Origin of the sequence: Hymenobacter metallilatus (assembly GCF_003944705.1) — a bacterium.
Taxonomy (GTDB): Bacteria; Bacteroidota; Bacteroidia; order Cytophagales; family Hymenobacteraceae; genus Hymenobacter; species Hymenobacter metallilatus.
This window is the reverse complement of record NZ_RWIS01000013.1, coordinates 115,343-156,796: the sequence shown is the minus strand read 5'-3', so window position 1 is coordinate 156,796 and position 41,454 is coordinate 115,343. Positions and strand designations below refer to the sequence as shown.

Annotated in this window: 41 protein-coding genes (1 of these 41 running past the window's edge); 22 read left to right on the top strand and 19 right to left on the bottom strand. The window is 58.3% G+C overall.

From position 1 onward, the window contains the following. The first annotated feature begins 310 nt into the window (after positions 1–310). On the top strand, positions 311–808 hold the full coding sequence (locus EI290_RS17935) for a DoxX family protein (protein ID WP_125433045.1): 498 nt from the start codon (positions 311–313) through the stop codon (positions 806–808). After that, entirely contained in the window at positions 795–1,160 is a 366-nt protein-coding gene (locus EI290_RS17930) for a hypothetical protein (RefSeq protein ID WP_125433044.1), read from the top strand. The genes EI290_RS17935 and EI290_RS17930 overlap by 14 nt, the downstream gene beginning before the upstream one ends. A 148-nt stretch (positions 1,161–1,308) precedes the next feature. On the opposite strand, the gene EI290_RS17925 is transcribed toward EI290_RS17930, so the two are convergent. Continuing rightward, a complete protein-coding gene (locus EI290_RS17925; RefSeq protein ID WP_125433043.1) occupies positions 1,309–3,129 on the bottom strand; it encodes a peptidoglycan D,D-transpeptidase FtsI family protein in 1,821 nt (606 codons plus the stop codon). A 238-nt stretch (positions 3,130–3,367) separates the two neighbouring features. Continuing rightward, positions 3,368–4,144, bottom strand: coding sequence for an MBL fold metallo-hydrolase (locus tag EI290_RS17920; protein ID WP_125433042.1), 777 nt, complete (start codon positions 4,142–4,144; stop codon positions 3,368–3,370). A 187-nt stretch (positions 4,145–4,331) separates the two neighbouring features. Here EI290_RS17920 and EI290_RS17915 point away from each other — a divergent pair, with 187 nt between their 5' ends. After that, complete coding sequence (locus EI290_RS17915) at positions 4,332–4,664, top strand: type II toxin-antitoxin system HigB family toxin (protein WP_125433041.1); 333 nt, start codon at positions 4,332–4,334, stop codon at positions 4,662–4,664. A gap of 9 nt (positions 4,665–4,673) precedes the next feature. Continuing rightward, a complete protein-coding gene (locus tag EI290_RS17910; RefSeq protein WP_125433040.1) occupies positions 4,674–5,120 on the top strand; it encodes a helix-turn-helix domain-containing protein in 447 nt (148 codons plus the stop codon). A gap of 304 nt (positions 5,121–5,424) precedes the next feature. On the opposite strand, the gene EI290_RS17905 is transcribed toward EI290_RS17910, so the two are convergent. From EI290_RS17905 to EI290_RS17885, 4 genes are all read right to left on the bottom strand, one after another. Further along, the gene (locus tag EI290_RS17905) at positions 5,425–6,183 is read right to left on the bottom strand and encodes a phospholipase D-like domain-containing protein (RefSeq protein ID WP_125433039.1); all 759 of its coding nucleotides are present in this window, start codon (positions 6,181–6,183) and stop codon (positions 5,425–5,427) included. Positions 6,184–6,251: 68 nt separating this feature from the next. Then, positions 6,252–9,725, bottom strand: a complete 3,474-nt coding sequence (locus EI290_RS17900; RefSeq protein ID WP_125433038.1) for a methylmalonyl-CoA mutase family protein — start codon at positions 9,723–9,725, stop codon at positions 6,252–6,254. Between the two features lie 609 nt (positions 9,726–10,334). Beyond that, positions 10,335–10,697, bottom strand: coding sequence for a hypothetical protein (locus tag EI290_RS17890; RefSeq protein WP_125433036.1), 363 nt, complete (start codon positions 10,695–10,697; stop codon positions 10,335–10,337). A 31-nt stretch (positions 10,698–10,728) separates the two neighbouring features. Further along, the gene (locus tag EI290_RS17885; RefSeq protein WP_185817065.1) at positions 10,729–11,568 is read right to left on the bottom strand and encodes a carboxypeptidase-like regulatory domain-containing protein; all 840 of its coding nucleotides are present in this window, start codon (positions 11,566–11,568) and stop codon (positions 10,729–10,731) included. Positions 11,569–11,806: 238 nt separating this feature from the next. Here EI290_RS17885 and lepA point away from each other — a divergent pair, with 238 nt between their 5' ends. The 8 genes from lepA to EI290_RS17845 all read left to right on the top strand — a co-directional run bounded on the left by lepA (position 11,807) and on the right by EI290_RS17845 (position 19,489). Further along, positions 11,807–13,594, top strand: a complete 1,788-nt coding sequence (gene lepA / locus EI290_RS17880) for a translation elongation factor 4 (protein WP_125433034.1) — start codon at positions 11,807–11,809, stop codon at positions 13,592–13,594. 314 nt (positions 13,595–13,908) lie between these two features. After that, positions 13,909–14,100, top strand: a complete 192-nt coding sequence (locus EI290_RS17875; protein WP_125433033.1) for a hypothetical protein — start codon at positions 13,909–13,911, stop codon at positions 14,098–14,100. Positions 14,101–14,110: 10 nt separating this feature from the next. Next, positions 14,111–15,022: a bifunctional 5,10-methylenetetrahydrofolate dehydrogenase/5,10-methenyltetrahydrofolate cyclohydrolase gene (locus tag EI290_RS17870; RefSeq protein ID WP_125433032.1), complete on the top strand. Its 912-nt coding sequence runs from the start codon at positions 14,111–14,113 to the stop codon at positions 15,020–15,022. A gap of 291 nt (positions 15,023–15,313) precedes the next feature. Beyond that, entirely contained in the window at positions 15,314–15,895 is a 582-nt protein-coding gene (locus EI290_RS17865; RefSeq protein ID WP_125433051.1) for a 7-carboxy-7-deazaguanine synthase QueE, read from the top strand. An 18-nt stretch (positions 15,896–15,913) separates the two neighbouring features. Further along, a complete protein-coding gene (locus tag EI290_RS17860; RefSeq protein ID WP_125433031.1) occupies positions 15,914–17,863 on the top strand; it encodes an OmpA family protein in 1,950 nt (649 codons plus the stop codon). Between the two features lie 306 nt (positions 17,864–18,169). Next, the gene (locus tag EI290_RS17855) at positions 18,170–18,532 is read left to right on the top strand and encodes a hypothetical protein (RefSeq protein WP_125433030.1); all 363 of its coding nucleotides are present in this window, start codon (positions 18,170–18,172) and stop codon (positions 18,530–18,532) included. Between the two features lie 51 nt (positions 18,533–18,583). After that, the gene (locus EI290_RS17850) at positions 18,584–18,955 is read left to right on the top strand and encodes a hypothetical protein (RefSeq protein WP_125433029.1); all 372 of its coding nucleotides are present in this window, start codon (positions 18,584–18,586) and stop codon (positions 18,953–18,955) included. Positions 18,956–19,126: 171 nt separating this feature from the next. Further along, entirely contained in the window at positions 19,127–19,489 is a 363-nt protein-coding gene (locus EI290_RS17845; RefSeq protein ID WP_125433028.1) for a hypothetical protein, read from the top strand. Between the two features lie 95 nt (positions 19,490–19,584). Here EI290_RS17845 and EI290_RS17840 read toward each other — a convergent pair whose 3' ends face one another. The 5 genes from EI290_RS17840 to EI290_RS17820 form a co-directional block, all read right to left on the bottom strand. Further along, positions 19,585–20,877 carry a citrate synthase gene (locus EI290_RS17840; protein WP_125433027.1) on the bottom strand — a complete coding sequence of 431 codons (1,293 nt, stop codon included), beginning with the start codon at positions 20,875–20,877 and terminating at the stop codon, positions 19,585–19,587. Between the two features lie 376 nt (positions 20,878–21,253). Further along, positions 21,254–22,645 (bottom strand): tRNA uridine-5-carboxymethylaminomethyl(34) synthesis GTPase MnmE, encoded by a 1,392-nt coding sequence (gene mnmE, locus EI290_RS17835; RefSeq protein ID WP_125433026.1) that lies wholly within the window; start codon positions 22,643–22,645, stop codon positions 21,254–21,256. A gap of 211 nt (positions 22,646–22,856) precedes the next feature. After that, complete coding sequence (locus tag EI290_RS17830) at positions 22,857–23,516, bottom strand: metal-dependent transcriptional regulator (protein ID WP_125433025.1); 660 nt, start codon at positions 23,514–23,516, stop codon at positions 22,857–22,859. 124 nt (positions 23,517–23,640) lie between these two features. After that, entirely contained in the window at positions 23,641–24,654 is a 1,014-nt protein-coding gene (locus tag EI290_RS17825) for a 3-oxoacyl-ACP synthase III family protein (protein WP_125433024.1), read from the bottom strand. A 98-nt stretch (positions 24,655–24,752) separates the two neighbouring features. After that, the gene (locus tag EI290_RS17820) at positions 24,753–25,910 is read right to left on the bottom strand and encodes a glycosyltransferase family protein (protein WP_125433023.1); all 1,158 of its coding nucleotides are present in this window, start codon (positions 25,908–25,910) and stop codon (positions 24,753–24,755) included. A 118-nt stretch (positions 25,911–26,028) separates the two neighbouring features. On the opposite strand from EI290_RS17820, the gene EI290_RS17815 reads away from it, so the two are divergent. Together EI290_RS17815 and EI290_RS17810 are read left to right on the top strand one after the other, a co-directional pair. After that, complete coding sequence (locus EI290_RS17815; protein WP_125433022.1) at positions 26,029–26,853, top strand: 2,3,4,5-tetrahydropyridine-2,6-dicarboxylate N-succinyltransferase; 825 nt, start codon at positions 26,029–26,031, stop codon at positions 26,851–26,853. Between the two features lie 196 nt (positions 26,854–27,049). Beyond that, a complete protein-coding gene (locus EI290_RS17810; protein ID WP_125433021.1) occupies positions 27,050–27,856 on the top strand; it encodes a hypothetical protein in 807 nt (268 codons plus the stop codon). Positions 27,857–27,955: 99 nt separating this feature from the next. Here the strand turns inward: EI290_RS17810 and msrA are convergent, their stop codons facing one another. Together msrA and EI290_RS17800 are read right to left on the bottom strand one after the other, a co-directional pair. Next, positions 27,956–28,504, bottom strand: a complete 549-nt coding sequence (gene msrA / locus EI290_RS17805; protein WP_125433020.1) for a peptide-methionine (S)-S-oxide reductase MsrA — start codon at positions 28,502–28,504, stop codon at positions 27,956–27,958. Positions 28,505–28,799: 295 nt separating this feature from the next. Then, the gene (locus tag EI290_RS17800; RefSeq protein ID WP_125433019.1) at positions 28,800–29,690 is read right to left on the bottom strand and encodes a 3-hydroxyacyl-CoA dehydrogenase family protein; all 891 of its coding nucleotides are present in this window, start codon (positions 29,688–29,690) and stop codon (positions 28,800–28,802) included. 340 nt (positions 29,691–30,030) lie between these two features. Between EI290_RS17800 and EI290_RS17795 the strand changes: the two genes are divergently transcribed. Beyond that, on the top strand, positions 30,031–30,201 hold the full coding sequence (locus tag EI290_RS17795) for a lmo0937 family membrane protein (RefSeq protein WP_125433018.1): 171 nt from the start codon (positions 30,031–30,033) through the stop codon (positions 30,199–30,201). A gap of 124 nt (positions 30,202–30,325) precedes the next feature. On the opposite strand, the gene EI290_RS17790 is transcribed toward EI290_RS17795, so the two are convergent. After that, positions 30,326–31,099 (bottom strand): hypothetical protein, encoded by a 774-nt coding sequence (locus EI290_RS17790; protein ID WP_125433017.1) that lies wholly within the window; start codon positions 31,097–31,099, stop codon positions 30,326–30,328. Between the two features lie 19 nt (positions 31,100–31,118). Next, positions 31,119–32,741, bottom strand: coding sequence for an ABC-F family ATP-binding cassette domain-containing protein (locus EI290_RS17785; RefSeq protein WP_125433016.1), 1,623 nt, complete (start codon positions 32,739–32,741; stop codon positions 31,119–31,121). 286 nt (positions 32,742–33,027) lie between these two features. On the opposite strand from EI290_RS17785, the gene EI290_RS17780 reads away from it, so the two are divergent. Together EI290_RS17780 and EI290_RS17775 are read left to right on the top strand one after the other, a co-directional pair. Beyond that, entirely contained in the window at positions 33,028–33,501 is a 474-nt protein-coding gene (locus EI290_RS17780; RefSeq protein ID WP_125433015.1) for a DUF4199 domain-containing protein, read from the top strand. A gap of 257 nt (positions 33,502–33,758) precedes the next feature. Further along, positions 33,759–34,163, top strand: a complete 405-nt coding sequence (locus EI290_RS17775; RefSeq protein WP_125433014.1) for a hypothetical protein — start codon at positions 33,759–33,761, stop codon at positions 34,161–34,163. A 293-nt stretch (positions 34,164–34,456) separates the two neighbouring features. On the opposite strand, the gene EI290_RS17770 is transcribed toward EI290_RS17775, so the two are convergent. Then, positions 34,457–34,864 carry a hypothetical protein gene (locus EI290_RS17770; protein WP_125433013.1) on the bottom strand — a complete coding sequence of 136 codons (408 nt, stop codon included), beginning with the start codon at positions 34,862–34,864 and terminating at the stop codon, positions 34,457–34,459. A 117-nt stretch (positions 34,865–34,981) separates the two neighbouring features. Between EI290_RS17770 and EI290_RS17765 the strand changes: the two genes are divergently transcribed. Next, positions 34,982–35,803 carry a murein L,D-transpeptidase catalytic domain family protein gene (locus EI290_RS17765; protein ID WP_125433012.1) on the top strand — a complete coding sequence of 274 codons (822 nt, stop codon included), beginning with the start codon at positions 34,982–34,984 and terminating at the stop codon, positions 35,801–35,803. 85 nt (positions 35,804–35,888) lie between these two features. On the opposite strand, the gene EI290_RS17760 is transcribed toward EI290_RS17765, so the two are convergent. After that, positions 35,889–36,083, bottom strand: a complete 195-nt coding sequence (locus EI290_RS17760) for a hypothetical protein (RefSeq protein ID WP_125433011.1) — start codon at positions 36,081–36,083, stop codon at positions 35,889–35,891. Positions 36,084–36,273: 190 nt separating this feature from the next. Between EI290_RS17760 and EI290_RS17755 the strand changes: the two genes are divergently transcribed. Next, on the top strand, positions 36,274–37,083 hold the full coding sequence (locus tag EI290_RS17755) for a M48 family metallopeptidase (RefSeq protein WP_125433010.1): 810 nt from the start codon (positions 36,274–36,276) through the stop codon (positions 37,081–37,083). A gap of 86 nt (positions 37,084–37,169) precedes the next feature. Next, positions 37,170–38,075, top strand: coding sequence for a diacylglycerol/lipid kinase family protein (locus EI290_RS17750; protein ID WP_125433009.1), 906 nt, complete (start codon positions 37,170–37,172; stop codon positions 38,073–38,075). On the opposite strand, the gene EI290_RS17745 is transcribed toward EI290_RS17750, so the two are convergent. Together EI290_RS17745 and EI290_RS17740 are read right to left on the bottom strand one after the other, a co-directional pair. Then, the gene (locus tag EI290_RS17745) at positions 38,072–39,238 is read right to left on the bottom strand and encodes a metallophosphoesterase (RefSeq protein WP_185817064.1); all 1,167 of its coding nucleotides are present in this window, start codon (positions 39,236–39,238) and stop codon (positions 38,072–38,074) included. The two genes, EI290_RS17750 and EI290_RS17745, sit on opposite strands and share 4 nt — an antisense overlap. Positions 39,239–39,387: 149 nt before the next feature. Next, positions 39,388–40,020, bottom strand: coding sequence for an LON peptidase substrate-binding domain-containing protein (locus tag EI290_RS17740; protein ID WP_125433007.1), 633 nt, complete (start codon positions 40,018–40,020; stop codon positions 39,388–39,390). A 265-nt stretch (positions 40,021–40,285) separates the two neighbouring features. On the opposite strand from EI290_RS17740, the gene mtgA reads away from it, so the two are divergent. Continuing rightward, positions 40,286–41,035 (top strand): monofunctional biosynthetic peptidoglycan transglycosylase, encoded by a 750-nt coding sequence (gene mtgA, locus EI290_RS17735; RefSeq protein WP_125433006.1) that lies wholly within the window; start codon positions 40,286–40,288, stop codon positions 41,033–41,035. 162 nt (positions 41,036–41,197) lie between these two features. After that, a protein-coding gene (locus tag EI290_RS17730; RefSeq protein WP_125433050.1) for a YybH family protein crosses the window boundary here: on the top strand, positions 41,198–41,454 show its 5' portion. 187 nt of this gene lie beyond the right edge of the window; only the first 257 of its 444 coding nucleotides appear in the window; its start codon is at positions 41,198–41,200; its stop codon lies beyond the right edge, outside the window.

Below are 41,454 nucleotides of genomic sequence, written 5' to 3'. Positions count from 1 at the left end.
GGTTAGCCTGCTTTCGCCGCGTGGTCGTTGATTACGAATTCACTCCCGCTAGCCATGTTGCTTGGCTATTACTAGCTAACATCACTATGTCGCTCAATCGGGTCTGAATTCCCAAACACGCTCTAAGCCAGCGCAAAGCCGGCTTGGCTCAAATGCGCGAAATGAGTCCTAGATCAACCGGGCTGGGGTATCAATATATGATTTGGAGCATTAGCTAACAGGTGCTTTGCGTGCTTTGGCCTACTGCTCCGCTACTCTGGCGGTCAGCTTGCCTTCATCGTTTTTCTGCTCACACCCTTACCCATACGTTATGCTTCGTGTTTTGCGCCCTGTTTTTCAACCCTTCGTTTTGCCCCACTGGTGGCAGGATGCCCTACTGCTGCTGCCCCGGCTGGTGTGCGGTTACCTGTTGGCCTTCGAGTTTGGGGCCGTGAAGTTCGGGCTGCCCTGGTCGCCGCCCGACCACAACCTGGGCCTGTTTGAGGTGTCCTTCTGGTTTCCCAACGACGTGGCCGCTTTCGGGGGCATCTTTGCGCTGTTTCCGGCTTTCTTCGCCTGGATGGGTGCCGCCAGCGAAGCGGTAGGCGGCCTGCTGCTGCTGCTGGGGCTGGGTACCCGGGTATCAGCCTTCCTGATTATCTGCACCATGCTGGTGGCCATTTTCATGCAGCAGCTGCAGCAGGGCATGTGGAACATGCTGCCGGCCGCCGGTTTCCTCTGGGCCGCGCTGCCTCCGCTGGTGCTGGGCTCCGGCCGTTTCGGACTTGATTATCTGCTTGCCAAACCCCGCCGTCATGAAACCATCTAGCCTGTTGCTACTCACCCTCGGCAGCCTGCTGCTGCCCGGCTGCGTGCAGCCCGCCCACGACAAAACCGTAGTATACCTGCTCGATGTACGCGGCCTGCCCAATGTGCAGCAAGTAGGTCTGCGTGGCCGCGACAAGCCCCTAAGCTGGGACCAGGACCTGCCCCTCACACCCACGGGCCCCGACAGCACCCTCTACCGTGCCGTCGTTACCACCCACACCGGCTACCTCATCACGGAAGTGAAGTTCACCGTCAACGGGGAGCTTGAGCTTCAGCAGGCCGATAACCGCCGCATCGAGTTCGGGTCCGGTGATACCACCGTGTACCGCGCCCGGTTCAACGTGCGGCCGTGAGCCCTATAGTGACGTGACACGTCGCGTCTCCTCGTTGCTGATGGTGTTTGGACAGGCGGTAAACGTACCACTGTAGACCTGCTGCTTTGCGTCGAAACTTTCCTACCTGCACAACGGCAGCAACGACGAGATACAACATATTGCGTTTTTACCGCCGCGCCCGGCTCATAATGCGCCGCTCCCAATGCTTGCGTTTGGGAGCTACGTAGCCGCGCAGGTATTTCTCCATTACCATCACAGCGCAGGGGGCGGCGGCGGTGGCCCCGAAACCGCCGTTTTCCAGGTACACGGCCACGGCAATTTTGGGGTTATTGGCCGGGGCAAAGCCCACGAAGGCGGCATGGTCGTCGCCCTCGTCGTTCTGCACGGTGCCGGTTTTGCCCGCTACCGTAATGCCCACGTCGGCCAGGCTGGAGGCGTCGGCGGTGCCGCCGCGTTCCATCACGGCCACCATGCCGGGCACCAGGGCCGCAAAGTGGGCGCTATCAATGAGGGTGTGGCGTTTCTGGCGGAAGCGGGGCAGCGGGCCGCCCGCGCCCACGCCGCGCACCAGGTGCGGGGGGTAGTACCAGCCCCGATTGGCTACAATGGCCGCCATATTGGCCATCTGCAAACCAGTCAGGTTGATTTCGCCCTGCCCAATGCTGAGTGAGTAGATAGAGCGGTAGGTCCAGTTGCGGGTGCGGCGGGCTTTGTCGTAATAGGCCGGGGTGGGCAGAAAGCCGGGCGCCTCCCGGGGCAGATCCACGCCCAATACCGAGTCGAGGCCGAAGGAGCGCACGTAGCGCCGCCACTGCGCTAGGTTGGCGTGGCGGGCCGCTACGGTGTCCTGGGCCAGGGAGTCAGGCACACAGTCAATAAGGTTGCGCATCACCTGATAAAAGTAGGGGTTGCAGCTGTACTTGAGGCCCAGCGTAAGGCTGCTGGCCGGCCGGTGGTGGTGCACGCAGCTTACCAGCGACTGGTCGCAGCGGAAAGCGGTGCCGGGGCTGATGGCGTGCATCTGCAGGGCCACGGCCGCATTCACCAGCTTGAACACTGAGCCGGGCGGGTTAGCCAGCATAGCAGGGCGGTTGAGCAGGGGCATATCCTCGTGGTTCAGCAGCTCGGCCCGCACCCCGGCCTGGTCGGGGGCGGTGAGGGTGCTGGCCGGATACACCGGCCCCGAGACGTAGGCCAGGATTTCACCGGTGCGCGGATCGAGGGCCACCAGGTAGCCCTTGCGGCCGCCCAACAGCTTCTCGGCGTAGGTCTGGAGCTTCACATCCAGCGTGAGGTGCAAATCCTGGCCCTGCTGGAAGGCAGTATCCCGGGCCCAGCTGCCGTGCTGACGGCCCTGCTTATCGAGCAGCGGGTGCAGGTAGCCGCGGTGGCCACGTAACAGGCCGTTGTAGTAGCTTTCCACTCCGCCGTTGCGCAGGCGGTAGAAGCGGCCCCGCCCGGTGCGGCGGGCCTGGCGGTAGAAGCTCTGGGCCTCGGCGCTAAGGTAGCCCAGGGCATGGGCCGCGGCCGGGGAGGTGTACACCCGGCGGCGCTGCTCCACCAGCTTCAGCTGGGGCCAGGCGGCGCTGTCCTGGCGCACACGCGCCACTTCGGCGGCGGTCAGGCGCAGCAGGCCGGGGTAGCTGGCGGGGCCGGTGCCCGGGTAGGGCAAGGCGTCCTGCATACGCCGCCGCACGGTGGTGGAATCCCAGCCCAGCAGCAGGCCCAGAGCCAGGGTGTCGAGCGGGTAGCGGCGCGGCAGCTGCAGCAGAAACTGCGGGCGGGTATCCACCAACACTGAATCGTGGCGGTCGAGGATGCGGCCGCGCTCCGGCACCTGGGGCAGCACCACGCGCCGGGCCGTGTAGCGCACGCGCACATCCTGGGCCTGAGGCGGCTGGTTTTGCTGATCGGGCGAGGAGCAAGCAGCCAGCAGCCCTAGCAGGGCGAATAAGCAATTTCCCCAGCAGGTATGAGCAGTGCGCATGGGGTAAAGCTAGAAAATTGCCAGGCACGGACCCGGGGCTTTCGGCGAACGGGCCATCCTGGCGGCCTGAGTCCGGCCGGGGTACGGTGTAAAGACGGGTATGAGCGTCTTGGCGCGGACGGTGGTTGCCTGGTACGGTACCGGCCGTGCGTCTCTGCCGGCGGGGGCCGCTCAGCAAAACGCCACCCAGGTTGCTCCAGGTGGCGTAGTGCACAGACACGTCAGGTTGGGAAATGTGTTACTGAGCCGCCGGATACCAGTTGCGCAGCCGAACGTCGATTTTCTTGTTGGCCTGGTTCACGGTTTTCCTGAAGCCATCCACGTCGCTCAGGCCGTTCTGGCCCCGGTAGTGATACGGATACACAATGCCGGGCTTGAAGGCCAGCACGCCCTGCGCGGCCTGCTGCACATCCATGGTGTAGGGCAGGTTCATGCACACAAAGGCCACGTCGATGTTCTTGAGGGCGCGCATTTCGGCAATGTCTTCCGTGTCGCCGGAGAGGTACACGTTCTTGCCGCCCAGGTTCAGCACGTAGCCGTTGCCCCGGCCTTTGGTGTGCGGCGCGTCGGGGGCTTCGGGCAGGTTATACATCGGAATGGCCGAAACCGTCATGCCCAGCGTATCGAGCTTCTGGCCGTTGCGCAGGATGCGGACCTGGGCCTTGTACTCGGCGGGTAGCTTATCGGCCACGGCCTGGGGCACTATCATCAAGGCCTTGCCCACGAAAAGCCCCGCCAGCGTTTTCGGGTCCAGGTGGTCACCATGAATGTCGGTGATGAGGATGACATCAGGGGCGGCCAGGCCGGCGTAGGCCGCGGCTCCGCCGTAGGGGTCCACGTAAATCGTCTTGCCGTTCCAGCTGAATACCACGCTGCCGTGGGTGATGGGCTGCACCGTGAACGGGCCGTTCTTGGTGGCAATCTGGTCGGCGGCGGCGCGCGGGGCGGGGGCGGTTTGGGCCTGCGCCCGGGTGGTAAACGCCAGGGCCGCCGCGAGGATAAGAGGGAATTTCATCGGGTTTCTTGTTAATGGGTAGAAGGGAGTACGTTGCTAACCCAGGGCGGGGGTGAAAGTTCTGGATGAGCGTTGGAGACGGTAGCTAGCGGTGGCGCAGTCGCTCGGCACAGCCGAGCGACTGCCCGGGGGGGCAGGACAAAGTTCGCATTGTGCGAACTTGTTATTTATATTTGGCGTATCCCATATGAAAGTTCATCTAATCAAACGCCAGACGGTAGAGGATTTCGTTGCGGGCCACGCCCGGAGTCGTACGGGCTTCGCCACCTGGCTCACGGCTGTGAAATACGCCGACTGGAACACCCCCGCCGATATACTGCACACCTTTGGCTCTGCCGACTTACTCGGAAACGGTAGCAACCGGGTAGTATTTGATATCGGCGGCAATCATTACCGGCTGATTGCCAGCTACGGGTTTGGGCTGCGGCAGGTGCATTTGTTCGTCTGCTGGATCGGTACACATGCCGAATACGATAAGCTCTGCGCCAGGCAGCAGCAGTACACCGTCAACCTCTACTAACCTCGCCTCATGGAAACGCTGAAATACACCGTTATCAAATCGGAAGAGCAATACCGGGCCTATTGCCACACGCTGGAAGCCTTGGCAATGGCCGACGTCACTACGCCAGGGCAGCAGGAGGAAGTCGATTTATTAACGCTGCTTATCGAAACCTGGGACCGGGAGCATGCCACGGTTCCCGAAGCCGACCCCATTGCCCTGTTGCGGGCGTTGATGGCCGAGCGGCAGATGCAGGCCAAAGACCTGGTCAGCCTGCTGGGCGTGGGCAAGGGAACGGTGTCTGACATCCTGCGTCGCCGCCGGGGACTGTCGAAAGAAGTTATTCGCCGGCTGGCCAGCTATTTCAAGGTTTCGCAGGAGGCGTTCAACCGCCCGTACGAACTAGCCGTGCCCCAAACACCTCTGCCCCGCAATGCCCGCGTGGTCCACTCTGGTTCGGTGCCCGTAGCGGCCTAGCGTTGTAACCGGTTAACCCAAAACCGCGCCGCCTAGACGACTCCAAACGGCGCGATACCACCGCCGACGAAACCCAGCAAACCACCCGTTACTTCGGCCGCATCAGCTTCGCGGAGTTTCAGGGAGTGGAATCAGTAGAGTAAGTAAAAAACCGCGCCGCCCGGATGATTCCAGGTGGCGCGGTTTTGGTTTGGCGAGTTGTGGCGGCAAGGGAGGGGATATAGCCTATTAGGGCTGGCAACGAGTTACGGCTGCTCCTAAATTCGCGCCAGATGAGATGGTAGTTGCATTTGGTAATCTTGTGCTAAGCACAACCTATTTTAAAGGCAGATAGCCTAGAATCCAAGCACTCAAAACCATATACAGGTTTACCCCTTTGATAGGCAGCCTCTTCAACAAAATCCTTATTGTCAGTTGATGCTGCTCGCCATTTTGAATGATCTGTCCAAACACCCAAAATTGTTTCAGGGATTTGATGGTATTCACATTCATTGATGAAGAGTATGCCTATTCGGTAATTGTCTTCTACTTCCACAACGCAATATTGCTCAAACCCTTCTTCTGAGAATGTTTGTACTACATTAGCAGCTATATAAACAGCTGCGTCATAAGGAATGTATTTGCTCTCGAAAACAACGGATAATTTTTTGAGTTTAAAAAATTCTCTGGCAAACTGACTTGCAAAAATATAATTATCTTTCTCAATAATTATATTTTCTTTTTGGTATTTACTAGCACTTAAAGACCAATTAAAAGAGCCGTTTATTGTTGTATTTAGATCGATTACACAAAATTTGTTATGCATAATAGATTGGCCTTTATTCTCGTAGAGAAATAATTTTCCTCCATGTAGTAGAAATTCATTAAATCTTGATTTTACTTTAGCGAACTGATAGTCACAGTTTACGATTATTTCAACTTGAACGCCAGATTTGAGCTTTTTTATGAGTAGATATATTAAATCATAATCCGTTATCCATGCTACAGCAACATACAGAATGAACTCCGCTCTTTCAATTTCTTGAATGAGCACTTCTTTGATTCCCTCGAAGTAGGTTTTCATAGTATTACTATTAAAACGGGCGCTACCTCGGCAAGGTAGCGCCCTTTCTAGCTCAGCTCAAAAGCGAATTACATATTCCGGCGGTACTGCCCGCCCACTTCAAACAGCGCATTCGTCACCTGCCCGAGCGAGCAGAACTTCACCGTTTCCATCAGCTCCTCGAAGAGGTTGCCATTCGCGACGGCCACCTGCTGCAGCTGCTTCAGGCGCTGCTCGGTGGTGGCGTGGTTGCGGGCCTGCAGGGCTCGTAGCATCGTAATCTGGTACTGCTTTTCCTCCTCCGTGGCCCGGATTACCTCGGCGGGCACCACCGTGGGCGAGCCGGCCGACGAAAGGAAGGTGTTCACCCCGATGATGGGGTACTCGCCGGTGTGCTTGAGCGTCTCGTAGTACAGGCTTTCTTCCTGAATCTTGCCGCGCTGGTACATGGTTTCCATGGCCCCCAGCACGCCGCCGCGCTCCGTAATCCGGTCGAATTCGGTGAGTACGGCTTCTTCCACCAGGTCAGTCAGCTCCTCGATGATAAAGGAGCCCTGCAGCGGGTTTTCGTTCTTGGCCAGGCCCAGCTCCCGGTTGATGATGAGCTGGATGGCCATGGCCCGGCGCACCGAGGCTTCGGTGGGCGTGGTAATGGCCTCGTCGTAGGCGTTGGTGTGCAGGGAGTTGCAGTTGTCGTAGATGGCGTAGAGGGCCTGCAGAGTGGTGCGGATATCGTTGAAGTCGATTTCCTGGGCGTGCAGGCTCCGGCCGCTGGTCTGGATGTGGTACTTCAGCATCTGCGAGCGGGCGTCTGCGCCGTACTTCAGCTTCATGGCCTTGGCCCAGATACGGCGCGCCACGCGGCCAATTACGGCGTACTCGGGGTCGATGCCGTTGGAGAAGAAGAACGACAGGTTAGGGGCGAAGTCGTTCACGTTCATGCCCCGGCTCACGTAGTACTCCACAAACGTGAAGCCGTTGCTGAGCGTGAGGGCCAGCTGGGTAATGGGGTTGGCCCCGGCCTCGGCAATGTGGTAGCCCGAAATGGAGACGGAGTAGAAGTTCCGCACCTTGTTGGTGATGAAGTACTGCTGCACGTCGCCCATCAGGCGCAGGCTGAACTCGGTGGAGAAGATGCAGGTGTTCTGGGCCTGGTCTTCCTTCAGAATATCGGCCTGTACGGTGCCGCGCACCTGCGCCAGGGTGCGGGTTTTGATGGCGTGGTACACCTCCTGGGGCAGCACCTGGTCGCCGGTTACGCCCAGCAGCATCAGGCCAAGGCCGTCGTTGCCCTGGGGCAACTCGCCCTGGTAGCGGGGGCGGGGCTGGCCCAGCTCCCGGTAAATGGCGTCAATCTTCTGGTTGACCTCGTCTTCCAGCCCGTTTTCCTTGATGTACAGCTCGCACTGTTGGTCAATGGCCGCGTTCATGAAGAAGGCGGCAATGGTGGCGGCCGGGCCGTTGATGGTCATCGACACCGAGGTCATCGGGTCGGCCAGGTTGAAGCCGGAGTAGAGCTTCTTGGCGTCGTCGAGGCAGCACACGCTCACGCCCGAGTTGCCAATTTTGCCGTAGATGTCGGGCCGGTGGTCGGGGTCCTCGCCGTAGAGGGTCACCGAGTCGAAGGCCGTGCTCAGGCGCTTGGCGGGCAGGCCCATGCTCACGTAGTGGAAGCGGCGGTTGGTACGCTCGGGGCCACCTTCGCCGGCAAACATGCGGGTGGGGTCTTCGCCCTCGCGCTTGAAGGGGAACACGCCGGCCGTGTAGGGAAACTCGCCGGGCACGTTTTCCTGAAGCTGCCACTTCAGCAGGTCGCCCCAGGCCGTGTAGCGCGGCAGGCTCACCTTCGGAATCTGCAGGTGGGAGAGGCTCTCAGTGTGGGTTTTCAGGCGCAGCTCCTTGTCGCGCACCTTAAAGATGAACTCGGGGGCTTTGTAGGCGGCTACCTTCTGCGGCCAGGTCTCCAGGAGCTTCCAATTTTGCCCGTCCAGACGGAGCTTGATTTCCTCGAAGGTGCTCTCCAGGCCGGCCACGAGGCTTCCTGCTCCGGGTGCGTGGCTGCCGTGCCCGCTGCCAGGTCCGCCAGCGGTGTTTCCGAGACTTTCGACGGCTCCGATGGCTTGTCGGATTCCATAGAGCTGCTGAGCAACGTCAGCTTGTTTTTGAACCCACTGGTCATACTGGCGGTTGGTTTCGGCAATTTCAGACAAATACCGCGTGCGGTGCGGCGGAATGATGTAAATCTTCTCCGAATCCTGCTGGGAGGTTTCGAGCTGGGAGGCGAAGGCCGCCCCGGTTTTGGCTTCTACGGTGGCCAGCACGGCGCGGTAGAGGCGGTTCATGCCGGGGTCGTTGAACTGGGAGGCAATGGTGCCGAACACGGGCATCTCGTCCAGGGGCTTGTCCCAGAGCTGGTGGTTGCGCTGGTACTGCTTGCGCACGTCGCGCAGCGCGTCCAGGGCCCCCCGCTTGTCGAACTTGTTGAGGGCAATGACGTCGGCGAAATCGAGCATGTCGATTTTTTCCAGCTGGGTGGCCGCGCCGTACTCGGGCGTCATCACGTAGAGGCTGGCGTCGGAGTGCTCGATGATTTCGGTGTCGCTCTGCCCGATGCCGGAGGTTTCGAGGATGATCAGGTCGAAGCCGGCGGCGCGCACCACGTCCACGGCGTCCTGCACGTACTTGCTCAGGGCCAGGTTGCTCTGGCGCGTCGCCAGGCTGCGCATGTACACCCGCGGCGAGTTGATGGCGTTCATCCGGATACGGTCCCCCAACAGGGCCCCGCCGGTTTTGCGCTTGCTGGGGTCTACGGAAATGATGGCAATGGTCTTCTCCGGGAAATCCAGCAAAAACCGCCGCACCAGCTCATCCACCAGGGAGGATTTACCCGCGCCACCGGTGCCGGTAATACCTAAAATAGGAGTTGCTAGTTTCTGGTTTCTGGTTTCTGGTTGAGCAGTATCGCCGGCCTTATCCGAACTAGAAACCAGCAACGAGAAACCAGAAACTGCCTTTTTATATTCTTCCGGGAAGTTTTCGGCGGCGGAAATCAGGCGGCCGATGCTGCGGGCATCTTTGGCCTTAATGTGCTTGGCCTCGCCGTTGAGGTGCTGGCCGGTGGGGAAGTCCGACTGCTGGAGCAGGTCGTTGATCATGCCCTGGAGGCCGAGGGCGCGGCCGTCGTCGGGGGAGTAGATGCGGGTGATGCCGTAGCCCTGCAGCTCGGCAATTTCGGTGGGCAGAATCACGCCGCCGCCGCCGCCGAAGATTTTGATGTGACCCGCGCCGCGCTCCTTCAGCAGGTCATACATGTACTTGAAGTACTCGTTGTGGCCGCCCTGGTAGCTGGTAATGGCAATGGCCTGGGCGTCTTCCTGGATGGCGCAGTCCACGATTTCCTGCACCGAGCGGTTGTGGCCGAGGTGAATAACTTCGGCCCCGCTGGCCTGGATGATGCGGCGCATGATGTTGATGGCCGCGTCGTGCCCGTCAAACAGGGCCGCTGCCGTCACAATCCGGACGTGGTTCTGGGGCTTATAGGGAGCTACGGGAGCTGGGTGCATACGCGCAGTACAAAGTGGGTGGAATTGGAGGGGTGAAGGTACAAAAAAAGCCCCGGCGGGGGAGGTGCGGGGCTATTTGATGATTACGCATGTCAGAACGGCTGGATAAGGGGCCGCAGAAAATTATAGCTTTCAGGAGGTAGATTGATTTCACGGGCTACGGCCTCTGCCTGCTGAAAAAAACTTTCGGTAATCCTGATATCAAATTCGTAAAGCTGCACTACGATAATATCAAACCCGACCTCCCACTCGGCTTGCTCGAACATCTCCTTTGCGTTTGCACTATCTCGCGGCGGTAATCCCAAAGCTATGGCAGTGGATAATAGTAACCAGTATTTCTCCTGCTGCTTTCTCACGACGGTTTCTTGTGCTAGCTGAGTCAGCCCTCAGCGGGGCGGCATATCGGTAGTAATGATAGGGGAATGTAGGGAAAGCCTTAGCGGGTCGACACTGGTTCCGGGTGTCGACCCGCTGGGGCTTGAATAATTCTATTGGCCGGCTTTTCTACCGATATATCGCCCCGCCGGGGTTGGCTGCGGAGGTGTCATCGGCGGCTGTCGAACCAATGAGGGCTGCTTGCACAACTACGGCCGGTCAGGAAGCGTTTGGTTACTTCTTGGCCAGTACACTGGGATTGAGGACTTGCTCAAGCGGGCCTACTCTTAATAAGTCAGTAATAGTGGCTTCTATACATTGCCGGGTCAGTTCTCGCACGAATAAATCGGGCGGGCGTTGGTAAAGGCCATTTAGGTTTTCGCCCTGTGCTGTATCCAATTGAATGGCGGTCTGTAGAAACTGGTAAGTCCAGACGGTAATACCATAATGCCGGCCATCAGGAAAGGTTACATGAATGTTACAAGCCTCATTTGCTTTGTCCCAATCACCACCCGTTACAAACGTTTCTGTATCCGGGTCCCACTTGGTGGAATAATCAACATGCTCAAATTCCAGCCAAAGCGTAAATTTCTGCATATCTGAACTTCTCAAAAGATGCGCAAAACGGCTACCGCTTGTCTACCTCCATCAGCACCGTAAAGTAGAGGCTGGGCTGCATGGCATGAATACTCCAAACAGCCTGGCTGTTCTCCCGTTCCACCATGGTTTGTTTGGATTGGCGTAGCACCGGAATGGAAAAGTACTTGTCCCAGGGCTCGGTTTTCTCACTCTGTAGCCACTGAATAGTAGCCACTACCGGCTGGGCCTCCAGCCGGATGTCATAGCTGCTCAGGTCCAGTTGAATCCAACCCCGCTGCCGGTTGGTAGTCGTAAGCTGAATATCCTGGCTTAGCAAGGTGCGACCGGGGCGGCCGTTTTCCAGCGTATATAGGTTCAGGCGAAACCGTAACTGCTCATAGGTGTTCGTAGCCAGGTACACGTGCAGTGCATCCAGATAAGCCGGATGCTTGGGCATCAGCACTGTGCCCAGCTCCCAGCCCCATTCGTCGTCCACGGTTTCTTTACCGCTGGAGCCAGCCGTCCACAGCACGTCGCCTTTCTCCTTATTGCGGCCCAGCAGCGCCGGATGCACCGGTTTCCGCTCCACCACCACGTCGGGGAGGGCCTGCTCCAGCGGCAACAGGGCAAATTCCCGCTGCCCGTTCAGCAAAGCCTGCGGTGATACGGCGGCCCGGAAAAAGCCCACGCTGGTGATAACCAGTGAATCGGTAGGAGCGGCCGGAAACCGCAGAATATACCGGCCCTCCTCATCGGCCACCGTACCAATGTTACGGCCAATGATACCCAGCGTAGCGAACGGAACCGGCTGGTTGGTGCGGGCATTGCGCACCTGGCCTTCCAGGGTAAAGGCCTGCGCCAGCAGGGGAGACGAAAGGATGCAAAGCACCCAAGACAGCAGTAGCCGACGAACGAACACCAACTCAAATCAATAAATAGTAGGACGCGAAATAACGAGAGTTTGCGCTGCCGGTTGCTTTCAGCGGGCGGCTTTCTTTTTCCGGACCCCCGGCCGCAACCCGGCCGGCTACGGTATACCCACATCAGTGCGCGCATAGTCCGGAATTGGGCTGCTAGCGTTTTCGGGCCCTTTTGCGTACCTTCGCCCTCGGAAAAAACCGCCTCTAGTGAAGAACATTCGCAATTTCTGCATCATCGCCCACATCGACCACGGCAAAAGCACCCTGGCCGACCGTCTGTTGGAATTTACCAGCACTGTGGCCAAGCGCGACATGCAAGCCCAGCTGCTCGACAACATGGACCTGGAGCGGGAGCGGGGCATCACCATCAAGAGCCACGCCATCCAGATGCAGTATCAGTACCAGGGCGAGCAGTACACGCTCAACCTGATTGATACGCCCGGCCACGTCGATTTCAGCTACGAGGTATCCCGTTCCATTGCGGCCTGCGAAGGCGCGCTGCTGATTGTGGATTCCTCGCAGGGCATTGAAGCCCAGACAATTTCCAACCTGTATCTGGCCATCGGTTCCGACCTGACCATCATTCCGGTCCTCAACAAAATCGACCTGCCCCACTCCATGCCGGAGGAGGTGTCGGACGAAATTGTGGACCTCATCGGCTGTGACCGGGACGAAATCATCCATGCTTCGGGTAAGGCCGGTATCGGCATCGAGAACATTTTGAACGCCATCTGTGAGCGGATCCCGGCCCCCCAGGGTGACCCGGCGGCTCCGCTGCAGGCCCTCATCTTCGACTCGGTGTTCAACTCTTACCGCGGCATTGAGGTATTGTTCCGTATCAAAAACGGCACCATGCGCAAGGGCGACAAGCTCCGGTTCATGGCGACCGGCAAGGAATACGGCGCCGACGAAATTGGTATCCTGGGCCTCAACCAGGAGCCCCGGCAGGAGGTATCGGCCGGCAACGTGGGCTACCTCATTTCAGGCATCAAGGAAGCCCGCGAAGTAAAAGTAGGCGACACCATCACTCACGTAGCTCGCCCCACGGCCGAAGCCATCCAGGGGTTTGAGGACGTGAAGCCCATGGTATTTGCTGGTATTTATCCGGTAGATACTACTGAATATGAGGAGCTTAGGTCTTGCATGGAGAAGCTTCAGTTGAATGATGCTTCCTTGGTGTGGGAACCTGAGACTTCGGTAGCGCTGGGCTTCGGCTTCCGCTGCGGCTTCCTCGGAATGCTGCACATGGAAATCGTGCAGGAGCGCCTGGAGCGGGAGTTCAACATGACGGTAATTACCACTGTGCCCTCGGTACAGTTCCACGCCACCGGTACCAAGGATCAGCTGCTGACCATCAACGCCCCGAGCGAAATGCCCGAGCCGAACCTGATCAAGCACATCGAGGAGCCCTACATCAAAGCCCAGATTATTACGGCCGCCGATTATGTAGGACCCATCATCACGCTGTGCATGGAGAAGCGGGGTATTATCAAAGGGCAGTCCTACCTCACTTCCGAGCGGGTGGAGCTGAGCTTCGAGTTGCCGCTGTCGGAAATTGTATTCGACTTCTTCGACAAGCTCAAAACTATTAGCCGGGGCTATGCTTCCCTGGACTATGAGCTGATTGGCTTCCGCGAATCGGATATGGTGAAGCTGGACGTAATGCTGAACGGGGAGAAGGTGGACGCGCTGTCGGCCATTGTACACCGCTCCAAGAGCTATGATTGGGGCCGCCGCCTCTGCGAAAAGCTCCGGGAGCTACTCCCGCGCCAGCAGTTCGAAATAGCCATCCAGGCCAGCATCGGACAGAAAATTATTGCCCGTGAAACCGTGAAAGCCCTGCGCAAAAACGTAATTGCCAAGTGCTACGGCGGCGACATCAGCCGGAAGCGCAAACTGCTCGAAAAGCAGAAAGAAGGCAAGAAGCGGATGCGCCAGGTCGGCTCCGTGGAAATTCCGCAAGAGGCCTTCCTGGCCGTCCTCAAAATCGATTAGCAAAGTGGAACGCGCCCCATCGGGGCGCGTTTTTTTTGTGCTGCCAGTACGTCAATAAGATCAGAAAGAACGTCATGCTGAGCATGTGGCGCATCAAGCCAGTGTCGGAGCGGAGTCGAAGCATCTCTCCCGCTTCATTGGGATAGTAATTGATTAATCAGAGGTAGAGATGCTTCGACTCCGCCTCCGGCTTCGCTCAGCATGACATTCTTCTGATTTGCTAACAACCAGCAACTGACAACCAGTAACAACAACTCATTTCTCACCTCATACACTTCTTGACACGGCGTGTACTGATTTACCTTCTCCAGAACATGTCCTATACCCTTCTCAAGAACTGCACGAGCCAGGAGCAGCTGGAAAAAATCATCAAAGGGCAGGAGCGTAAGTTCCGGTGGCGCGACGACTGGCCGGCCATGGAAGCAGCCCTGCAAGCCGCCGGCACGGCTGCCATTGCCGCCCACGAAAACAAGCGTACCTCCGAAAAACCTCAGGACTTAGATTAACCCCGTACCCATGACCACTGCCCCCGACGCCACCACCTACCGCCTCATCGACGGCAAGCAAACCGCCGAGGCCATCAAAGAAGAAATTACCGCTGAGGTGATTCAGCGTAAAGCCGCCGGCCAGAAGACGCCCCATCTGGCGGCTATTTTGGTAGGCCACGATGGGGGCTCGGAAACCTACGTGCGCAACAAAGTGCTGGCCTGCGAGCGGGTGGGTTTCGGCAGTACGCTGCTCCGTTTCGAAGACACCATCACCGAGGCCGAGCTGCTGGCTCAGGTGCAGCAACTGAACGAAGACCCCGAAATTGATGGCTTCATTGTGCAACTGCCCTTGCCCCGCCACATTGATACCAATAAGGTGATTGAAGCGGTGCGTCCGGAGAAGGATGTGGATGGTTTCCACCCCATGAACATCGGCCGGATGGTGGCCGGACTGCCAGCCCTACTGCCCGCAACGCCCTCGGGTATTGTGGAACTGCTACGCCGCTACGAGCTGCCTACGGATGGGAAGCACTGCGTAGTAATTGGCCGCAGTAACATTGTGGGTACGCCAGTTAGTATACTGTTGGCTAAGAACTTAGAGCCAGGTAACTGCACGGTTACTTTATGTCACTCTCGCACCCAGAACTTAGCCAATATTACCCGCACCGCCGATATACTGGTAGCGGCCCTGGGCCGGCCGGAGTTTGTAACGGCCGACATGGTAAAGCCGGGGGCCGTGGTAATTGATGTGGGTACGACTCGGGTGGAAGACTCCGCCAAAAAATCGGGTTGGGCCTTAAAGGGTGACGTTAATTTTGCTGAGGTTGCGCCCCTGGCTTCCTACATTACACCGGTTCCGGGTGGCGTGGGCCCCATGACCATTGCCATGCTGCTGCTCAATACCTTACGCGCCGCCAAAGGGGAGGTGTACCCTAAGTAATTAGTGGCTGGTTGTTCGCATAGCGCCCAAAAAACCAACAGTCAGCAACAAACAATCAGCAACTCTGGTGAGCCGCTAAAATCCAATTAAAACCGCCTCAGGCTTTTAGATTTCAAGGGAGTGTACTACTTTTAATGTCGGGCCGTTAGGGAAGGAGGTACCTGCATCGGCGGGAGGCCCTCCCCAGCGGCCCGGCTTTTTTGTTTTTTGACCACATCTGTTTTGCTGCACGAACTACCTGTTACGTCGGCGGCCCCGGCCCAGGGGACGGCGGCTCCCGAACTGCCCGTAATGGAGCAGTTTTATACCATTCAGGGCGAAGGCTACAACACCGGCCGCGCTGCCTACTTTATCCGGCTAGGCGGCTGCGACGTGGGCTGCGTATGGTGCGATGTGAAAGAATCCTGGCCCCTGGACGCTCACCCGCGCCAGACCCTAACGGCCTTGGTAGACGCGGTTACTGAGCATCCCGGTCGCAACGTGGTTATTACCGGCGGTGAGCCCCTGATGCATGACCTGGGGCCGCTTACTGCCGCCCTGCGCGCTGCTGGCTGCCGCACCTGGATTGAAACCAGCGGCGCGTACCCGCTCAGCGGCAGCTGGGACTGGATTTGCGTATCGCCCAAGAAATTCAAGGCTCCGCTACCGGCCGTATTGGCTGCTGCCCACGAGCTGAAAATCATCGTCTTCAACAAAAGCGACTTTGCCTGGGCTGAGCAGCATGCGGCCCTTGTCGGGCCTGACTGCCGCCTCTACCTGCAACCCGAGTGGAGCAAAGCCGCTGATATGATGCCCCTGCTGGTAGACTACGTGAAAAGTAACCCGCAGTGGCAGGTTTCGTTGCAGACGCATAAATTTCTCGACATTCCGTAGCGCCCTACCTTCCCACCTATGCGCCGTTCGTTATTCGTCCCGGTTGTACTGCTGCTTGCGGCGGGTGGGTTGTTGCCTATCCGGGTAACAGCCCAGGCCAAACTCAGTACCACCAACACCAAAGCCCGTAACCTCTGGGAAAAAGCCCAGGAGCAGGCCAAAGCCCGGGATTTTAACAAAGCCATAGAAACTCTTACGCAGCTTACCCAAAAGTTTCCGTCGTTGGGGGAGCCCTATGTGCTGAAGGGTTCCCTGCTGAAAGCCATGGGCGAAAACCAGTTGGCTTTCGAGTCGTACCGTGACGGGCTGGGCAAGCTGCCCCTGGACCCTGCACGGGCCACCGATTACTTCACGCTGGGGGAGCTGGCCATGACTTTCGGCGAGTACCAGACCGCCGCCGACAGCTATAAGAAATACCTGAAAACTGCGGCCAAAAACCAGCGTAATACCCCCCGGGCCCAGCGCCAGCTCCTGAACTGCGAGTTTGCCCAGAAGGCCATGGCTGCGCCCACCGGCATTCAGCCCGAGCCGCTGGCACAGCCCCTTAACACGTTCCGGTTCCAGTATTTCCCGGTGCTGACTGCTGATAGCCGCTTCCTGCTGTTTACGGGCCGCCCCACGGCCGAAAGCGGCGAAGACCTGTTTGTAAGCCGGCAAAACAAGGACGGAAGTATGGGGGAGCCGCTGTCCATTTCGGCGGCTATTAACACACCCTACAACGAAGGAGCGGGGGCCATTTCCGGCGACGGCAAAACCCTGGTGTTTGCCTCCTGCGACCGGCCCAGCTCCGTGGGCAACTGCGACCTGTACATATCGCGCCGCACCGGCAACGTGTGGAGCAAGCCCCAGAACCTGGGCCGCAACGTAAACTCCCCGGAGTGGGACTCGCAACCCACACTGTCGGCCGACGGGCGCACCTTATATTTCACCAGTACCCGGCGCGGCGGCAGGGGCCAGGAAGATATTTACGTGACCAACCTGGATGCCCAGGGCAACTGGACTCCGGCCCGTAACCTGGGCAGCCCTGTAAATACCTTCGGCAAGGATATGGCCCCGTTTATTCATGCTAGTGGTACTACGCTCTACTATGTTACCGATGGGCTGGTAGGTATGGGTGGGCTGGATGTGTACCGTTGCGAGCAGCTGGGCGCCGACAAATGGAGTATTCCCCAAAACCTGGGCTTCCCGCTCAATACCTACGAGAACGAGGCATCCCTGTTTATTACCTCTGATAACCGCCGGGGCTTCTGCTCCCGCTCCAAGGCCACGGTGCCCGGAGTAAAGCAGGAGCGGGACCGGCCAGTGGAGCTGTTCGGCTTCGAGGTGCCCAAGGAAGTGCGGGCCCGCGAAACCAGCACTTACACCCAAGGCCGGGTGTTCGATGCCTTCACAAAAAAGCCCATCAAGGCCGACGTGCAGCTCTACGACCTCAACACCGACGAGCTGGTGCAGTACGTGGGCTCCGATGCGGAGAACGGCGAATACACGGTAGTGCTCAACGAAGGCCGGCAGTACGCCATGTACGCCGCCGCCGACAAGTACCTGATGCGCAGCCTGAGCTTCGACTACTCTGATAAGCGGAGCTTCGACCCGCTGACGCTGGATATTTACCTGGAGCCCGTGCGTTCCGGCCGGAGCATCGTACTCAATAATCTGTTTTTCGATAGCAAAGAGTATGCGCTAAAGCCCAAGTCGCGCACTGAGCTGAACCGGCTGGTTGCCTTCATGAAGCAGTACCCCGATGTGCTGGTGGAAATATCCGGCCACACCGACGACGTAGGCTCCGACGACGACAATCAGGTGCTGTCACAGAACCGGGCTAAATCTGTATACACTTACCTGATCAGCCAGGGAGTAAAGGCGCAACGACTCCGGTTCAGAGGGTATGGAGAAACCAAGCCCCTGAATCCCAACGACTCCGACGAGCACCGGCAACAGAACCGGCGCATCGAACTTCGAATTCTATAAGTTCACTACCTACAATCTGAAGCCCGGCCGCTACTTGCGGCCGGGCTTTTTTTGTTTGCACTTTCTCTTGTTCGTATAACTATTAACTGACTGTGTTAGAAGGGCATATTTAGGCATATTCAACTAATTAATTAGAAAATTAATAAAAAATCTTTGTATTATTAAATTAATGTGCTTATGTTTGGCTACCCTCACCTCCCCTACCGGAGAGAGAGGCCGCTTAGGTAGACGCAAACTCACCTGCTGACCCGAGGCTAAACTGGCTTTCACTTTTCATTTACCTTTTCATTTTCACGCTTTCTTGTTATGAAAAAGACTACGCTTTTTGTCTGTCTGCTGCTAAGCGTACAGAGTGTGGTGCTGGCTGCTGGTACCCTCGATGGTGGTACTGGAGTACAGGCCCGGGCAACTGCCCTGACTCGTTCCATCTCCGAAAAGGTTCGCCTCGATGAGGGACAGTACCTGCGGGTTAAGCAGCTCAACATGCGCATGCTGCTGGAAATTGAAGACCTCAAAACCCGGTTCGCCGCCGACCAGGCTATCCTGGATCAACGCTTGGCTGATGCCCAGATTCGGTACGAGAATGACCTGACGGCTTTGCTTCGTCCGGCTCAGTTGGCGCTGTTCCAGGAAAGCCGCGCGAATATGACTGCGCTGGGCCAGCACTAAGCTCGGGCAGCTCACTGGTAGTACCTCCCCACAACCCTATTCCTACCTCCCATGAAAAAGCTGACAATCCCCCTGGTAATGGCAGTGCTGGCCCTGGCCTCGCACCGACTACTGGCGGCTCCTGGCAATGGCAACCGCGACCTACAAGCCCGGGCAACTGCCATGACGCGCTCCTTGTCTCAGCAGGTCCACCTCAATGAAGGCCAGTACGTGCAGGTTAAGGCCCTGAACCTGCGGTTGCTGCAGGAAATGCTGGCAGCCCGGGCTCTGTTTGTTCATGATGCCGACCTGCACAGCCGGGCCGTATCCGACGCCCAGTTGCAGTATGAGATGGAGCTGTCGTCGTTGCTACAGCCTAATCAGCTGGCACTGTACCAGCAGAACCGGGCCAGCATGACGGCTCTGAGCGACGTACCTCGTTAAACCTGAACGGGAGCCTGAATGCTCAGGCTCCCGTTTAGATTATTTTTGATTCCTTTAGTTTAACTTAATATTGACATAGTTATAAATATAGTGTATACTTACTCACTCATATCCGCATACTGCTAGTGCCTGTTTTCTTGTTTCTTTCCCACCAACTCACCACCGCTTGTTATGAAAAAAGTATTCGCATGTCTCGTTTTTGTAGCCATGGTAGTGGCCAGCTCCGGCGCGCAGGCCAGCCCCGGCGACGGTAGCAAACTCTCGGCCCGGGCCACCGATATGACCCGCCGCATTGCTGAGCGAACCAGGCTTACCGAAGGACAGTACGTAAAAGTGCGCGCCCTCAACGTACGCCTGCTCACTGAAATGGCTGATTTGCGGAAGCAGTTTGCCAATGATGCTGCTGAGCTGGATAAGGCCATGGCCGACGTGCAGATGCGCTATGAGTGGGACCTGGCTGCGGTGCTCGGACCCAAGCGCATGACGGCTTATGAGGAAATGAAAACCAATTTCACGGCTACCAATCTACGCTGATTCACAAAACGTTATAGCCGGTTGCCTGATGCAATGGTTTAAACGCAAAAAAGCCCGCTTATGCGGGCTTTTTTGTTATTGATGAGGTAGGCTGACTAGGAGCGGGCATCAATGCTTACATAGTCCCGTTCGGTTTCGCCGGTGTAGATTTGGCGGGGGCGGCCGATGGGCTCCTTGTTCTCGCGCATTTCTTTCCACTGGGCAATCCAGCCGGGCAGGCGACCCAGGGCAAACATCACCGTGAACATTTCGGTGGGAATGCCAATGGCTTTGTAAATAATGCCGGAGTAGAAGTCGACGTTGGGGTAGAGCTTGCGCTTGATGAAGTACTCATCGGTGAGGGCCGCCTGCTCCAACTCCTTGGCAATTTTCAGTAGGGGGCTATCTTCCAGGCCAAGGGCCGTGAGCACATCGTCGGCAGCCTTCTTAATGATGGTAGCGCGCGGATCAAAGTTCTTGTATACCCGGTGCCCGAAGCCCATCAGGCGGAAGGAGTCGTTGGGGTCTTTGGCTTTATCCACCCACTTCTGGGTGTTGCCGCCGTCCTTCTGGATGGCCTCCAGCATCTCAATTACCTCCTGGTTGGCACCGCCGTGCAGCGGACCCCACAGGGCGTTGATTCCAGCCGAAACCGAGCCGTAGAGCGAAGCATTGGCTGAGCCTACCAAACGCACCGTGGAGGTGGAGCAGTTCTGCTCGTGGTCGGCGTGCAGGATCAGCAGCTTGTTCAGGGCGCTGACGATGCGTGAATCCAGCTCGTACTTCTCGGTGGGGAAGCTGAACATCATGTACAGGAAGTTCGAGCAGTAGTCGAGGTCATTGCGCGGATAGTTCAACGGGTGACCCATGTTGTTCTTGTACGTCCAGGCCGCAATGGTCGAAATCTTGGCCATCAGACGAATCACATTCAGGTCGATTTCCTCGGCGGAGAGGTTGGGCGACAGGCTTTCGGGGTAGAAGCCGGTCAGTGCGCAAATCAGGCTGCTCAGGATGGCCATGGGGTGGGTAGCCGAAGGGAAGCCGTCGAAAATCTTCCGTACATCCTCGTGTACCAGCGTGTGTTTGGTGATCTGCTCCGAGAAGTTGTCCAGCTCGGCTTTGGTGGGCAGCTTGCCGTAAATCAGCAGGTAGGCCACCTCAATGAAGGACGATTTCTCGGCCAACTGCTCGATGGGGTAACCCCGGTAGCGCAGAATACCCTCTTCGCCATCGAGGAAGGTAATGGCACTTTTGGTGGCGCCGGTGTTCTTGTAACCCGAGTCGAGGGTTACGTAGCCGGTTTGGTCCCGCAGCTTGCCAATATCAAAGGCTTTTTCTTGCTCGGTGCCTTCAATGACAGGGAGAGAATAGGATTTCCCGTCGAGGATCAGTTCAGCAGATTCTGCCATAAAAGTGGGGTGAAGGATGGGTTGCAGGGCGAAACTAAAAAATTACCGGCAAGCCGGAAAGCTAGGAGAGTTTGTCGCCTGTACTACAACCGCGTCCGGGTTCTTGTTTTTGAGATGGGGAAAACGCAAAGAAAAGCCCGGGCGCTGACAAGTTCGGCATGCCAACCTATGTTTTTACAGGGTTTTTACGGAAGCCAGTAGCCCAGGCCAGACTTTAGTCCGTCGGAACGTGTACCCCGGGGCTGTGCTTTGGCTCGCGTTAGAGGCTAATCAACCTCAATTGGGTAGTTACTCATACTCACAGGCGCGAGCTTGAGCACAGCTTCGGGGTACACGTTCTAGCGGGGCGATGCCTGGCCCGAGGTACCCGTTCTGGCTACTTCCCGATGCAGAACTGGGTGAAAATGCTGGTGAGCAGGTCGTCGTTGCTGATTTCGCCGGTAATCTGCCCCAGAGCGGCCAAGGCGTGGCGCAGGTCGGCGGCCAGCAACTCGGTGCCGGCTCCGGTGTTCAAACCGCTCAGTACGGCATCCAGGTAGTGGGTGGCCTGCTCCAGGCTCTGGGCATGGCGCAGGTTGGTGACAATGGTGCTGGAGCCGGCGCGGTCCAGGCCTTCACCGTGCACTTTGGCCAGCAGCAGTTCCTGCAACTCGTCCAGGCCGTCGCCGCGGGAGGCGGCTATCAGCACGGTATCGGGGCGGTGGAGGAAGGCTTCCTGTTCGGCATCGGAGGCCACATCGAGCTTGTTGCCCACTGCCAGCACCGATACTCCGGATGGCAGGGGAAGGGCTTCAATCTCAGCTTGCAGATCAGATAGGGAAGTAGTGGTAATATCAAATAGATATATCACCAATGCAGCCTGCTGCACTCGTTTAAGCGTGCGCTCAACCCCAATGGATTCTACCACGTCAGACGTGTCGCGTAGGCCGGCCGTATCCACGAAACGGAACCGGATACCGGCCAGGCTAACCTCGTCTTCAATCAGGTCGCGGGTGGTGCCGGCTACGTCCGAGACAATGGCGCGCTCTTCGTTCAGGAGGGCATTAAGCAAAGTGCTTTTGCCGGCGTTGGGCCGGCCGGCAATAACGGTGGTAACGCCGTTCTTGATAACGTTGCCCAACTCGAACGACCGGAGCAGGCGGCGCACTAGCTGCTGCACGTCCTGGAGCAGCAGCACCAGGCCGGTGCGGTCGGCAAACTCCACGTCTTCTTCCCCAAAGTCCAACTCCAGTTCCAGCAGGGCCGCAAACTGCACCAGCCGGCCGCGCAGGTCCTTCAACTCCTGCGAGAAGCCGCCGCGCATCTGCTGCATGGCCACCTGGTGTGAAAGAGCGGAGTCGGAGGCAATCAGGTCAGCCACGGCTTCGGCCTGGGCCAGGTCGAACGCGCCGTGCAGGAAGGCGCGTTTGGTAAACTCGCCGGCTTCGGCCAGGCGAGCCCCCCGGCGCAGCAGCAGCCCCAGCACCTCCTGCACAATGTAGTCGGAGCCGTGGGTACTGATTTCCACCACATCTTCGCGGGTATAAGAGTGCGGCCCCCGAAACAGAGACACCACTACCTCGTCCAGAATCCGGTCGGCGTCGCGCACGGTGCCCACGTGCAGGGTGTGGCTGGGCTGGTCGCGCAGGCGCTTGCCAGCAAACACCTCGTCGGTCAGGCGGATGGCATCGGGGCCCGACAGCCGGATCAGGGCAATGGCCCCGGAACCCGGCGGGGTAGAAAGGGCAACAATGGTATCGGTAAGGGAAACGGGAAGAGCTACAGCCACGACGCAAGAAAATGGTTCTGGGCGCAAAGGTACGGCTATCCGGCCAGGGCCGTAAAAACGTTGTGCCCCGGAGCTGTGCTCCGGCCCGCCAGAACGTGTACCCCGAAGCTCCGCTTCGGCTCGCGTAAGAGGACAATTTACTTTCTTGCCAGATTGATTACTCCCAGGCGCGAGCCGGAGCACAGCTCCGGGGTACACGTTCTGGCAGGCCTCAATCCGCTACCAACAGGTTGCGGCTGACCTCGGCGGATACCAGGTATTTATTTTGGTTGTTTATTCTGATTTCAAGTGAGTTATCAAAGAGTATCTTATCTACCACTTCAATGTGCGTGCCCAGGTTGACGCCGACTTTATCAAGGTATTGCAGAAAGGGGGCAGAGGTGTTTTTTACGGCAACTACCCGGCCCTGGTCGCCGGGGCGCAGGTCGGAGAGCAGGCGGTGCTGGGGACGGTGTAGCACGCCGTCGGCCGTCGGAATTGGGTCGCCGTGGGGGTCGAGCTGGGGGAAACCCAGGTACTCGTCGAGGCGGCGCACCAGCAGGTCGGAGTCAATGTGCTCCATCTGCTCGGCCACGTCATGCACCTCATCCCAATTGAAGCCTAATTGTTGCACCAGAAACACCTCCCAGAGCCGGTGCTTACGGATGGTGAGCAGGGCCAGCCGCCGGCCCTCCAACGTAAGGGATACGCCCCGGTAGCGGGTGTAGTGCAACAGCCCTTTCTCGCCCAGGCGGCGGAGCATGTCGGTTACCGAAGCGGGGCGAGTCTGCAACTCCTCGGCCACGCTGTTGGTGCTTACCTCCGTGCCCGGTTGCGCTTCGCTAAGCTTGTAAATGGCTTTCAGGTAGTTTTCTTCGGTATAGCTGGGCATTCGATTGAATTAAAAATTAAAAATGAAGAATTAAAAATTGAGAAATGGCCGCTCCTGGCCCCATATAAGGGTCGAAGAACGGCCATTTTTAATTCTTAATTCTCAATTTTTAATTGACCAAAAGCTACCACTTAATCAAGGCAGAAGCCCAGGTGAACCCGGAGCCGAAAGCGGCCAGGCACACCAGGTCGCCGCGCCGGATGCGGCCTTCCTGCACGGCTTCGCTCAGCGCAATGGGCACGGAAGCGGCCGTGGTGTTGCCGTAGCGCTGGATGTTGCTGAAGATTTTATCGTCGGTGAGGCCCATTTTCTGCTGCACGTACTGGGTAATGCGCAGGTTGGCCTGGTGCGGGATCAGCATATCGATGTCCTTGGACTCGTAGCCGTTCTGGTCGAGGGCTTCCTTGATAACCTGCGGGAAACGGACCACAGCGTGCTTAAACACGTTCTGCCCGTTCATGTAGGGGTACATATCCAGCTCATTGGCCATTACATATTCCACCCGGTTATTGCGGTTAGAGCCCGGCTCTTTCACAATCAGCTCTTCGGCGTGCTCGCCCTGAGCGTGCAGGTGGGTGCTCAGGATGCCGTAGCCTTCGCGGGTGCTGGGCCGTAGTACCACGGCCCCGGCTCCGTCGCCGAAAATAACCGACACGCCCCGGCCCCGGGTGCTGATGTCGAGGCCCGAGGAATGAATTTCGGAGCCTACCACCAGCACCGTATCGTACATGCCGGTCTTTACAAACTGATCAGCCATGCTCAGGGCATACACGAAGCCTGAGCACTGGTTGCGCACATCGAAAGCCGGAATAGGGTCTTTGATGCCCAACTCCCGCTGGAGCAGCACGCCGGAACCCGGAAAGAAGTAGTCAGGCGACAAAGTGGCAAACACAATCATCTGCACATCGTCGGGGGTGAGGCCGGCCATTTCCAGGGCCTTACGGGCGGCATTGGCTCCCATGTTGGCTGTGGTGTCCTTGCCTTCCTCAAACCAGCGCCGCTCCCGGATACCGGTGCGCTCCTGAATCCACTCATCGGTGGTATCCATGAGGGTAGTCAAATCGGCATTGGTAACCACGCGCTCAGGCACGTAGTGGCCAACGCCGGCAATTTCGGAGTGTCGGAGGGTGTTGTTCATCAGTAGGGGAATTTGCGGGGCAGAGCGGTCAGAGAAATGGAGCCGAAGGTAGAAAAAATCGGTAGCCTGCTCCGTAAACGGGCCGCAAAGGTCGGTAGTTACCGGATAGAATCCAGCAGCTGGTGCAACTTTCCTGCCTCGGTGGCCCAAAGAGCGTCGGCGGGCGGCCCAGCGGGGTAAAATTCGGCGCTCCGCAGCTGCCGGAGCAGGCCTGCCGCATCCGTGTAGGAGTCCCGTTGAAACTCCACCACCAGGCCCGCCCGCGCGGCGGCCACCGGGGCCATCCACAGCGGGTTGGGCGGCACAATAACCGGCAGGGCGTTGGCCAGGTACTCGAACAGCTTGGTGGGTACGCAGCGGGCCGTGCTGGTATGCGGCCGGTAAGGCAGCAGGCCCAGGTGGCTCCGTCGGATTTCGGCCACTACCTGCTGGTGGGCCACCAGAGTAGCGCCGCCCACCAGCCGCACCGCCCCCCCCGAGGCCGCCACGGTGGCCTCCAGCTGCCGCAGCAACCCCGGCTGCTGGCAAAACCCGCAGATGGTGAGCTGGGCCCGGGGCCACACTGTCTGGAGCAGCTCCAGAAACCGCACGGCCTCCCAGATGCCGTTCAACTCGGAAATGGTGCCGGAGTACAGCACCCGCAACGGCTCCGACACTGGGGGCAGCCGCCGGGGCCAGGCCACCGGGGCGTTGTCGTAGGGCTGGTATTTGTTTTCGATAATCAGCGGTTCCGAAGTCGGGCCTCCAGCGGCAAACGGCAACTCTGCGGCATAGCTTTGCTCGGCCAGCAGCACGGCGGCGGCGCGGCGGGCCGCCAGGGTTTCGAGCCGGCGCACCAAGCCGGCCAGCAGCCCCCGGACCCAGACCGGGTACACGGCCTGGGTCCGGATGTTCAGGGCGTAATTCTCCCTCACATCGTAGATAAAGCGGCGGCCCGGGCCCAGCAACTGCCAGGCCACCGTCAGGGGCAGCAGCTCCGGGGCGTGTACCACCACCACCTGGGGGTGGAGCGTGCGCAGAAGCTGCCAGTAGCGCCATTGGGCCGCCAGCCGGGCCAGGCTCAGGCGAGTACCCTGCAGCAAGGAGTGGGTGTGCAGGTTGGGCGGGAGGGAAACCGGGGCGGGAGCGAAGCGCCCGGCCACGTGCACCTGCGTTGCAGGCCGCTCCGCCAGCGTCCGGCCAAACTTGCCCAGCATGCGGGTATCGTTGAGCGGCTTGAGCACAGAAGCCAGCAAAATAATGGTAGGAGGCGGCATATTGAACACGAAGATGGTACTTTTGGCCCGCTTGATTTATAGGTGTTCGTTGGCAGTTGCTGGCTGTCAGACTGCCAAGCTGATAACGGACACCTAGCACCTGACCCTTTTACATAGTATGTCTGAACTGCAACATCTGATTGAGGCCGCCTGGAACGACCGGAGCCTTCTGCAACTATCGGCCACCACGGAGGCCATCCAGCACGTGATTGAGGAGCTTGATAAGGGCCGCCTGCGGGTAGCCCAGCCCGGTGCCACCGAGGGAGCCGACTGGCAGGTAAACGACTGGGTGAAAAAGGCCGTCATTCTGTATTTCCCCATCCGCCAGATGGAAACCCTGGAGGTGGGTCCTTTTGAGTTCCGCGACAAAATGCGGCTTAAAACCAACTATGAGCAGCAGGGCGTGCGCGTGGTGCCGCCGGCCGTAGCGCGCTATGGGGCTTACCTGGCACCCGGCGTTATCATGATGCCGAGCTACGTGAACATCGGGGCCTGGGTGGGCGAAGGCACTATGGTTGATACCTGGGCCACCGTGGGCTCCTGCGCCCAGATTGGGGCCGGCGTCCACCTGAGCGGGGGCGTGGGTATTGGCGGGGTGCTGGAACCAGTGCAGGCCGCCCCGGTAATTGTGGAAGATGGCGCCTTTGTGGGTTCCCGCAGCATTCTGGTAGAAGGCTGCTTCGTGGGGAAAGAGGCCGTTATTGGGGCGGGCGTCACCATCACCGGCAGCACCCGCATTATCGACGTGACCGGGCCTGAGCCCAAGGAGTACCGGGGCTACGTGCCGGCCCGCTCAGTGGTCATTCCGGGCAGCTTGCCCAAGCAGTTTCCGGCCGGCGAGTACCAGGTGCCCTGCGCCCTCATTATTGGCCAGCGCAAACCCAGCACCGACCTCAAAACCTCTCTCAACGATGCTCTACGGGAGCATAACGTGGCCGTCTAACCCCCGGCCTGGTCGGCTTCATTGCTGAGTGGGTGCGGGTCATGCAGGGCCGTCATGCAGCTGCGTCGGCCGCTGCGGGCTAAAAACGCCTGAACGGGCAGCCGCTTACACTGAAACGAAGCCGATTAATCCGTAACATTGTAGGCCGCGCCTATTCTACTTCTAACCGGCCGGTTTTGCTTTTTCTATTCGCTTGATGAGTACCCTCAAATCAGTTGTATCGGCCGCCCAGGCCCGCGACGAAGTGCGCGACTACGTAGCCCAGGAGCTGGGCGTCGAACCGGATACCATTCAAACCCGCGTGGCTTTCAACCGGGAGCTGCCTTGGGTAGATGGCCGTAGCCGCCCGTGCTTTCTGGTGGAGTGGGCCGAGCCCAACGGCCGCGACGGGGTAGCCATTGCCGGCCCCTATACCCACAATTTCTTTGAGTTTACCCGGGCCGATGCCTATCATCTCGGTGCTCAGAATGCGTGGCGCCAGCAGCTGCTCAACCTGTACGCCGGCTGCGAGCTGGTGGCCCAGGCCCGGCTTACCCAGCCCCTCACCGATACCCCTGACCCCACCCGGCTGGCTATTATCAAGCAAACCCTGGAAGAGCGTACCAACTGGCGGGTGGGCGTGAACGTGTCGCTCCGGGACTTCCTGCGGCTGGGCACCGATGAATACTACATTTTCAACGGCAGCTGGGTCTGGAACCCACATTACCGGTATTCCCACCTGAAAGGCTTCATTCCGTACGGAGAAAAAACGCTGATGGAGTTGCCCAAAAGCGAGTTCATTCCAGTCAAGAACTTTTCGCCCTTTGAGGCAATTCCCCCTCTAGGTGAAGATGGAGCCTACCCGGGCGAGCTGGTAAGCTTCATCATCGTGAAGAATAACCAGATCCTGGAAACCCGGGCGCTGGATCTGTACGCCCGGACCCTCATGAATCAGGTAGCCATGTTCTATGCCCTGGGGCGGGAGCATGGGCCCTTCCAGATTGATTTGATGGAGCAGTCCTAGCACTCAGCCAACTGCCACCCAGGCCTGTCAACGCGCAAAAGCCGCCCCGAATAGCTCGGGGCGGCTTTTGCGCGTTGACAGGCCTGGGTAACGGTCAGCTTACCGTACGCTGGCTTTGTCCGTTTTCAGCTTGTCGGCAAACACCTGCCGCACTTTATCCACCTTGGGCTTTACCACAAACTGGCAGTAAGGCTGCTGGCCGTTCTGGTTGTAGTAATTCTGGTGATAGTCCTCGGCGGGGTAGAAGGTTACTGCCGGTACAATTTCCGTTACGATGGGGTTCGGGAAAGCATGAGCGGCGTTCAGCTTCTGCTTGTATTGCTCGGCCAGCTGGTGCTGCTCCTCGTTGTGGAAAAAAACGGCCGAGCGGTACTGGGTGCCGGTATCAGCACCCTGGCGGTTAAGAGTAGTGGGGTCGTGGGTTTTCCAGAATACTTCCAGCAGCTCCTCGAAGCTGATAACTGCGGGGTCGTAGGTAATCTGGGCTACCTCAGCGTGGCCCGTGAGGCCGCTGCACACTTCTTTGTAAGTAGGGTTGGCAATGCGCCCGCCCATGTAGCCGGATACAACTTTCGTCACGCCTTTGAGGTCCTGAAAAACGGCCTCTACGCACCAGAAGCAGCCGGCACCAAATGTTGCCTGTTCCATTCGTTGGGATTTCGTAGTTGATGAGGGAGAAACGGGTGATTGAGCCCGGGCGGCAGTCAGCAGCCCCAAGCCGAGCCCAACCGTCAGAATAGCTCGTAGCATACGGATAAAAGCCATTTTCGGTAGAAAAAGTTTACGTGGGGCGTTACTGCTCGCGTATTCCTGCGCGCAGGCGCCTTGCCCACTGCCAACCATGTAGTTAGCAGTGGGCAAGGCGCCTGTACGTGTTGCTCCCAACGGTAGAGTAAGGTTATTCTGGTCAGGGTCCGTGCTTTGCGCCAACCCCCATTGCCACTTACTTCCGGAACCGCTCGGCCACAATCAACTCCTTGCTGCCATGCGCCCAGGAGTAGAAGCCTTCGCCTGATTTAACCCCGAGCCGGCCGGCCGTTACCATGTTCACCAGCAGGGGGCAGGGGGCATATTTGGGGTTGCCCAGGCCAGAGTGCAGTACCCGCAGAATAGCCAGACACACATCCAGCCCAATAAAATCGGCCAGCTGCAGCGGCCCCATCGGGTGCGCCATGCCCAGCTTCATTACCGTGTCAATTTCCTCCACCCCGGCCACGCCTTCAAACAGGCTGATGATGGCCTCGTTAATCATGGGCATGAGGATACGGTTGGCCACGAAGCCGGGGTAGTCGTTTACCTCCGTGGGGGTTTTGCCCAGCTGCCGCGACAACTCCATGATCTGCTCGGTTACCTCCGCGGAGGTAGCGTAGCCGCGAATTACCTCTACCAGCTTCATTACCGGCACCGGATTCATAAAATGCATACCAATTACCTGCGCCGGGCGCTGGGTAACGGCGGCAATCTGGGTGATGGAAATGGACGAGGTGTTGGAGGCCAGTATGGCGTTGGCGGGAGCGTGCATATCCAGCTCCCGGAAAATTTTCAGCTTCAGCTCCAGATTTTCAGTGGCAGCTTCTACTACCAGCTCAGCTTCCTGCACGCCTTCGGCAATGGTTGGGTACAGCGCCAGGCGGCCCAGCGTGGCGTCCTTGTCGGCTGCCGATAAGGTGCCTTTGGCTACCTGGCGGTCAAGGTTTTTGGCAATGGTTGCCAGGCCTTTGTCCAGCGCGGCCTGGTTTACATCGATAAGAGCAACGGAAAAGCCGTGCTGCGCGAAAACGTGGGCAATGCCATTGCCCATGGTGCCCGAGCCAATAACAGCTATGTGGCGCATATGCAAAAAAGAGAAGGGTGGGAAATAACCCGTTGTCCGGGTTTGGGTGCCACAAAGCTACGCGGAAACTAATGGCACTCAAGGTAGGGGCAGGGGTATATTATGAGGCTGATGTATAGTTTTTTTCCACTGCAAAAAGTGTGTTTTTAGTACCCAATGCCGCTTTTCGGCCGGCTTATCCATGTCCGGTACCAAAAAATGCCCTGGAGTTCAAAACCTTTTGCAAGAAGTCCCGCGTACAAAACCGCAGAACGGCTCCCGAGGCTCTATCACCCAGTTTGCTTTCGGGGCCTCCACAACCCACTCTCCCTTTTTTCCACTTACTCTCTCCTCTTTCACCATGGGAAATTTGCTGTATATCATTGCCGTAATTCTGGTCATCATCTGGGCCCTGGGTTACTTTGGCGTACTTGGCGCCGGCATTGCCGGTAATGGCCTGATTCACGTTCTGCTGGTTATTGCCATTATTGCCATTCTGCTGCGTGTAATTCGCGGCGGCCGGGTAGTATAGCTCCAGCTCTTCCTCTTCCACTCTAGTAGGTGGAATGCTTAAGTCCAAAAACACACAACGCCCCACTCACTTCTGAGTGGGGCGTTGTGTGTTTTAGTGCTCCGGTGAATGCCAAACTGCTGCTCTACTTCAGATCAAACAGGAAGCTGAAGCGAATGACTGGCTGGCCGTAAATATCATCGAAGCCGTCGTTGAAATTGTACAGTACCACAATATCGGCGGCAGCCCGGTCGCTGAAACGGGTGCGGTAGCCGGCCCCGGCCAGCGGCGTGCGTACGGTATGCTTAAAAGTATACACCGTGTTGGTGGTGTAATCAATGCCCAAGGTTTCGGCGTTGGTTACTTCGTACTCTGCGTGCAAAAAGAACTCTTTGTAGGCAATAAACTGTGCAAAAGCCTTCAGCCCGATACTGTTGGTTTTAATAGTAGGCAGGCCGCTGAAGGAGTAGCTGTTAAAGGCATAGGAGATGCCGGGGCCGGCCGCAAAGCGCTCCGAGAACCGGTATCCAATGGCGGGTGCCAGGCTGCCGCTGAACTGGCTGTACCCATTGTAGCTATTAAAACCCAGCCCAAAGTTGGTGTACAGAAAGTAGCGGCGCAGGGGGGGCGCAGGCGCGGCCACGCCGGGGCGCTGAGGTAAATCCATACCGGAGGGCCGGTTAGGATCGTAGGGGTCGTTGGCGGCCGGTACGTTACGGTCCGGTGCAGGAGTGGGTGTAGCCGGCGCCGGCTGGTACACGGGCGGAGCGGTGGGAGGAGGCGGGGCCGAACCCGGAGGGGCCGTGTTCAGCTGGGGCTTCACCGTGCGGGTGGTATCGGTGGTTTGGGCCGAAACGGTAGGGGCCAGCCCAACCAGGCCGGCCCCACCAATCAGCATCAGGAACAGAAGTCGTTTCATAATGCTTGCAGTAACGTAATTACGACACCAACTGATACATGCGCTGGCGCTGGGTTTTGATGTTCTCGTCGGCCAGGTATTCCTCGTAACTCATGCGCCGGTCGATGATACCGTCCGGGGTGAGCTCAATGATGCGGTTAGCCACTGACTGAATCACCTGCAAATCGTGGGAGGCAAACAGCAGCGTGCCGTTGAAGTCGCGCAGGGAGTTATCCAGGGCCGTAATGCTTTCCAGGTCGAGGTGGTTGGTCGGGTCGTCGAGCACCAGCACGTTGCCGGCTTCCATCATCATCTTGCTGAGCATACAGCGCACCTTCTCGCCCCCGCTCAGTACGTTCGACTTCTTCTGCGACTCCTCGCCCGAAAACAGCATCCGACCCAGGAAGCCCCGGATAAACGACTCATCCTTTTCGGTGCTGTACTGGCGCAGCCAGTCCACCAGGTTCAGGTCGGTGTCGAAGAACTCGGTATTTTCCTTGGGGAAGTAGCTGGGCGTGATGGTGGTGCCCCACTTGTAGTTGCCGCTGTCGGCCTTGATCTGCTCGAACAGGATGTCGAACAGGAGGGAGGCCGCCCGGTCGTCGCGGCTGATAACGGCCACTTTATCCTTCTTATCCAGAGAGAAGGATACGTTGCGGAAAATTACCTGCCCATCCACCGATTTGCTCAGGTTTTCCACCGACAGCAACTGGTTGCCGGCCTCCCGCTCAGGCTTGAATGCAATGTAAGGATACTTGCGCGAGCTGGGCTTGATTTCTTCCAATGTAAGTTTCTGGAGCAGCTTCTGGCGCGAAGTAGCCTGCTTGGATTTGGAAGCATTGGCCGAGAACCGCCGCACAAACTCTTCCAGTTCCTTGCGCTTATCCTCGGTTTTCTTGTTCACCTCCTGGCGCTGGCGCAAAGCCAGCTGGCTGCTCTCGTACCAGAACGAGTAGTTGCCGGGGTACATGGTAATTTTCGAGAAGTCGAGGTCGGCCATGTAGTTACACACCGCGTCGAGGAAGTGCCGGTCGTGGCTTACCACAATTACCGTGTTCTGGAAGGAGTCCAGAAAGTTCTCCAGCCACAGCACGGTTTCGGCGTCGAGGCCGTTGGTGGGTTCGTCGAGCAGCAGCACGTCGGGGTTGCCGAACAGGGCCTGGGCCAGCAGCACCCGCACCTTATCGGAGGTGCCCAGGTCCGCCATCAGGGTATGGTGCTTGTCTTCGCCGATGCCGAGGCCGGAGAGCAGTTCGGCGGCTTCGTACTCCGCGTTCCAGCCTTCCAGGTCAGCAAACTCGCCTTCGAGCTCAGCCGCCCGCTCGCCGTCGGCATCCGAGAAGTCCGCTTTGGCATAGAGGGCATCCTTCTCTTCCATCACCTTCCAGAGGCGGGTGTGGCCCATAATAACTGTTTGCAGCACCGGATAAGCATCGTACTCAAACTGGTTCTGCTTCAAAACCGAAAGCCGGGCACCCTTTGGCATATCCACCGAGCCGGTATTCGGCTCAATTTCGCCCGATAGTATTTTTAAAAAGGTAGATTTTCCGGCTCCGTTGGCTCCAATCAGACCATACACGTTGCCGGGCATGAACTTGATGGTAACGTCTTCGAACAAGATGCGCTTGCCGTAGCGCAGGCTTACGTTGGAGGTGCTGATCATAAAAAAGTAGTACGGAAAAACCCGAATGGGCCGATGGTTGGCCAGCCGGCCCGCAAAAGTACGCAAAATGGCCCGGCCACACGGATATTCGCCACTAACCCGGCCTGGAGCAAAAAAAAACCGTGAATTGTACAACCAGCTACCCCTCAGGGCGGTATAGAAGGAAAGCAGGCACTATGCCGGACACGCGGCGCAGAATCAGTGGGTAAACACACTGATTTGCTCAGGTAGTTCCGGGTGTACGCCGCTACACGGTTTCCCTTCCACCACTTAATCAACCCATTGTATGGCCACTACGCACCTCACTCCCGAAACCAACGGAGTCCGTTACGGTCTGTTTACGGCCGGAGGCATGATGCTATATTTTCTGCTGGCTTCCCTGTTCGGCCTGTCCGAGCAAATTGAGCTTAGCTTTCTGAATGGCGTTATCATGATTATCGGCATTTGCATGGCTATTTCGCACTATAAGCGCAGCCGACACGGCCGCATGCCCTACCTGCATGGTTTCGGCACCGGTATTATTACGGCTGGTGTTGCCTCCGTTGCATTCGGCTTTTTCTTTATCCTGTACGCTGGTGTGCTCAATCGGCACATTATGGATGGTATCCGGGCGCAGGATCTGTTCGGCTTCGATTTGTCGGTAACCATAGCCTTTTTGGCCATTATTCTGCAGGGAGCTATGACCGGGGTTATTATCTCCCTCATTGCCATGCAGTACTACAAGAGCCCGGACCATAAGCCTATGACGGGCCTAGAATAAACCCGCCCACCCCAACGTTGTATGAAAGCCGGGCAGATTGCCTGGCTTTCTTTGCTATATCAGGCAGTGAGTATAATTGATAATTATTTCTATAAAAAATTGTGTTATAAATTTATATCATCTTGCATTTATGACTTAAAAAATATATTTTTGTATTGAAGAACGGTGGGGTTGATGGAATTTTCCTTAGGAAAATTTGGTTTACACCCTCAGTACTGTTCTTATATTACTTACCTGCCTGCTTTCCACCGTTTCTCATGAAAGCTCTTTTTTTTCTCTTTTTTCTGGTTGGCTTTGGCCCAGCCGCCCACGCTCAACTGAAAGACCGGTACGCCGAGCGGCCGGGGTCGACTGAGACTTCCGCTACTCAGGTTGAAAGACTCACCCGCGCTATGAGTGAGCAGCTGCACCTGAATGAAGCACAGATTATTCAGCTTCGCGCCGTGAACAAGATCAAACTGGCCCGGATTGAAGACATTCAGTGGCAGTACCATGACTCTCCCCTGGAGCGCAACGCCAAACTAGCGGAGCTAGAGTCTCAGTACGAGACAGAGTGTAGCCGCATCCTGACACCATCTCAACTAAGCTTGTTCCATGACGACCGGCAGCGCGACGCGGTGCCAGCGCAACCGGCTAACCCTACTGATGGGGGGCTGGGCTAGCCAGTTCCGGCACACGCCCCTAACAAAAAATGGCCATCTGCTCCCGGGAGCAGATGGCCGTTTTTTGTTAGGGGATGCTGATTAGGAGGTACACGCAAGGACAGTTGCGACCCAATCAGACAAGTAGGTGAAAGGTAGTGCCTGGAAGGCAAGCGCAATTTTAGCCACACTGGTTTCCAACTAACCACTAACGGCCAACCTGCACACTACACCTCAGTAGTTAGAGGAAGAATATTCTTGCCCCAGAGTTGGAGGACAAAAGTGAGGAGTTGTAATTATATAAATAGTTATATTTAATCTTTTTTGAGCACTGGTAGGATTAATTCGGTGACGGTGCCAGTGGCACCACTCCTGATGAGCAGCCGGTTGCGGGAGGAGCGAGGATGACCAGGAGCACACTGCATGCCCGCTGACACGTAGTAGATGTATATTTTGTCGCTTTGCTCACCAAGCTCTTCCTCATCAGGATGACCAAGTAGAGTGGTAATATCGTTGATTCGGGCGCCATACAAATCATTCCGGTGTTTTTCCAGCACAGGTACTTGGGCTGCCCGCTGGTTGCGGCAACCATACTGGTCGGTTCGCCAACTGGCCGAATCGAAGTCGGGCAGGGGAGGCAATGCATGACCGCAGCCTGCCAGAGCCAGCAGGGTGCAGAGAAAAAAAATTGGCCTAATCAAGGAAGTAGGAACGGTTTTCATGGGTAAGTAGTTGACCGTGGCAAGGTTGCTTAAAGTAAAAGTGCTATTTTTGGCTAGCCCATAGCAGTGCCGCTGCGCAAGCTACCTCAATTTCCTTCGCCCCGACTAGTTTAGCCGATGACGAATTTGCCGACTGTTGCCACCGGTTTGTTTCTGACGTGTTTCTCCTGGTTTGCCCCGGCAGCTGCCATTACAGCGGCTGGTACGGCAGTTCCTCTGGTAGATGAAGCTCCCGCCCCAACTGGGCTGAGTGCCCCGGTGCGCACCATGTACATGGCTGCTTTCGAGCAGCATATAGCCGCTACTTACACCCACGCGGGGCTGCTGGCGGCCGGCTTGCCTCTTACCACATACCGCAAGGCATTGGTAGGCTTCTATAACCTGCAGCAGCGCGGTACCATCAGCAACCGGTGCCATACCATTACCATCATCGACTTTAGCCAGTCCAGTACGCGGGAGCGGCTGTGGGTGGTTGACCTGGCCCAGGGGCGGCTGGTGCATCATACGCTGGTGGCGCACGGCAAAAACACCGGCGAGGAGTTTGCACAGTCATTTTCCAACCGGGAAGGTTCCGAGATGAGCAGCCTGGGCTTCTATATTACGGGCAACACCTATCAAGGGAAGCACGGCCTGTCGCTGAAGCTACACGGGGTAGACACCGGCTATAATACCAATGCGCTTTCCCGCTCAGTGGTGGTACACGGGGCCGACTACGTGAGCCAGGCATTTGTACGTCAGCACGGCCGCCTGGGCCGCAGCCAGGGTTGCCCGGCCCTACCGGTGGCCCAAACGCCTGGTATCATTCGTACCATCAAGGGAGGCTCAGTGGTATTTGCCAACGGCCCTACAGCTACTGCCTATCAGTCGCAGTGGCTGCAGCTGGACGGCGCCCTGCTGGCATTTGCCCAGTACAAAGGCTTGCTCCAGCACCCCGGCTAGCAGCCTGGGTACCTTCGTTACTGAACAACACGCGGCCCCGCTTCTGCTTCAGGCAGAGGCGGGGCCGCGTGGTAGTAGGAGTGGACTAAGCCCGGTCGCCGGTGGTGCGGACCAGGTTGATGCCGGCAAAAAAGAAGATCAGGCCTACCACAAAGGGGACCAGCGAGTTCATTTTACTGAGGCCCAGGCCGCCAATGCCCAGGAAGCCCAAGGCTCCCAGAATAATGCCGATGATACCGAGCACAGTAAGAATGCTGCCGAAAGTGCGTTTCTGATTCATAATAAAGGGGAGGTTACAATGAAGGCGGGAGGCTACCGACTGAAGGCAGCGGAATACGGGCTGATACGTGCATCCCGGGAATTTGGGTTTCAAGCGCCCGGGCAACCCTAAGGAAAACGGCGCGTTACAAGGCGTGCCGGCCGTTTTGTCCGGGTTTCGCACTTCTCCACTCCCTTCCCTACACCCCATCATGAGAGGCAATCTTCGCTACATAATAGCCCTGGTAATGGCCGCCTTTGCGTTCATTCCCTACTACTGCAATACCCAGAAAAATGAGGTAACCGGCGAAGTTCAGCACGTGAACATGTCGGCGGAGCAGGAAATAGCCCTGGGCCTGCAGGCAGCCCCCGAAATGGCCCAGCAGTACGGCGGCATCCATCCGGACCGGCAGGCTGGAGCCGCCGTGGAGCGCATAGGTCAGCAGATAGTGCGCAGCACCAAAGCCAGCCAGACGCCCTACAAATTTCAGTTCCATCTGCTGGCCGATGAGAATACCATCAACGCCTTTGCGCTGCCGGGCGGGCAGGTGTTTATCACGGCCGGCCTGTTGAAAAACCTGAAAACCGAAGGCCAGGTGGCCGGCGTGCTAGCCCATGAAATCGGGCATGTGGTGGCCCGGCACTCCGCTGAGCAGGTGGCCAAGTCGCAGCTGACCAACGGCCTGACCGGTGCCGCTGCCATTGGCCTCTACGACCCGGACCGTCCTGGCACCGCCGCCAGTGCTGCCGCCGCCGCCATGGTAGGCAAGCTCCTGACGCTGCGCTACGGCCGCGAAGACGAGTTGGAAGCGGATAAGCTGGCCGTTGACTTTACCCCCTCCGCCGGCTACGACCCCCGGTCCATGATTCAGGTGATGCAGGTTCTAGAACAGGCAAACAGTGGCAGTAATCCACCCGAATTCCTGAGCACTCACCCCAACCCCGGCAACCGTATTCAGGAGCTACAGCGCGATATTGCAGCTGACTACCCGCAGGGGCTGCCGGCCAACCTGAAGCCCTAGCGGCCATCTATACCATTCTACCTAGCCAGCGTATTGCTGGCTATGTTTTTATAGGTGTAGCGGTTCGTTTTTCACTTATTACTCGTATGCCTGCGCAACTTCGCCACCTCTTGTTTGTGCTTAACCCCATTTCCGGCGACGTCGACAAAACGGACTTGGAAGCAACCATAGCGGCGTATTGTACCGAGCGGGGCCGTACGGCATCATTTTTTCATACCACCGGCCAGCAGGACCTGGCCCAATTGCAGCAGCACCTTGGCCGGCACCCCTACGATGCCGTATTTGCGGCTGGTGGTGATGGTACCGTGAGTCTGGTGGCCGAGGCCGTAAGTGGCAGTAGTCTGCCCCTGGGGATTATCCCGCTGGGTTCGGGCAATGGGCTGTCGAAGGACGTAGGCATTCCACAGGAGGTAACAGCCGCCCTGCGCCTAACCTGGGACTACACCATCCGCACCCTGGATACGCTGCGGGTTGGGGGGCTGTTTGCCGCCCATCTGGCCGATATTGGCTTTAATGCCCTGATTGTACAGAAATTTGACCAGGGCAATGCCCGCGGCCCCGGAGCCTACGTGCGCATTGCTACCCAGGAGTACGCCGCCTACCAGCCGGCCGCCTACCACATCGAAACCGACCGGGAAACCTGGACTGGCGAGGCCTTTATGCTGACCATAGCCAATGCTACTACGTTCGGGAGCAACGTGGTTATCAACCCCCATAGCCAGCTCGATGACGGACAGTTTGAGCTGTGCCTGATTGCCCCGTTTCCGAATACCGCCGCGCCCGGCCTGCTCTACCGCCTATATACTAGTGACTTTGACGATTCGGACTACACCCGGCGGCTGCCCTGCCGCTGGGCCCGCATTACGGTGCCGGGGGCCACGGAGGTGCTGGTGCAGGTGGATGGGGAGCCGCATCAGCTGCCTACGCCGGTGGAGGTCCACATTCAGCCCGGCAGCCTGCGGGTGCTGGTGCCGCCGCCCGCTGCGGCTTAGCGGCTGAGCAGCTGCTCCACCTGCCGGGGCAGCGGCACTACCGGCGGGGCGGCCGCTGGTGCCGGGTACAGTTGCAACCGGAATACCTCGGTGGCGTTGCCGGGCTCCAGAGTACGCAGCCAGGTGTGCTGGGGGTAGAAGTCCAGACTGAAAAACCCGGTGTGCTCGTGCACGAAGGTGGCCCGGCCGCCCTTCTGCACGAAGGCCGTTTTGCTGCCCGCCCCGCTTACCAGGTAGTGCCCGCCCTGGCGCTGGAAATACTGCAGGTTATGGTCGTGGCCGGCGGCATACACCACATCCGGAAAGTCGTGGAGTACGCGCAGCAGGCGGCGGCGCATTTTGCGGTAGCGGGGGTGGGCCATGTCTTCGGCGGCTCCCAGCAGCTTGCGGTACAAAGGCAGCAGAGAACCCACCAACGGCAGGGGCACGTAGGCCTGCTTGTGCACGGTAGTCAGCGGAAAGATGTGCTGCTTGGCCGTAAACTTGCCGCCGTGCAGGGCGTTGGAATACAGCGGATGATGCCCGGCCACCAGCACCCGCTGGTGGCGGTTGGCTTCCAGCAGTTGCCGGAGCTGGCGGAAAGGCTCCTTGGTGTCGGCGGTGGGGCGGGGGCCGCGCTGCACCCACCATTGCGTATTCAGTACCACCAGTAGTACACCGGGAGCCAACTGCAAGGATACGGGGCCCGGCGCGCCATCCAGTGGCAGGTAGTGGGCCGTGGGCAGCTTTGCCCGTACGTAGGCTTCCTGCCGGCGCAGGTACTGCCAGCCGTCGGAGCGGCCTTTGTTCCAGTCGTGGTTGCCGCTGAGCAGCACCACTTGGCCCGGAAAGCGGCCTAGCGAAGTAAGAAGCGCATCGAAGCGGGCTTCGGCCAGGGCCCGCTTTGGGTGGTCGGGCGCGGGCATTCCCACGGGGTAGATATTGTCGCCGAGCAGAATGATGGTGCCGGCCGGACCGGTTTCCTGCTGCCAGCTTTCCAGCAGCTGCAAAACGGGGTCGGGGCCGGTGGTGGCCACGGCGCCCGGGTCGCCGAGCAAGGCCACCCGATGAACCGGGGCTTCCGCCGGCAGCGGCTGCCGGGCCCAGTCGTTGCAGGCCGGGGCCACGTAGGGCCGGCGGCGGTAGCGGCGCTCCTGCACGTACCGGCGCAGGAGCCAGAGCAAGAGAAGTCCCGCCAGAAAAATCAGAGCGTACGGCGCAAATGAGAATACCGGCACAGCAAACGTATAGCGTGAGTAGTTAGTACTGTACGCAAACCCCTGGTAGTTGGTGCCATAGGGGCCATAATCCGCCGCCTACCGCCGGAAAAGCCTCAGAATGCGGGCGGAGTCAGGTTTTTGAAATGCCCGTTGAGGCGCACCCGCTCCTTGAGCCGCTCGGTTTCCTGCAGTACCGGCAGCACGTGGTCGAGGTGGGCCAGCACCAGCTGCTGGCGTTCTACCTCGGTGGCCGCTTCCAGCAGCTGGTATTCCTGCTCAGTGCTCATGCCCAGGTGGTGAGCTACTTCGTAGGAGCGGAAGTTGTCGGGTAGCTCCAGCAGCAGCCGCCGCAACCCCAGAATCTCGTACAGCTGCTGAATCAGCGTCCGGGTCTGGTGGTGCATTACCACATCGGCCGCCGTATCGTCGGGCAGCGGCTCCACGTTGGCGCCGGCGTAGAGCTTGCCGGGCAGCTCATGGAAAAACTCCCGCACCTGGAATAGCCCAATGGCTTTGGTGCGAATATCCATTTCCCCGGATGGGTAGGTTTTCTCGATGCTGACCAGCCGCATTTCCGTGCCCAGGGTGCTCACTCCCCCGTTGATGTAGGGCGGAATGCCAAAGGTGATGTTGTCCTGGAGGCAGTCATGCACCAGCTGGCGGTAGCGGGGTTCGAAAATGTGCAGGTTGAGTTTCTCGCCGGGGAACACAACCAGGTTAAGTGGAAACAGGGCCAGCTGACGCATTGCAGTGGGTGGGTAGAGTGAGAAGAGGGCAGAGGCAGAAATACCGGTTGCGGCCGGCGCACCGGGGCGCGGAGCCAATATGCGGAAATAATCCTGACGTGACCCAGGGCATCGGTCAGCCAGCGTGCTGCTCCTATAACAGCTTTGCAAGCAGATTGGCTCGCGAGCAGTAGCAGAAATCCGGCCCCCGTAGTCTATTGTCCGCCCCCGGGCGCTATTTTTACGGCTGGCTTTCCGCTGGGAAGCCGGCACACCTCAGGCAAAAATGCTCGTGACGGATTACAGGCAAACCGCTCGCCGGGTCGGCAGGATAGCACTTCAGGTAGTGGCCGCGTTGTTTCTGACCTCGGTGGCCTGGGTACTGATTTACCGCTGGGTAAGCCCGCCGGCCACCTGGCTGATGCTGGACCGCCGCGCCCACGCGCCGGTGGGCAAAGGCTACTACGGCATTCAGGAAGCCGATCGGTGTATTCGTTACCAGTTTCTGAGCCTGGAGGAGGTGTCGCCGCAGCTGCCGCTGGCCCTGGTAGCAGCCGAAGACCAGCGCTTCCTGCTGCACCACGGCTTCGACGGCGACGCCCTGATGAAGGCAGCTAAATCGAACATGAGCGGCAAGAAGCAACTGCGCGGGGGCAGCACTATCTCGCAGCAGGTTGCCAAAAACGTGTTTCTGTGGCACGGGCGCAGCTACGTGCGCAAAGCAGCCGAAGCCTACTTTACCCTGCTCATTGAGCTGCTCTGGAACAAGCGCCGCATCATGGAAATGTACCTGAACGTAGCCGAAATGGGCGACTGTATTTTCGGGGCCGAGGCGGCTTCCCAGCGGTATTTTCATAAGTCGGCCCGCGAGTTGAACCCCCAGGAGGCTGCCCTGCTGGCGGGAGTGTTGCCCAACCCCTTGCGGTTTCGGGCCAGCAACCCGGGGCCCCAGGCCCGGGCCAAGCAGCGGCGCGTACTCCGCCGGATGCGGCAGCTGCGCGGCTCAGTGTACGTGCGGGAGTTAATGGAGAAATAACCGTTGGCAAAACTGCGTAGGCAAGCCGCAGCGCGGGCTTCTGCCCGCAGCTGGTTACGGCTTCAAGGCCCGATGCGCAACTCATTGGAAAGAGCCACGGGCGGAAGCCCGCGCTACGTCGTTATTTTGCACACTGTCCAGCCGCTTCCGCTTATGAAATCTATGTACTTCCCGCTCGGCGCTTTGCTGCTTAGCAGCGCCTGCACTACCACCCGGCCGCCTTCCACCGCCGATACGGCTGCCGCCCGCCGGGCTATCCTGGAGGTGCTTACTACCCAAACGGCCGCCTGGAACCGGGGCGATGTAGCGGGCTTCATGCAGGGCTACTGGCAGAACGATTCGTTGGTGTTCATTGGCAAAAGCGGTCTGACCTACGGCTGGCAGCGCACCCTCGACAACTACCGCCGCAGCTACCCCAC

Coding starts and splice junctions, on each gene's coding strand:
- EI290_RS17875 (WP_125433033.1), top strand. CDS start 13,909: ATGTCCTATACCCTTCTCAAGAACTGCACGAGCCAGGAGCAGCTGGAA.
- EI290_RS17850 (WP_125433029.1), top strand. CDS start 18,584: ATGAAAAAGCTGACAATCCCCCTGGTAATGGCAGTGCTGGCCCTGGCC.
- EI290_RS17910 (WP_125433040.1), top strand. CDS start 4,674: ATGGAAACGCTGAAATACACCGTTATCAAATCGGAAGAGCAATACCGG.
- EI290_RS17760 (WP_125433011.1), bottom strand. CDS start 36,083: ATGAATCAGAAACGCACTTTCGGCAGCATTCTTACTGTGCTCGGTATC.
- EI290_RS17780 (WP_125433015.1), top strand. CDS start 33,028: ATGGCCACTACGCACCTCACTCCCGAAACCAACGGAGTCCGTTACGGT.
- EI290_RS17770 (WP_125433013.1), bottom strand. CDS start 34,864: ATGAAAACCGTTCCTACTTCCTTGATTAGGCCAATTTTTTTTCTCTGC.
- EI290_RS17840 (WP_125433027.1), bottom strand. CDS start 20,877: ATGGCAGAATCTGCTGAACTGATCCTCGACGGGAAATCCTATTCTCTC.
- EI290_RS17930 (WP_125433044.1), top strand. CDS start 795: ATGAAACCATCTAGCCTGTTGCTACTCACCCTCGGCAGCCTGCTGCTG.
- EI290_RS17765 (WP_125433012.1), top strand. CDS start 34,982: ATGACGAATTTGCCGACTGTTGCCACCGGTTTGTTTCTGACGTGTTTC.
- EI290_RS17750 (WP_125433009.1), top strand. CDS start 37,170: ATGCCTGCGCAACTTCGCCACCTCTTGTTTGTGCTTAACCCCATTTCC.
- msrA (WP_125433020.1), bottom strand. CDS start 28,504: ATGGAACAGGCAACATTTGGTGCCGGCTGCTTCTGGTGCGTAGAGGCC.
- EI290_RS17755 (WP_125433010.1), top strand. CDS start 36,274: ATGAGAGGCAATCTTCGCTACATAATAGCCCTGGTAATGGCCGCCTTT.
- EI290_RS17740 (WP_125433007.1), bottom strand. CDS start 40,020: ATGCGTCAGCTGGCCCTGTTTCCACTTAACCTGGTTGTGTTCCCCGGC.
- EI290_RS17920 (WP_125433042.1), bottom strand. CDS start 4,144: ATGAAATTCCCTCTTATCCTCGCGGCGGCCCTGGCGTTTACCACCCGG.
- EI290_RS17855 (WP_125433030.1), top strand. CDS start 18,170: ATGAAAAAGACTACGCTTTTTGTCTGTCTGCTGCTAAGCGTACAGAGT.
- EI290_RS17820 (WP_125433023.1), bottom strand. CDS start 25,910: ATGCCGCCTCCTACCATTATTTTGCTGGCTTCTGTGCTCAAGCCGCTC.
- EI290_RS17775 (WP_125433014.1), top strand. CDS start 33,759: ATGAAAGCTCTTTTTTTTCTCTTTTTTCTGGTTGGCTTTGGCCCAGCC.
- EI290_RS17830 (WP_125433025.1), bottom strand. CDS start 23,516: ATGCCCAGCTATACCGAAGAAAACTACCTGAAAGCCATTTACAAGCTT.
- EI290_RS17815 (WP_125433022.1), top strand. CDS start 26,029: ATGTCTGAACTGCAACATCTGATTGAGGCCGCCTGGAACGACCGGAGC.
- EI290_RS17795 (WP_125433018.1), top strand. CDS start 30,031: ATGGGAAATTTGCTGTATATCATTGCCGTAATTCTGGTCATCATCTGG.
- EI290_RS17790 (WP_125433017.1), bottom strand. CDS start 31,099: ATGAAACGACTTCTGTTCCTGATGCTGATTGGTGGGGCCGGCCTGGTT.
- EI290_RS17870 (WP_125433032.1), top strand. CDS start 14,111: ATGACCACTGCCCCCGACGCCACCACCTACCGCCTCATCGACGGCAAG.
- EI290_RS17890 (WP_125433036.1), bottom strand. CDS start 10,697: ATGCAGAAATTTACGCTTTGGCTGGAATTTGAGCATGTTGATTATTCC.
- EI290_RS17825 (WP_125433024.1), bottom strand. CDS start 24,654: ATGAACAACACCCTCCGACACTCCGAAATTGCCGGCGTTGGCCACTAC.
- EI290_RS17785 (WP_125433016.1), bottom strand. CDS start 32,741: ATGATCAGCACCTCCAACGTAAGCCTGCGCTACGGCAAGCGCATCTTG.
- EI290_RS17905 (WP_125433039.1), bottom strand. CDS start 6,183: ATGAAAACCTACTTCGAGGGAATCAAAGAAGTGCTCATTCAAGAAATT.
- EI290_RS17925 (WP_125433043.1), bottom strand. CDS start 3,129: ATGCGCACTGCTCATACCTGCTGGGGAAATTGCTTATTCGCCCTGCTA.
- EI290_RS17845 (WP_125433028.1), top strand. CDS start 19,127: ATGAAAAAAGTATTCGCATGTCTCGTTTTTGTAGCCATGGTAGTGGCC.
- EI290_RS17900 (WP_125433038.1), bottom strand. CDS start 9,725: ATGCACCCAGCTCCCGTAGCTCCCTATAAGCCCCAGAACCACGTCCGG.
- EI290_RS17865 (WP_125433051.1), top strand. CDS start 15,314: ATGGAGCAGTTTTATACCATTCAGGGCGAAGGCTACAACACCGGCCGC.
- EI290_RS17860 (WP_125433031.1), top strand. CDS start 15,914: ATGCGCCGTTCGTTATTCGTCCCGGTTGTACTGCTGCTTGCGGCGGGT.
- EI290_RS17935 (WP_125433045.1), top strand. CDS start 311: ATGCTTCGTGTTTTGCGCCCTGTTTTTCAACCCTTCGTTTTGCCCCAC.
- EI290_RS17915 (WP_125433041.1), top strand. CDS start 4,332: ATGAAAGTTCATCTAATCAAACGCCAGACGGTAGAGGATTTCGTTGCG.
- EI290_RS17810 (WP_125433021.1), top strand. CDS start 27,050: ATGAGTACCCTCAAATCAGTTGTATCGGCCGCCCAGGCCCGCGACGAA.
- mtgA (WP_125433006.1), top strand. CDS start 40,286: ATGCTCGTGACGGATTACAGGCAAACCGCTCGCCGGGTCGGCAGGATA.
- EI290_RS17800 (WP_125433019.1), bottom strand. CDS start 29,690: ATGCGCCACATAGCTGTTATTGGCTCGGGCACCATGGGCAATGGCATT.